50 protein-coding genes, 1 tRNA gene and 1 pseudogene (2 of these 52 cut by a window edge) are annotated in these 57,671 nt (G+C 32.5%); 19 read left to right on the top strand and 33 right to left on the bottom strand.

The window, feature by feature from the left end:
• A protein-coding gene (gene groL, locus ABW636_RS04525; RefSeq protein ID WP_367588757.1) for a chaperonin GroEL crosses the window boundary here: on the top strand, positions 1–992 show its 3' portion. Its footprint begins 643 nt before the window's first position; 992 of the gene's 1,635 nt are visible here — the last part of the coding sequence; its start codon lies beyond the left edge, outside the window; its stop codon occupies positions 990–992.
• A 113-nt stretch (positions 993–1,105) separates the two neighbouring features.
• On the opposite strand, the gene ABW636_RS04520 is transcribed toward groL, so the two are convergent.
• The 4 genes from ABW636_RS04520 to ABW636_RS04505 form a co-directional block, all read right to left on the bottom strand.
• Positions 1,106–2,236: a C10 family peptidase gene (locus tag ABW636_RS04520; RefSeq protein ID WP_367588840.1), complete on the bottom strand. Its 1,131-nt coding sequence runs from the start codon at positions 2,234–2,236 to the stop codon at positions 1,106–1,108.
• 498 nt (positions 2,237–2,734) lie between these two features.
• A complete protein-coding gene (locus ABW636_RS04515; RefSeq protein ID WP_367588756.1) occupies positions 2,735–2,914 on the bottom strand; it encodes a hypothetical protein in 180 nt (59 codons plus the stop codon).
• Between the two features lie 687 nt (positions 2,915–3,601).
• The gene (locus ABW636_RS04510; protein WP_367588755.1) at positions 3,602–4,366 is read right to left on the bottom strand and encodes a M15 family metallopeptidase; all 765 of its coding nucleotides are present in this window, start codon (positions 4,364–4,366) and stop codon (positions 3,602–3,604) included.
• Between the two features lie 69 nt (positions 4,367–4,435).
• A complete protein-coding gene (locus tag ABW636_RS04505; RefSeq protein WP_367588754.1) occupies positions 4,436–5,011 on the bottom strand; it encodes a DUF3347 domain-containing protein in 576 nt (191 codons plus the stop codon).
• Between the two features lie 253 nt (positions 5,012–5,264).
• Between ABW636_RS04505 and ABW636_RS04500 the strand changes: the two genes are divergently transcribed.
• Together ABW636_RS04500 and galE are read left to right on the top strand one after the other, a co-directional pair.
• Entirely contained in the window at positions 5,265–5,720 is a 456-nt protein-coding gene (locus ABW636_RS04500; RefSeq protein ID WP_367588753.1) for an XrtF-associated fRMsr-like GAF protein, read from the top strand.
• Positions 5,721–5,762: 42 nt separating this feature from the next.
• On the top strand, positions 5,763–6,779 hold the full coding sequence (galE, locus tag ABW636_RS04495) for a UDP-glucose 4-epimerase GalE (RefSeq protein ID WP_367588752.1): 1,017 nt from the start codon (positions 5,763–5,765) through the stop codon (positions 6,777–6,779).
• A 93-nt stretch (positions 6,780–6,872) separates the two neighbouring features.
• Here galE and ABW636_RS04490 read toward each other — a convergent pair whose 3' ends face one another.
• The 8 genes from ABW636_RS04490 to ABW636_RS04455 all read right to left on the bottom strand — a co-directional run bounded on the left by ABW636_RS04490 (position 6,873) and on the right by ABW636_RS04455 (position 15,309).
• Positions 6,873–8,993 carry a peptidylprolyl isomerase gene (locus ABW636_RS04490; RefSeq protein ID WP_367588751.1) on the bottom strand — a complete coding sequence of 707 codons (2,121 nt, stop codon included), beginning with the start codon at positions 8,991–8,993 and terminating at the stop codon, positions 6,873–6,875.
• A 172-nt stretch (positions 8,994–9,165) separates the two neighbouring features.
• Positions 9,166–9,867, bottom strand: coding sequence for a lysoplasmalogenase (locus ABW636_RS04485; protein ID WP_367588750.1), 702 nt, complete (start codon positions 9,865–9,867; stop codon positions 9,166–9,168).
• 17 nt (positions 9,868–9,884) lie between these two features.
• Positions 9,885–11,174, bottom strand: a complete 1,290-nt coding sequence (locus ABW636_RS04480; protein ID WP_367588749.1) for a hemolysin family protein — start codon at positions 11,172–11,174, stop codon at positions 9,885–9,887.
• A gap of 3 nt (positions 11,175–11,177) precedes the next feature.
• A complete protein-coding gene (locus ABW636_RS04475) occupies positions 11,178–11,372 on the bottom strand; it encodes a hypothetical protein (protein ID WP_367588748.1) in 195 nt (64 codons plus the stop codon).
• A 9-nt stretch (positions 11,373–11,381) separates the two neighbouring features.
• Entirely contained in the window at positions 11,382–11,939 is a 558-nt protein-coding gene (gene lptC / locus ABW636_RS04470) for an LPS export ABC transporter periplasmic protein LptC (protein WP_367588747.1), read from the bottom strand.
• On the bottom strand, positions 11,939–13,309 hold the full coding sequence (locus ABW636_RS04465; RefSeq protein WP_367588746.1) for a tetratricopeptide repeat protein: 1,371 nt from the start codon (positions 13,307–13,309) through the stop codon (positions 11,939–11,941). The genes lptC and ABW636_RS04465 overlap by 1 nt, the downstream gene beginning before the upstream one ends.
• A gap of 24 nt (positions 13,310–13,333) precedes the next feature.
• The gene (bamG, locus tag ABW636_RS04460; protein WP_367588745.1) at positions 13,334–14,581 is read right to left on the bottom strand and encodes a BamG family beta-barrel-assembly machinery protein; all 1,248 of its coding nucleotides are present in this window, start codon (positions 14,579–14,581) and stop codon (positions 13,334–13,336) included.
• The gene (locus ABW636_RS04455; RefSeq protein WP_367588744.1) at positions 14,578–15,309 is read right to left on the bottom strand and encodes a type III pantothenate kinase; all 732 of its coding nucleotides are present in this window, start codon (positions 15,307–15,309) and stop codon (positions 14,578–14,580) included. Before ABW636_RS04455 ends, bamG begins: the two co-directional genes overlap by 4 nt.
• Before the next feature lie 98 nt (positions 15,310–15,407).
• Here ABW636_RS04455 and ABW636_RS04450 point away from each other — a divergent pair.
• Positions 15,408–15,480: transfer RNA gene (locus ABW636_RS04450), tRNA-Phe, on the top strand.
• 349 nt (positions 15,481–15,829) lie between these two features.
• Here ABW636_RS04450 and ABW636_RS04445 read toward each other — a convergent pair.
• The 12 genes from ABW636_RS04445 to ABW636_RS04390 all read right to left on the bottom strand — a co-directional run bounded on the left by ABW636_RS04445 (position 15,830) and on the right by ABW636_RS04390 (position 25,487).
• Positions 15,830–16,027: a hypothetical protein gene (locus ABW636_RS04445; RefSeq protein WP_367588743.1), complete on the bottom strand. Its 198-nt coding sequence runs from the start codon at positions 16,025–16,027 to the stop codon at positions 15,830–15,832.
• 23 nt (positions 16,028–16,050) lie between these two features.
• Complete coding sequence (locus ABW636_RS04440; RefSeq protein ID WP_367588742.1) at positions 16,051–16,218, bottom strand: hypothetical protein; 168 nt, start codon at positions 16,216–16,218, stop codon at positions 16,051–16,053.
• Between the two features lie 213 nt (positions 16,219–16,431).
• Complete coding sequence (locus tag ABW636_RS04435) at positions 16,432–17,049, bottom strand: beta/gamma crystallin-related protein (RefSeq protein ID WP_367588741.1); 618 nt, start codon at positions 17,047–17,049, stop codon at positions 16,432–16,434.
• Positions 17,050–17,135: 86 nt separating this feature from the next.
• Positions 17,136–17,720 carry a 2OG-Fe(II) oxygenase gene (locus tag ABW636_RS04430; protein ID WP_367588740.1) on the bottom strand — a complete coding sequence of 195 codons (585 nt, stop codon included), beginning with the start codon at positions 17,718–17,720 and terminating at the stop codon, positions 17,136–17,138.
• Positions 17,721–17,740: 20 nt separating this feature from the next.
• Positions 17,741–19,027: an HlyD family secretion protein gene (locus ABW636_RS04425; protein ID WP_367588739.1), complete on the bottom strand. Its 1,287-nt coding sequence runs from the start codon at positions 19,025–19,027 to the stop codon at positions 17,741–17,743.
• Positions 19,028–19,284: 257 nt separating this feature from the next.
• Entirely contained in the window at positions 19,285–19,542 is a 258-nt protein-coding gene (locus ABW636_RS04420) for a hypothetical protein (protein ID WP_367588738.1), read from the bottom strand.
• Between the two features lie 161 nt (positions 19,543–19,703).
• Complete coding sequence (locus ABW636_RS04415; RefSeq protein WP_367588737.1) at positions 19,704–19,955, bottom strand: hypothetical protein; 252 nt, start codon at positions 19,953–19,955, stop codon at positions 19,704–19,706.
• 265 nt (positions 19,956–20,220) lie between these two features.
• Positions 20,221–20,442 (bottom strand): hypothetical protein, encoded by a 222-nt coding sequence (locus tag ABW636_RS04410; RefSeq protein ID WP_367588736.1) that lies wholly within the window; start codon positions 20,440–20,442, stop codon positions 20,221–20,223.
• An 86-nt stretch (positions 20,443–20,528) separates the two neighbouring features.
• Positions 20,529–22,718: a peptidase domain-containing ABC transporter gene (locus ABW636_RS04405; protein ID WP_367588735.1), complete on the bottom strand. Its 2,190-nt coding sequence runs from the start codon at positions 22,716–22,718 to the stop codon at positions 20,529–20,531.
• A gap of 155 nt (positions 22,719–22,873) precedes the next feature.
• Entirely contained in the window at positions 22,874–24,505 is a 1,632-nt protein-coding gene (locus tag ABW636_RS04400; protein WP_367588734.1) for a vitamin K epoxide reductase family protein, read from the bottom strand.
• A 330-nt stretch (positions 24,506–24,835) separates the two neighbouring features.
• Entirely contained in the window at positions 24,836–25,015 is a 180-nt protein-coding gene (locus ABW636_RS04395) for a hypothetical protein (protein ID WP_367588733.1), read from the bottom strand.
• Between the two features lie 328 nt (positions 25,016–25,343).
• The gene (locus tag ABW636_RS04390; RefSeq protein ID WP_367588732.1) at positions 25,344–25,487 is read right to left on the bottom strand and encodes a class I lanthipeptide; all 144 of its coding nucleotides are present in this window, start codon (positions 25,485–25,487) and stop codon (positions 25,344–25,346) included.
• 1,084 nt (positions 25,488–26,571) lie between these two features.
• On the opposite strand from ABW636_RS04390, the gene ABW636_RS04385 reads away from it, so the two are divergent.
• From ABW636_RS04385 to ABW636_RS04370, 4 genes are all read left to right on the top strand, one after another.
• On the top strand, positions 26,572–28,278 hold the full coding sequence (locus ABW636_RS04385) for a helix-turn-helix domain-containing protein (RefSeq protein WP_367588731.1): 1,707 nt from the start codon (positions 26,572–26,574) through the stop codon (positions 28,276–28,278).
• 498 nt (positions 28,279–28,776) lie between these two features.
• Entirely contained in the window at positions 28,777–29,907 is a 1,131-nt protein-coding gene (locus ABW636_RS04380) for a helix-turn-helix domain-containing protein (RefSeq protein WP_367588730.1), read from the top strand.
• Positions 29,908–30,035: 128 nt separating this feature from the next.
• On the top strand, positions 30,036–30,452 hold the full coding sequence (locus ABW636_RS04375) for a hypothetical protein (protein ID WP_367588729.1): 417 nt from the start codon (positions 30,036–30,038) through the stop codon (positions 30,450–30,452).
• A 482-nt stretch (positions 30,453–30,934) separates the two neighbouring features.
• Positions 30,935–31,813, top strand: a complete 879-nt coding sequence (locus ABW636_RS04370) for a sterol desaturase family protein (RefSeq protein ID WP_367588728.1) — start codon at positions 30,935–30,937, stop codon at positions 31,811–31,813.
• 58 nt (positions 31,814–31,871) lie between these two features.
• Here the strand turns inward: ABW636_RS04370 and ABW636_RS04365 are convergent, their stop codons facing one another.
• From ABW636_RS04365 to ABW636_RS04335, 7 genes are all read right to left on the bottom strand, one after another.
• Entirely contained in the window at positions 31,872–32,153 is a 282-nt protein-coding gene (locus ABW636_RS04365) for a hypothetical protein (protein ID WP_367588727.1), read from the bottom strand.
• Between the two features lie 59 nt (positions 32,154–32,212).
• Positions 32,213–32,611, bottom strand: coding sequence for a group III truncated hemoglobin (locus ABW636_RS04360; protein WP_367588726.1), 399 nt, complete (start codon positions 32,609–32,611; stop codon positions 32,213–32,215).
• A gap of 55 nt (positions 32,612–32,666) precedes the next feature.
• A complete protein-coding gene (locus ABW636_RS04355; RefSeq protein ID WP_367588725.1) occupies positions 32,667–34,886 on the bottom strand; it encodes a nitric-oxide reductase large subunit in 2,220 nt (739 codons plus the stop codon).
• A 5-nt stretch (positions 34,887–34,891) separates the two neighbouring features.
• Complete coding sequence (ric, locus tag ABW636_RS04350) at positions 34,892–35,611, bottom strand: iron-sulfur cluster repair di-iron protein (protein ID WP_367588724.1); 720 nt, start codon at positions 35,609–35,611, stop codon at positions 34,892–34,894.
• A gap of 87 nt (positions 35,612–35,698) precedes the next feature.
• Positions 35,699–36,130 (bottom strand): RrF2 family transcriptional regulator, encoded by a 432-nt coding sequence (locus ABW636_RS04345; RefSeq protein ID WP_367588723.1) that lies wholly within the window; start codon positions 36,128–36,130, stop codon positions 35,699–35,701.
• Positions 36,131–36,267: 137 nt separating this feature from the next.
• Positions 36,268–38,298 carry a S9 family peptidase gene (locus ABW636_RS04340; protein WP_367588722.1) on the bottom strand — a complete coding sequence of 677 codons (2,031 nt, stop codon included), beginning with the start codon at positions 38,296–38,298 and terminating at the stop codon, positions 36,268–36,270.
• An 89-nt stretch (positions 38,299–38,387) separates the two neighbouring features.
• Positions 38,388–38,882, bottom strand: a complete 495-nt coding sequence (locus ABW636_RS04335) for a DUF456 domain-containing protein (RefSeq protein ID WP_367588721.1) — start codon at positions 38,880–38,882, stop codon at positions 38,388–38,390.
• Positions 38,883–39,058: 176 nt separating this feature from the next.
• Between ABW636_RS04335 and ABW636_RS04330 the strand changes: the two genes are divergently transcribed.
• The 6 genes from ABW636_RS04330 (at position 39,059) to ABW636_RS04305 (ending at position 45,391) form a co-directional block, all read left to right on the top strand.
• Positions 39,059–39,517 carry a hypothetical protein gene (locus ABW636_RS04330; protein WP_367588720.1) on the top strand — a complete coding sequence of 153 codons (459 nt, stop codon included), beginning with the start codon at positions 39,059–39,061 and terminating at the stop codon, positions 39,515–39,517.
• 306 nt (positions 39,518–39,823) lie between these two features.
• A complete protein-coding gene (locus tag ABW636_RS04325) occupies positions 39,824–40,183 on the top strand; it encodes a BlaI/MecI/CopY family transcriptional regulator (protein ID WP_367588719.1) in 360 nt (119 codons plus the stop codon).
• A 5-nt stretch (positions 40,184–40,188) separates the two neighbouring features.
• A complete protein-coding gene (locus tag ABW636_RS04320; protein WP_367588718.1) occupies positions 40,189–41,559 on the top strand; it encodes a M56 family metallopeptidase in 1,371 nt (456 codons plus the stop codon).
• A gap of 48 nt (positions 41,560–41,607) precedes the next feature.
• Positions 41,608–43,677 (top strand): M56 family metallopeptidase, encoded by a 2,070-nt coding sequence (locus ABW636_RS04315; protein ID WP_367588717.1) that lies wholly within the window; start codon positions 41,608–41,610, stop codon positions 43,675–43,677.
• Between the two features lie 10 nt (positions 43,678–43,687).
• Entirely contained in the window at positions 43,688–44,854 is a 1,167-nt protein-coding gene (locus ABW636_RS04310; protein ID WP_367588716.1) for a tetratricopeptide repeat protein, read from the top strand.
• A gap of 57 nt (positions 44,855–44,911) precedes the next feature.
• A complete protein-coding gene (locus ABW636_RS04305) occupies positions 44,912–45,391 on the top strand; it encodes a hypothetical protein (protein WP_367588715.1) in 480 nt (159 codons plus the stop codon).
• A gap of 1 nt (position 45,392) precedes the next feature.
• Here the strand turns inward: ABW636_RS04305 and ABW636_RS04300 are convergent, their stop codons facing one another.
• A complete protein-coding gene (locus ABW636_RS04300; RefSeq protein ID WP_367588714.1) occupies positions 45,393–46,205 on the bottom strand; it encodes a hypothetical protein in 813 nt (270 codons plus the stop codon).
• Positions 46,206–46,310: 105 nt separating this feature from the next.
• Here ABW636_RS04300 and ABW636_RS04295 point away from each other — a divergent pair.
• The 5 genes and pseudogenes from ABW636_RS04295 (at position 46,311) to ABW636_RS04275 (ending at position 55,401) form a co-directional block, all read left to right on the top strand.
• A pseudogene (locus tag ABW636_RS04295) lies at positions 46,311–47,189 on the top strand (IS982 family transposase).
• A 1,163-nt stretch (positions 47,190–48,352) separates the two neighbouring features.
• Positions 48,353–51,706 (top strand): M43 family zinc metalloprotease, encoded by a 3,354-nt coding sequence (locus ABW636_RS04290; RefSeq protein ID WP_367588713.1) that lies wholly within the window; start codon positions 48,353–48,355, stop codon positions 51,704–51,706.
• Between the two features lie 144 nt (positions 51,707–51,850).
• Positions 51,851–52,222: a BlaI/MecI/CopY family transcriptional regulator gene (locus tag ABW636_RS04285; protein WP_367588712.1), complete on the top strand. Its 372-nt coding sequence runs from the start codon at positions 51,851–51,853 to the stop codon at positions 52,220–52,222.
• Entirely contained in the window at positions 52,219–54,186 is a 1,968-nt protein-coding gene (locus tag ABW636_RS04280) for a M56 family metallopeptidase (protein WP_367588711.1), read from the top strand. The genes ABW636_RS04285 and ABW636_RS04280 overlap by 4 nt, the downstream gene beginning before the upstream one ends.
• 111 nt (positions 54,187–54,297) lie before the next feature.
• The gene (locus ABW636_RS04275) at positions 54,298–55,401 is read left to right on the top strand and encodes a DUF4407 domain-containing protein (protein ID WP_367588710.1); all 1,104 of its coding nucleotides are present in this window, start codon (positions 54,298–54,300) and stop codon (positions 55,399–55,401) included.
• An 18-nt stretch (positions 55,402–55,419) separates the two neighbouring features.
• Here the strand turns inward: ABW636_RS04275 and ABW636_RS04270 are convergent, their stop codons facing one another.
• Positions 55,420–57,671, bottom strand: the 3' portion of a protein-coding gene (locus ABW636_RS04270; protein ID WP_367588709.1) for an HYR domain-containing protein. 922 nt of this gene lie beyond the right edge of the window; only the last 2,252 of its 3,174 coding nucleotides appear in the window; its start codon lies off the right edge, out of view; the stop codon is at positions 55,420–55,422.

Genomic DNA, 57,671 nt, shown 5'->3' with positions numbered 1-57,671 from the left:
TTGAGAGTCCATATATCTTATTATATGACAAGAAGATCTCTGCTATGAAAGATTTACTTCCTGTATTAGAACCTGTAGCTCAAACCGGAAAGCCACTTTTAATTATCGCTGAAGATGTTGACGGAGAAGCATTAGCAACTCTTGTTGTAAACAAACTACGTGGTGCTTTAAAAATAGCTGCTGTAAAAGCTCCTGGGTTTGGTGACAGACGTAAGGCTATGCTAGAAGATATTGCTATTTTGACAGGAGGTACTGTAATTTCTGAAGAAAGAGGTTTCACTCTTGAAAACGCAACCATAGAGCAGTTAGGTAGTGCAGAAAAAGTAGCTATTGATAAGGATAATACTACTGTAGTTAATGGAGCTGGAGGAGAAGAGCTAATCAAGAATAGAGTTAATCAAATCAAAGCTCAGATCGAAACTACAACTTCTGACTATGATAAAGAAAAGTTACAAGAGCGCTTAGCTAAACTAGCTGGAGGTGTTGCTGTATTATATGTAGGTGCTGCTTCTGAAGTAGAGATGAAAGAGAAAAAAGATCGTGTTGATGATGCACTTCACGCTACTCGTGCTGCAGTAGAAGAAGGTATTGTTGCTGGTGGTGGTGTTGCTTTGGTTAGAGCTAAATCTGTTCTAGACAAAGTAAAAACAGAAAATGCAGATGAAGCAACTGGAATCCAAATTGTAAATCGTGCTATCGAAGCCCCACTTAGAACCATTGTAGAAAATGCAGGAGGAGAAGGTTCTGTTGTAATTTCTAAAGTTCTTGAAGGCAAGAATGACTTTGGTTATGACGCTAAGTCTGAAGCATACGTAGACATGCTAAAAGCTGGGATTATCGATCCTAAGAAAGTAACACGTGTTGCTTTAGAAAATGCTGCTTCTGTATCAGGTATGATTCTTACTACAGAATGTGCACTTATAGACATTAAAGAAGATGCTCCTGCAGCTGCTATGCCACCAATGGGTGGAGGTATGCCAGGAATGATGTAGTCGCCCAGCGATAGTTCAATTCTTTAGCAAGTTTATGAATAAACTAACCTGCTATAAAACAAAAAACCATCTCGTTGATTCGAGATGGTTTTGTTTTCCTTGCAATTTACTTCTTACTTTCTAAAATTGTAAAACACCCTTACATATTGATTAAAATTATAGCTCCCTAATTTAAAGTCATTATACAAATACCAACCATTACTTCTTCCGTCCCACCCTAAATTAAAGTGAAAATATGTAGTGTTTTGTTGAGTTCCAAAATATCTCACAAAACCATCCAACACCCATAAATGCCCTGCTCTTCTACCATTATTATAATCTTTACCAGAAATCACCAAAGGGTTTCCTCCTTTCATTTCTGATATAATATTTTCTATATCCATGCTATAAAACCACTCTGCTTTTATAGGCGAAGTAAACCCTAATGCTTGGCTAACATGAGATCGAAGTACATCACTTGAATATGCCAATGACACAGAGCATGTGTATTCCATATCCATTATTTCTCCCACTTCTTTCATAAGCCTAGCAACTTCATCTCCTTGCAAAGTGCCCAAATCTGTATCAAAATAAGAGCGTCTTAGTTTTGTATAATCATATCCACGCATAGAGTTATAATAATTTACAACCTGAGATAAACATGTTGCTACGCATCCTGTATATGCTCTTTCACAAGGTAAGTTTGTAGTACATCCAGTTCCTATATCTTCTTTTTTAGATAAAAAACTATTAAAAACACAACCTTGTCCCCAACGGGTTGTTAATAAAGGAGACACATGCTCTGATCGTACTTTTTTTGATTGTTGATCAGATCCTATACGATCAACCTTTTGATCAAACTCTTTAAGAATCTCGGGTTGTACTGGTTCTTTTTGGTCTCTAAAATAACTTACCTGACTTTTATATCCCTGCACCCAATATTCTAATTGTTCTGGCATATGATCAAGATCAAACTCATTATCACCATACGCTAAAATGGGTTCTAATCTTTTATCTCCAGAGACAATAACAAAAGAATTTTCATTTTCTCCTTTATTGAGCTGCACGATATACATATAAGGTCTTTTAAGAGGATCCAGAAGTGTCTTTATATCCAAAACCGCATCTATGTTCTTTTCTCTTTTATTTTTGAGAAAACTTAGCGCAATTTTTTTTGCGGCTTCTTCTTTAACTACGTACTCTGATTCGGTACTTACTTCTGATGTAAATTGGAGTTCTTCTGATTCGTTCTGTTTACTCGAAATAAGGAAGCAAACAAATCATATCAAAAAATTAAAATAGGTTTTAAGGCAATAGATCTCATTTGATAGGTTTTTTAAGTTTCAGCAAAACTAAAAATTCCCCATACTCAAATACACTTACCACAAAAAGAAAATCTATTCTTAACCTTTACCTAAAACTGCACTTGTTACTTATTTTACCTGTTTTTTGCTAACATATTATGATACAACTTACCGCATCATTTTTACGCAATTGATTTGGATTTATTTTACCTTTAAAAATAAATAACACTAATTTGATCTTTTTAAATAGAGGAAATCAATCTTCAAACTGACTTATCAAAAGAATAAGAAACTTCACTTAAAAATAAAGATGTTGTTTTTAAGTTTTTTTGACATACAAATCATTAAACAAAATATTATATTCTTATTTAATGATTTGTATATCAATTCATCTAAAAATGCAATTCTCTATTGCTCAACAAGTAAAAGAGCAAATAAAAAGTAATCTTTTTTAAAAGCCTATACTACTACCTTAAGAGCAGGGGCTTGATTAATAATATTGTATATAGTTCTTTCTGAAAGAAATAATTGTTCAGAAAGTTCTGCTACCACCTGTTTCATTTGCCTATGTTGATTACTGGAAACATAATTTTGAACGAACTTTCTTCTCTTCTCTAATAATTGATAGTTTCTTTTCATTTTAACGGTGTTTGTTTTACGTAATACGTTGATTAACAGTATTTTTAAATAATCTTAATTATAGCTTACTTTATATAATTTCAGATCAAAATGCTTTTACAATTTATTGGGTATGTTTTCAATCAGCTAATTAGCTTATAACATGGCATAAAAGAATATACTTACCTATACAGAACTAATATTCGGGGCATTAATATTTTTCCTAGCAATTGAGGATCATTGTTTCGTTGTAAACAAGTATCTATACTATCTTTTGAAGATTGCCCGATATACTTATTTTTATCAATTTTATCCTTTTTACGAAGGTAATATTGTTGTAAAATCATCTTAACTCTTTTACGGTTTATGTTTCTTACTAAAAAAATGTACGTACTCCTTTTGATATTTTTTATATCAAAAAGAAAAGAAGCTCGATATTGCTATCTAACTTTTAAAAGGGAGGGTAATCGATATAAATATATCAATATTTCGTAAAAAAAGCCAAGGTATTTACACAAATTTTGAGCACTTCACAATATCTTAATATAAGTTTTACACTTATAAAAATGTTAACAAACTAACATTTAAGACACTAAACTATTTAGAAAATTTCAAAAACGAATTAATCAACAAGAGAAACCTTTCTTTCCAGAAACATACTAAGTAAAAAAAGAAAAAAGCAATATTCTTAAATATTGCTAAGAAAATCTAGGTACATTTCCATTTAAAATCAGATATCGAATACCTGATAGTACTTTTAAAATTATAATGCCACCATTCTGTTTTTATGGTCGAAAATCCATGATATTGCATTGTCTCTCGCAAAAGTTTACGATGCTCCAATACTTCTTTAGGTAATTTTTGATAAGAATGATGTGCCTCTTTACCAAAATGATCATATGTAGTTCCCATATCTACAGAACTACCATCCAATTTTACCAAGCTAATATCTACAGCTGCTCCTTTGTTATGAATAGATCCTCCTTTAGGATCTGCTACATATCCAGGGTTAGGAAAAATTTTCCACATTTTTTTTTGCACACTATAAGGTCGATAACAATCAAATAATTTTATTTTATAACCTTTCTTAATCAAATCATCATTTGCCGCAACAAGAGCTTTTGCCACTTCTTTTCTCACATAACACTGCGCACAAGAATACACTTTTTCTTTTAGAAAATTATTAGTAGTGGCATATCGCATATCGAGAACAAAGTTTTCTGAAATCTCGAGAAGGTTAACAAAGTCTTTTTGATTTATAGCTTGATTTTGTTGCTTATGCTTCATCAATTGCACCTCTATAGAATCTTTTTTTTGAAGTAAACTTTGTTCAATTTTATCTCCTCGTACTTGTAATGCTCTAGATTTTTCTATTAACGCCGATATTTGTACAGTAGGCTCTATAGGCTCTTGTATATCTGTACAGGAAAAAAACAACGCAGAAAAAATCAATGATAGTATTTTTATTGTCATAGTATCCCATTTATGTTTATATCTAACATCTTTCCTCTTACATATCATGATAGTTAACTATCATAAAGTTTATTTAAACACTTCTTCTACACTACCACAAAGAAGCATTTCTTTACCAAAATAAGGGTTTCTAATCTCCCTTGCATTAGAAAACCAACACCCTCCTTCTCCTTCAAACGCCATCGGGCAGAACTGTTTATATATTTCTCCAGAATCAATGGTAGTAGTTTTTATTAATTTTTCAAATTCTGTAGTTAAGGTAGCAAAAAAATCTCGCTGTTTCTTAGTATCTTTTGTTAAAGAAATAAGTTTTACAACTGCTTTAAGTTCTTTAAAACCTTTTAAATCCTTATTTATAACACTCAATTTCTTTGCTTCTTCCCTTACTTGTTTACTATCAGAATTTACCAAAGCACCTTTGATAGACAAATAAGATGTGTAGACTTTTGTTATTGTTACATCAGAAAAACTAACATTTACTTTATTGTTAACGTGATCAAGGTTATTATTTTTCTGAACCACATCTACCTCCTGGTTTTCTTTTAATTTTTTATCTTTTGCACATCTCATTACCAAAGCTAAAAGAACAAATACCATTCCCTTATACAGGTACTCTTTTTTTGATCTAAAATTATAATTACCCATGTTCTACAAGTTAGTTAATTCTAATCAAATACAGGATTCCTACATCTTGTATTCTTACAATACAAACTCACAATAAAACTATCCATCTTCATTTTTAACGAAACAATAAGCTCCTCTTTTCTATAAGTTTTTATATTTTAAATATTTTTGTGAGCACTATGTATCGCTTATTGTATTTTGATTCTAAAAACGACTAAAATATAAATTCTCGATTATATATAAAATATTAATACGCTCTCTAAAAACAAAATTCATGTCATTTGAAGATTTAAAACCAAAAGTAACTCTCATTCTTACCGATAAAAACGATAGCATAACAGATCGAATGCAAAAGGTATGTCAATTACTAAAGGACTCAATCGATTATTATGATTGGGTTGGTTTTTATTTTAGGAATGGGGATAAAGAAGAATTGGTCCTAAGAACCTATGTTGGTAAAAAAACTGATCACACTGTTATACCATTTGGAAAAGGCATCTGTGGTCAAGTAGCTGTTTCTAATAAAAACTTTGTGGTTCCTGATGTACAAGCACAAGACAATTATATAGCGTGCAGTCTTACTGTTAAATCTGAAATTGTAATCCCTTTATTTAAAAACGGAGAAAACATTGGTCAAATCGACATTGATTCTGAAACACCAGACCCATTTACAGAACAAGATGAACGATTTCTAGAATTTGTAAATCAAGAAGTTGCTAAAATACTATAATTATTGCAACTTCGTCTGCGCAAAAACTAAACAATTTACTATATGAAAATCTTAGTTACTGGGGGCTTGGGATTTATAGGCTCTCACACAGTCGTAGAGCTTCAAAACACAGGATTTGATGTTGTTATCATAGATAACTGCTCAAACTCATCTCCCGATGTTATTAAAGGCATTGTTGCTATTACTGGTAAACAACCTCTTTTTGAACAATTTGATCTAAGAGAAAAGAATAAAGTTCAGGATTTTTTTGAACGTCATTCTGATATCGAAGGTATTATTCATTTTGCCGCTTCTAAAGCGGTAGGTGAGAGTGTAGAAAACCCATTACTTTATTACGAAAACAATATTTCTACACTTATTTACCTACTTCAGCAATTATCAAAAAAACAGGCTGCTAATTTTATTTTTAGCTCTTCATGCACCGTATATGGCCAAGCAGATGAACTACCTATAACAGAAGATGCCCCGGTAAAAGTAGCCGAATCTCCTTACGGAAACACAAAACAAATAGGAGAAGAGATCATCAAGGATACCTGTAGAGTTACTAAAAACCTAAAAGCTATTGCTCTACGCTATTTTAATCCTATTGGCGCTCATCCTTCTGCAGAAATTGGAGAACTACCCATTGGTGTTCCTCAAAACCTAGTACCTTTTATTACTCAAACAGCCATTGGGTTGAGAAATCAATTATCTGTTTTTGGAGATGATTATCCAACCACCGATGGCACCTGTATAAGAGATTACATTCATGTTGTAGATCTTGCCAAAGCTCATGTGGTTGCTTTACAACGATTGTTGAACAACAACTCATCTTCTAATTACGAAGTTTTTAATGTAGGCACAGGCACAGGAAGCTCAGTTCTTGAAGTTATACAATCATTTGAGAAAGTATCTGAACAAAAATTAAATTATAAAATAGTAGATAGAAGAGACGGGGATATTACAGCGGCATATGCCGATACTTCAAAAGCAAATAATGAATTAGGGTGGAATGCAAAAAGTAGCTTAGACGACGCCCTAAGTTCTGCCTGGAAGTGGGAGAAAAAAGTTAGAGCATAAAAGCACTGCTTAAAACAACATCAAAGTTAATAATCATAAAAAAACCTGAAGAAACAATCTTCAGGTTTTTTTATTCTATTTTAAGTTTTACTACTAGTAGAACTTAGCTCTTTTATCTTCTATCTCTGCAGCTTCTTTAAGCGCTTCAAATACTTTTGAATCTACAGCTCCTATTTGTGTCTTAGACGTTTGAGCAACATAACTCATATATGTATCCAATCCATTTGCTGGAGTATTTTTTGTAACCTCGATTACATACACTCCATTATTTCCTATAATAGGGTTAGATACTTTTCCTGCTTCAAGAGCAAAAGCCGTTCCTACTACTGCTGGTTCTGTTCCTGCACCACTTATGGTAGGAGTCTTCATATTTAGGGCAGAAGCAACTTTTACTGTTTGCCCCTGACCTTGAGCAATTGCATCTAATGTACTTCCTGATATCTTTGCGATTAATTGAGCTGCTTTTTTCTCATTTATCAAAATAGGTTTTACCGATGCACTTGCTTCTTCAACACTCATAGCTCCTTCAGCTGCTTTTGCAGTTAGTTGCACTACTGCATATCCATCTGGCACATCAAAACGTTTGATATCTCCTACTTTAGACTCTTCATTAAAAGCCCATTGCACGATAGCTCTCTTAGACCCTAATCCTGGGATGTTCTCATCTAATTCTTTTATTTTATTTACAGGCTTTGCTGTTAAATTCTTTTCTTTAGAAGCTGCTTCAAAATCTTTGTCTTTAGCTGCCATCTGAAACTTAGTCGTTTCTGTAAAAATAGCGTTGATTGTTTTTTCACTTGGCTCTATTTTACGAGCTACCGTAGCTACTTTAACAACTTTTTGCTCATTCTTTTGTTCTACTATATTAATAACATGGTATCCAAATTGCGTTTCTACAATTCCTTGATCTCCCGCTTTATTTTCGAAGCAGTAATCATTAAATGCAGGCACCATTCTACCCGTTGTAAAATATCCTAAATCTCCGCCTTTATCTTTGTTAGAATTATCTGAAGAGAACTTGGCTGCCAATTCAGAAAATTTAGACTTATCTGCTTTTGTTACGTTATTAATGCTATCTGCAAGTGCTTTTGCTTCTTCTTTTGTTCTTTTTGTATCTCCAGCAGTACTAAGGCCTTCCCACGACACCAAAATATGATTTGCTTTTACAGAGTCTGGCATGCTTTTATGAGCTACTATTTTTGAAACTTTAATAAAATCGCCATCTTTATATGGTCCAAATACCCCTCCAACCTCAAGGTTGTATAACGTATCAGAAACAACCGTAGGTAAATCTTTTTTATATTTGAAACTATCATCATACTTGATAGCAGAGTTTTGATTTACATATTCTTCTATATTCTCTGCATTAACAAACCCTTTGATAGAATCATTAGCTTTTGTAATTGCATTAAACTCTACTCTATCTGCCAGTAAACTTTCAACTTCCTTTTTTAACTCGTTCTCATCTTCTTCGCTTGCTTCTTCTTTAAACAACACATAGTTAATATTTCTTGAAGCATCACTTTTATACTGATCAGCATGTTCTTTTATATAAGCTTTTACATCTGCATCACTTATAGTAATCTCTGCATCTTGTATACTGGTGAATGGTAACTGAACATATTTGATATCTACTTTATCATTTTCCATTCTGTATACCAATTCTCCTTCTTTTAATGTAGAACCAACACCTGCTTTAATCATAGTAAGGTATGTTTTCTCTTTTGCTCCCTTACTTACAGAAGTTTCAAAATCTAACCATTGTTGATAAGCTTGCGGCGAAGTAGCTTTTACGTTTGCCACATATTCTTGCATTTTAACCTTATCAAAAGATCCTGCTTCGTTTTGAAAAGTAGGGTTATTTGCCAAAGACTCTTCTAGTAATTGATTTACTTGATCTTCTCCTACCATTATTCCCAAAGCTTCGAATTGCTCTTCAAAAACAGTCTCTCTTAATTGCTGGTTCCAAACATAATTAACCGCCTGAAGACTCGATGAACCACCACCAAAACTTCTGGAAGCTAGTTCCACTTTTTTCGCAAAATCGGTTCTGTCTATATCTTTCCCGTTTATAGTTGCTATAATGTTTTCTGCTTTTTGTGATATTGCTCCTCCATTACGGATTAAATCTGCTAGCACAAAAGAGAAAAGTGCTAGTGCGATAATTACGATTAGAAAAACCGAACGCTGTCTGATTTTATTTAAAACTGCCATGGTATTGTATAATTTATTCAAATATAGTGGGCGAAAATACCATTTTATTGTAATAATACCAATTAAAAAATCTGAAAGTCTTGTGAAGCACTAATTTAATGAGGGTTATTTCCCCAGCACCTGCTTGGTAAAGACAAAAAGGTTGTTAAAAATTTAAGAAATGGTTAACTGTTTATCCAATGATTCTTGTCTGGTTTTCTTGTTTCAAAATCCCTAAAACAATCAACAATTGCGCAAACGCATAGGTACTCATTATCCATACATTTTCTAGAAATAAAGTGCTATAAAACAACGAATAAGCCAACAAACTATCAGAAATCATGAAAAGTAAGGCGCCTATAAAAACTAACTTAAAACTGATTTTGGGCACACAACCATCTCTGAGATATGCTGTATTAGCCATTATCAAAATCACAATCATATAGATGATAACAGGAATCATCATATCTCCTAATCCTAAATATAAAACACCAAACAAAATACCCCCATATAATGAAGAAAGCAAAAAGAAAAGCACTCCTTTCTTCTGTTTATTTTGCTTTTTCAAAAAAACTAAAATATACATTAGATGCGCCAATAAGAACATAACTAATCCTCTTATAAAAAACACCTGAGATTTTTCTACAAATAGTAGCAGAATATCACCAAATAAAGAAAATAATAATGCTAATGTGGTTATCCAGAATACAGAAGACCTCACTTTGTTTTTGCGTACTAGAAAAAAGATAATCAAGGCACTAAGTATAGCAGGTTTTGTAAAATACCTGTATTCTATAAGTCGAGGGTTGCTACCAATTATTAAGTCACATATGACCAAAGCAGCATATATCAGAATAAATGGCACAAACGAATGATACTTTTCATTATTACTCATATACACCTCTGGTTAAACTAATCTCCTTTAATAACGTGTAATTCTACAATTTCAATTTTGGTATTCGAGGTTTCCAGAATTTTGATTTTAAAATCATCTATTTTCACCTCTTCTCCTTCTTCAGGAATTTCTTCGGTATGATTTACAATCATCCCTCCTAATGTCTCATAATTCTCATCTTCTGGCAAGTCCAGTTTATAAGATTCATTAATATGATCTACTTCTAGTCGTGCAGAGAATCTATACCGGTTTTCTGCCAACTGCTCTTCTATAAGCTCTATAGAATCGTGTTCATCTTCTATTTCTCCAAAAAGTTCTTCTACAATATCTTCTACTGTAATGATTCCGCTTGTCCCTCCGTATTCATCTATTACAACAGCAATGCTTTTATGCTTTTTGGTCAACAGATTAAGTACATCTTTAACAAACATTGTTTCTGGCACAAATACAACCGGAAGCAGTATTGCTCTTAACGATTTTGGCTTTTTAAACAATTCAAAAGAATGCACATACCCTATAATATCATCTACCGTATTATCATACACGATAATTTTTGACAATCCTGTATTTATAAAAAGTGCACTTACCTCTTCTATCGATTGTGATTTTTCGACTCCAACGATTTCGGTTCTTGGGATCATGACTTCTCGCGATTTAACATCAGAAAAATCCAAAGCATTCTGAAAAATCTGAATCTCACTATCTACCTCATCATCTTCTTCTATTGTTCCCATTTGCTCTGTTATGTAATCACCTAATTCTGTTTTACTAAAAGCAAGTTGCACCTCATCACCATCTGTTTTTAAAAATTTTTTTAAAACAAAATCCGAAATCCAGATAACGAATGAAGAAATAGGTGAAAAAATCACATAAAATATATATGCTGGAAAAGAAAACGCTTTCAATAAACTATTTGAATAGATCTGGAAAAAGACTTTTGGTAAAAACTCTGCCGTAATCAAGATAACCATTGTAGAAACTATGGTTTGAGCCAAAAGTTTGAGATCTGTAAATAAATAATCCAACATCCAAAAACCTGTAGGGATTGATGCCTGAAATACTTTCATTAATAGCTCTCCCATATAAAACCCATACACAACTAATGCAATATTATTACCTACCAGCATGGTAGCAATAAACTTTGAAGGTTTTCTGGTAAGTCGTGCAAGTATTTTAGGAATAAAACCACCTTGCTTTTTTTCTATTTCAATATGTATTTTGTTGGATGAAACATAGGCAATTTCCATCCCAGAAAAGAATGCCGAAAGCAAGAGAGAAAATAGAATAACAACGATATGCAATTCCATGGATTAGTCTTTGTTATTAGCCTCAAATCGTTTTCTAAAGTTTCTTTTAAAGAAAAACATAAAGACCGCTACAGCAGCAAAAAAAAGATACAATATACTTCTTCCTCCTTCTTGCCCCCATTCTACATATGCCTGATATACAAAAAAACACATTATTGCTAAATAAGCATATTCAAAAAATCTAAATACTTTCATCATAGTACTGGATTACTCCTCTATAAACATTACACCATCATTAATTCGTGAATTCAAGATAGTAAAATCCTGATTAGCATCAAAGCCATCTGCTTCATTAACGGTTCCGTCTGGCAAATAACTTTTATACTGTTGGTCTGTAAATACCCAATTAATATTTTGGTCCCAATATAATTGCTTTGCTTTTAAATGGGTACTATCTGCCGTTTTAATATCTACATTACCTCTCATATCGATAATCCCGGTTTGTTTATACGAAATTGCATAATCAGAAGTAACTACGCTAACTTTTCCTTCTTCATCAATAATATCTAACACAATACCTTTTGGAAACTCGAAGTATGCAAAAGATTTATTAGAAAAATCCAACACTTTTGGTGTTTTAAGAATAGCCTTCAACTTACCAGAATCTGTGTATTTTAAATTCACCTCATATGCTTCAGCAATAGGCACTTCTTCAAAATCTATATAAGCTGTATCTTCTTTTTGAGTAGATTGACATGAAAAAAGCATTGTTACAGCGCATACTGCAACAATGCTTTTTATGATATAATATTTTTTATGTTGCATTACAATTTTGGCACTCTAACTGTTTCACCAATCCAACATCCAATACTAACAGATTTTACACCAGGGTTATTAAAAATATCTGTTTTAGATGGTGCTTTTGCTTTATAATTTGCTGCATACTTATCTCCTGTAGATTTTAAGCTAGGATCAACTTTTCCTGCTCTTCTAGCATAATTTTCTGCCAACCAATATACCGCTCTTTTACTAAAAACATCTGTTCCGCAGCTATTGGCACTACTTGCCACCATATTAGCAATTCTTATGTAACAAACTCCCATAGAAGGCTTTTGTTTAAGTGCCTTTCTGTAATAAGACCTTGCTTTACCTTTACTACCCTGCTTTTTCATCACTTCACCTATCTTGAAATAAACTTTTGCTTTATCACTTGCTTTAGTTTCAAGTTCTGCAGATTGGTTAAAATATTTTAATCCTGTTGTAGTTTTCTTATCTTTTAATGCTAATAGACCAAGGTAGTATGCAGATTTAGCCGATGGCTCTGCCTTATGTAAAGACTCTACCAATTTAAAGAATAACGGATCATCTGTACAATCTTTTGCAGAAATTCTACTCGCTGCACTTTTCAACCAATTAACATCAGACTTCTTTGATTCGAATTGTCCATTATACAATGGGATAAGGTTTTTACAATCTGCTAACTCTCCTAACTTTTGGTTTACACCAGCTTTTACTTTACTGTAGTTCGATAAAATTATTCCAGATCTTTTAAGCTTTTTTTTCTCCTTACTACTTAGTGCTGTACCTGATTCTTCTTTTTCTGTAAAAGTAGCAATCGTTTTTGCTTTTGCACTTTCTTCATCCTCTATTTTCTCGATTACTTCATCGTATAGATCAAAAACTTCCTGAAGTTCTTTTTTCTTTGCTCCATGAAGATCAACTAGCAAAGAAAAATATGTATACACATTTTTAGGGTTCTTAAAATTGGCCTTGTCTTCTGTCCAAGCTTTATGAAACTCTGCAAATTGATTTTCTTTTGTTCCTATTTTGTTATCATACATTAACTGTCCGATATCAGAGTGCATTGCCCCTAACTTTGTTTTTGCAGGAAAGTACTGTTTTCTTTCCTTCCAAAGCGCAATTCTTTCTTTAGCCAAAGCCAATTTCTCTCCTGCAGCAGCTTTCTTATATTTTGCCGCTAATAGCTTTTGACCGAATTGATAGGTTGCTACACTATAAGTAGGACATTCTTTTCTTACTTTCCAAAGCGGTGCCTCTGCCGATTCATAATTCTTCACCTTGGCATGCTCATAAGCAATTGAAGCTGTCGTTGCACAGTCTGAAGCCTGAGCACTTACTTTTGCAGTGCTTAAAACTAGTCCTGTTGCTATCGTAAGTAAAACTTTAGTATTCATAGCTGTAGTAATTATTTGTATTGTTTAATTAAATTTTATTTTTCTAAACCACTTATCATTAAATGAAAAGCCTATAGAAAAGTTAAAGAACTCTTCTTTAATAAGCCCAAAATCTGTGGTTCCTCGCTGACCGTATTCAAAGTTTATGTTTGCATTAGAGAATAACCTACCAACTGGTAATCCTACTCCAAAAGATATGCCAAACTCATCTATTGACTGATTACTAAGGTTTAACCCTGTTTCTTCATAACGAAATCCTGCGCGATACACCATTCTGCTAAAATAACTCGTTAAAGAATTATATTTAGGAATATAATAACCTCCTAATTTATATTTTGATCCACTTTCATAAGTAGCATTGCTTTGGCCAGATTCAAACCCCTGAAAATCCTTCGAATCAACATATACATATTCTGCCCCTGCAAACCATTTTCTAGGCTGTCCAATACCTGCACCAAATTTAAACTCTGCAGGAATATCTATTTCTTTATCTTCAATATTTATTTGTTGCGCCTCTACAATACCTTCTTGTCCTGCATTATTAATTATTACTGAAGCAAGTTCTCTCGATCTTTCTGATGCCAATTCAAACGATGGAGTGGATACAGCACTTGCAAATATCTCTAATTTTTCTTTAATCACCCTAGTATAAGTGACTCCAAATGAAGCACTAAAGGATGAAATATCCGTACTTGTTAGTTCTCGCGTGCTATATTGAACGCCTGGAACACTTACCACCGTTTTGTTTTCTATGTTACCAAAATTATAATTTACATCCAGACCGATACTCAGGTTCTCATTAATTTTGACTCCTGCTGCCAAAAAAACCTTGTTCACTCCTCCATTACCGGTAAATTGATTCTCTGCTCCATCCTCATCAATACTTCTAATTTCATAACCTACAGCAGTAAGTGGGACAACTCCAAAACCAAAACCAAATTTTCCTGCAGGAACTCCAATTGCTAAATAATCCAGAGATGCACTATCTCCAGAAGAAGTTTCATTATTAGCATTACTAATTTCATAATTACTAAAAGTGCCTCCTACTGTATAAGCTGTAAGACCTAATTTACTGTAAGAAGCTGGGTTTTGAAGATTTAGATGAATACTATCTGCAAACACACTCAATCCTCCCATCGACCTGTTTTCTATTGTTCCTTTAAACTTCGCAACTCCTATTCCATAAAAAGAATAAGGCGACGATGTCCCTTCCTGAGCGTAAGATATTACGGCAACATGTGCCAATATTATTACTAAAATCTTCTTTATCATTTACTATTATTAAAAGCTAAAATGTAGTTTAATCCCTCCAACAAAAAATTGGAAGTGGCAAATATGCTATTTTTTAATCTTTTAGACAAAAAATGTGAGTCTCCACCGGTTAAAATAACTGTTAAATCACTATAAATGTTGCAATATTCTTCAATTACTCCATTAATTTCGTGAACCACGCCCATAACTACACCCGCATGTATCGCCGCTTCGGTACTATCTCCCAGACTACTCTCTGGCTCTTTAAACTCTAATAAAGGTAGCTTCGAGGTATAAGCATTTAAGCTAGTATATCTAAGTCGTATCCCAGGAGAAATAGCTCCTCCCAGGTATTCTTGTTTACTATTTTTAAAATCATAAGTAATACATGTTCCTGCATCGATGATCAGAACATTTTTATTGGGGAATTGATCTACCGCAGCTGCCACTAATACCAATCGATCTATCCCCAGTGTTTTGGGGGTGGTATACAAATTTTTAAAAGGCATTTTTGTACTATGATCTAAAACCAATGTCTTAAAAAGATGAGTAACCAAAGTCAAATCATCTTTTGCGATGTTGGCTACCGAAGATACTATTGCCGATGTAATAGATGGAAACTCTTTTTTGATGTTTTTAATCACCGTTTTAAAGTCATTTTGTTGGATTGTACTTTTACGTACTATTTTCGATTCAGAAAAAACTCCAATTTTCGTAAACGTATTACCCACGTCTATAGTCAGTTCCATATTTTAAATTATAATTTGCAAAAATACATAACAAATTTTTTAAATTTTTATTTTGAGTATTAAAAAAAGCGTTCTATATTTGCATCCGCTTACAACAAGGTGCCTTAGCTCAGTTGGTAGAGCAAAGGACTGAAAATCCTTGTGTCCCTGGTTCGATTCCTGGAGGCACCACATCTTGAAAGTGAAAACCCGAACAAATTGTTCGGGTTTTTTGTTTTGTACTATTTTGTCTAAAATCAGGTTAGAATTTATAAAGACGGATCATGATCATAGGTCAAGACCAAAAGTTGTGTTTATGTAAATATTCTGGATCAAGACTATGATAGTGCGGATTTGCAATAGGCATAACTACTAAATCTATCATAACGGTAACCTTATTAAACTAAAGCTATCTAAAAAACAAAAAAAACGCTATATAATTAAATATAGCGTTGTTTAAAATTTATATTGCCTAAGCATAGACTGTACAAGTGAGACACTCGCACTAACCATTACTTATTTTTGCTTGTGCCAACTGGGATTAGTACCGAGTATCACCGGTATCATCATCTCTTAAATCATAGTATATTCCATTCCTATATAATTGTCTAAACCCCGCCTTTATTCCAATAGGATTTGACAGTTTGGTAACGGTTAATTTATCTAATTCGAATTTTCTTAAGTTTACTTTTTTTTCATAATTATTGGGTTTGATTTTTTGTTTGAATAAAACACTCAAATGATTAAAATATATTTAAAAACCTATGAACCTCCAGATGAATATACTGGCCTTGTCGCACCTTCTGTTGCTTTTGAATCTGACCTACGGTAATTACCATGCTGATCGCAACCAGGACATCCACCTCCCTTTATTTTTTTCTGTTCTACTTTTTGTAAAACTTTTCCAAAATTTAAAATTGATTTTTTCATTCTATTCTATTTAAGTATTTAATTTAGTTTCTTAGTTTGTACAGCAAGAAGTTTCAGACATTCGCACGCCATACTTTCTATTTTATTTGTTCATTCGTCGAAGAGTAAGAAATGCTAGAGTATTATATATAATAACACTGCTACCATTTATCGCTCAGATTGCAAATCTGAGCTATCGGACATTTGCACAACCTTTCTTAACTTATCAATAATTTAGTTTCTAAAAATTCTTACCGATGACATTGCATCATTCCAATCATTACAAAAAATAAAGCACTCAAAATTAATCTCTCTAAGCCTGGGCACTTCGATATCGCCATTAGTAGCGGTATTGTATATACTTAGAAACTGAGGATTTGATCCAACATCATATGTTGGGCCAACAATAGTTTCAAGAGTTATGCCTGTATGATTTCTTCCTACATAAAAATGAGCATCTGCTACATTAAAAAATTCTTTTTTTATTTTTATTGAACTTACTTTATCATTGAATTTTACTGAGTTAAAGTCATGTAAATGATTACTATGTGTAATAAATAGTCGTTTCCCTTTGAAGTTGTCGTGTTCATACAATTCTATATAACTATTAAATAGGTTTACAATAAAAGGATCATTCTTAGAATTATCAGAACTTCCTCCAGAATTTCCAGAACCTCCTCCACCATAACCATGTTCATATTCACTATCAGGATCACTACGATAGTTTTTTGCTTGTACTTCTATAGTAGTTTCATCTTCAGTTAAAATTTCGTCATTTTTTTCACAACTGCTAACCACAGTTAAGATGCTTAATAATAAAAATGCATTAAGTTTTAAAACTGATTTTTTCATTTGTTAATGATTTAAAACATTTGATTAGATCCTTGAACATTTAAAGACACTCAAGGTTTGTGTCTGAGAGAGAACTTTATTACTATTTATTTTAAAGCTGGTCCGGATACCCAAAGTACTATAGATCTTCGTTCTCCTTTGGTAACTGGCGTTACTCTATGCATACAATAGGAAGGAAACAAAATTACCGCACCTTTCTTTTTGGGTATTTTCTGGACATCTTTACTCACAAACATTTCTAACTCTCCTCCTTCATAATCTTTGGGATCAGAAAGTTGTAGTACAATGCTGATTTTCCTTTTTTGAGTGGTGCCTCCTCCTACATCCATGTGCCAGTCATAATGTCCTCCATCACTACGGTAAACACCATATTGTATATTTTCCAACAGACCTGTTAAATCAAATTGCCAAAGTTGATCATTTGCATTCATAGAAAGTTCTGCGAATTTTTGGTATAACCAATAAGCACCTTCCATTTGTGACGTTAACCATTTTACTTCACTTTTTCGATACCCGTCATTGTTTTGTCCAGAAGCCAAAACTGCCTTTTGAAAATCTAACGTATTAGCCAATTGGTGTATTTTTTCAATTTCTTCTTCAGAAAACGCTTCGGGTTCAAAATGCCAACTTCCTATGGCTTTGTTTGTTCTTTCTTGTATTAAAAAACTCATCGAATTTAGTTTTGAATTAATTAGTTAAGTATATTTTTTAGTTGATAGAAAAAACGTTCTATCAAGCGTAAATCTTCGGTAATAATGTTAGCAGTTCCTTTCATTTCTTGTTTAAAATTGATTTTCTTATCATACGTTGTTTTTAAATCTCGCGGTAACTTAACATCGATTATATAGTTCTCTTGTTCATCAGGTATCACAGAGATGGATGCTACCGTTCCGTTAATTTCTCCAAATTCATCGGCAGGATAATTAAGGAGCTGAATTTGTACTTCTTGTCCTTTTTTGATTTTTCCTGAGTTCGTTGCCGGGGCTTTTATTTTTCCGATAAAGGCATCACTGTCCTTAGGAATCACTGTAAAAATTAAGTTGCCTGTTTTTACAGATTGGTTTTTGTTCCAATAGGATAAAAAAGATACTTTACCATCTATAGCGCTTATCAGTGCATATTGTTTTTCCCAATCTTTGATAGACTTCTTTAGGTATAAAAACGATTGAATTGCTTTTGTTTTTAAGCGACTATCACTTTGTGTTTTTTTGAAGGAAGTGTTTGCTATATTCTTAGTAGCATTAGCGATCAATTCTTTTATTTGTGATACCGATGAAACCAAGTTTTGATATGCTCGTTTCGCCTGTAAATATTCTAGTTCTTTTTGTTCTTTTTCTTTAGCTGCAATTACCCCTTGTGCAAATAACTTCTGTGTTCGTTCCAGATCTTTTTTCTTCAAGGATACTTCTTCTTGATTTAATTTTTTTTGCCCTAATAGTATATCCAAACGCCTTTTGGCTTCTATTAGTGACATTTCATTGACCAATACTTCAGATTTAAAAGGCTGTAACTCCTGATTTAAGATATATTCTGAGTAATCATTTTCGAATTGAGAAAAGCTATTGGTAATATCACCTAATGCCATAGGAAGCATTTTATGTATAGGGAAACTGAAATTTTCCTGGTAAATATTGATGGTATCCACACTTTTTTTTAACGATAAAACATCTTTGTATGAGGCACTATTTTCTATGACGGCCAATACGTCTCCTTTTTTTACAGCACCTCCATCTATTACAAGAAAAGCATCAAAATTACCGTTGGTATTTGTATATATTTTTTGTGGAGGAATGGTAGTCGTTATCATCACCTCTGCAGTAATAATATCAGGGTATCTGACAAACCAGGAAATAAACAATAGCATTATAATTAATACAAGAAACAAGGTATTTCCCCAACGAATCATCCAATTAGGGACATGACTTAGTATTTCTTGTACTTCTTCGCTACGTATGGTGATATCTTGATCTTGCGGCATTGTATTTTATAGTTTTATTGTATTAGCACAGGAGCTTAAAAACGTGAGTTTGACATAACTTAGAACCTAACCCCAAATTAAATAGCTAATAATACTTCTTTTGAGTTTCCCTCTGGGGATTAAGGTGAGGGGTAACAGTTATTAAAAACCTTCGTCCTAACCTTCTCCCAGAGGGAAAAGGAACTAGTTAAGTTTTAAATTAACTCAGGTTAAAAATTCCTGTGCTTTTTAATATTTTGGTTATACAGGACTTCCTACTAACCTGGCATTGGCGAATTTCCAGGTACACCTACACTACCCTCTTCTTTTGTAACGCCACAAGCGTCTTCAATAGATGTTCCACCAGGAGCTCCTGTAAGATCAAGACTCATCCATCTATAACCTACTCCTGGACAACAAAAAGTATTTGAGCGAAATTCGCTATAGTCACACCATGTGTTAGACGATCCCCCGTTAATTGACTTTTGAGAAGCCTTGTTTAATTCTTTTCCTAATTTTAAAATTGATTTTTTCATTTTTTAATGATTTATAATTTTGATTAAACCCTCGAACATGTAAAGACACTCAAGATTTTTTGTCTCTTTTTCGAGAAAAAATATTTTTTGCTTTATAAAGCTTATAAAGAGAGCGTATATGAACGCTCTCCTATTTTAACATTTCTTCTTCTTAATATGATTTATCTAGGTCCCCAATAATACCCAGAACCATGACCATCACTTGAGCAAGGGTCCGATCCACCTGGTTGACCACTACTACCAGGATTAAACCCATCGTTACTACATTGCCCATTGCAGCAGACAGAATTTTGTCCATATGCTATTTGGCATTGTCCAGTAGTATAACATTCGCGTCCAGAATCTCCTCCATTAATACTTTTTTGCGCTTGTTTTTCTAAAACCTTTCCTAATCTTAAAATTTGTTTTTTCATTTTTTAATGATTTATAATTTTAATTAAATTCCTTGAACATTTAAAGACACTCAAGGTTTGTGTCTATTCTTTGCGAGAGAATGTTATAGCTTGATTATATTTTTGAGCTAACGTTATAACCTGAACTCGATTAATCTGAAATGCTATTCTCGATACAATTTTTCTCCATTTTACTACGAAAAATCACTCGAATCGACGCTTTTTACAGAATACTTGATATTAATCGAGTTTGGGTTTATACTATCTTTAAAAACTTTTACTCGTTTTAGTAGCAAACTTCTTCAGGAAATCCATAAACTACTGCACAACGACATTGACCTGGATGTTGTCCAGCATGTCCAGGTGCATTAGGTGCGCCTTGATATGAACCTCGATTTAGATACCGAGTATATCTCTCTAAACACCATTGATACGAATCTCCCCCATTCACATTTCTTTGCTCTACTTTATTTAAAGTCTTTCCTAATTTTAAAATTGATTTTTTCATTTTTTAATGATTTAAAATATTTGATCTAATCCTTGATCCTTTATAGACACTCAAGGGTTGTGTCTATTCCTTGCAAGAGAATATTGTTATTGACCTAGATTTAATTGATTTTTAACTAGGTGATAATAGTTTCCTTTTAGCTTTATGAGTTCCTCATGATTTCCTGTTTCTACAATTTGTCCTTTATCGACTACTACAATTTGATGTGCATTTTTTACGGTACTTAATCGGTGGGCAATAACTACTGCAGTTTTATTGGTAAAAAAAGTATTGAGTTTCTGCATAATCACTTTTTCATTATTGGTATCTAATGCGCTGGTTGCTTCGTCAAAAAACAAATACTTAGGGTTTTTATATACGGATCTGGCAATGAGTAGTCGCTGTTTTTGCCCCGTACTAAGTCCACTTCCTTCGCTACCTATTTTAGTGTTATATCCTAAGGGGAGCCCATCTATGTAATCTGAGATATTGGCTACATCGATTGCATGAGCTAGTTTTTCTTTATCTACATACTCTTCTCCTACGGCAATGTTTTTGGCAATGGTATCATTAAAAATATAGCCCTCCTGCATAACCACTCCACAGTTGTTTCGCCAGGCTTTAGTAGAAATGGAATCTAGCGTAAATTTGCCAATAGTAATATCGCCTTTATCAACTTTATAAAAGCCTATTAATAGTTTCATAAGGGTGGTTTTTCCGCTTCCGCTCACCCCAACTATAGCTGTAGTTTTATTAGCGGGGATTTCTAAGGATAAGTCTTTTAGTACCGGTTCTAATCCACCTGTATAGCGAAAAGAAATATTGTTTAGTTTGATGTTAGCGTTTTCAGGAATCTGAATTACTTTTTCTTCCTGTGGATTTTCCTCTTCTTCCATGCTATGAATTTCTCCTAATCGATCTAAGGAAATTTGCGCATCTTGTATATCTCGCATAAAATTAATCAACTGGGCTACGGGGCCGTTTAGCTGCCCTACGATATAGCTTATCGCCATCATCATCCCTAAGGTGATATCTCCATCAATAACCAACTTGGCAGAAAGTATGGTAATCAGCATATTCTTAAGTTCATTAATAAAGTTGGATCCCACACTTTGGGTCTGTTCTAAAGCCAAACTTTTGGTAGCCACTTTAAACAAACGGGCTTGCACAAATTCCCAGTTCCAACGCATACGTCTTTCGGCATTATGCAACTTGATTTCCTGCATTCCGTTTATCAATTCTATGACTTTACTTTGTTCCTGACTTACTTGAGAGAAGCGTTTATAATCTAGTTCCTTTCGTTTTTTAAAGAAGAACAATACCCAAGCAAAATAAAGTACACTCCCAACCACAAATACACTGAATATTTGCAGACTGTAATACATTAATACAATGCTGAAAATAATAAGATTAAAAAAAGAGAATAGTATGGTTAATGAGGATGTGGTTACTATTTTTTCGATACGTTTATGATCGTTAATACGCTGTAATAAATCACCCGTCATTCTTACATCAAAATACGAAATAGGTAGTTTCATAAGTTTGATAAAGAAATCAGAAATTAATGAGATATTAATTCGTGTACTAAGGTGTAATAAAATCCAACTGCGAATAATTTCTAAAGAAGCTTTGCCTATAAAAAGTAATAGTTGCGCACATAAAATCAGATATACAAAGTTTAAATCCTGATTTTTTATTCCTACATCTACTATACTTTGTGTAAGAAAAGGGAGTAGCAATTGCAATAAACTTCCCGCTAGAAGTCCTATGGCTAATTGTATAATAAATTTTTTGTATTTAAAAAGATATTTGAATACAAATCCGAAACCAAATTTTTCATCCTCTTCAAACTCTTCTTGATAGAATTTTGGAGTAGGTCCTATCAATAAAACAATGCCCTCCTGGGTGTTTTCATTGGCGTTATTGCCTATCCAATGCTGAATAAATTCTTTTTGGGTAAAGGTTAATAACCCGTGTGCGGGATCGGATATATATAAGGTTTCATTTTTTATTTTATATAAGACTACATAGTGATTTTTATTCCAATGTATGATACAGGGTAAGGGAACCTCATTCAACTTTTCAAAAGAAAGTTGCATCCCTAAGGATTTGAACCCTATAGACTCTACTGCTTCACTTAACCCCAGTAAGCTACTACCTTCGCGTGTGGTTTCACTAAGATTGCGTAATTGTTGTGTATTAATAGTTCTGCCATAATACTTGGCAATAATTTTAATACAGGTAGGTCCGCAATCTTTCCCCTCGGTTTGCGTGTAATGTGGAAACTTTTTTTTCAAGCTATCTCCGTTTTTATATCTTTTATGAGATTAATTTTTACAGTTATCTTTGTAAAGAATGGTTTATAGATATTGTATCTATTCTTTGCGAGAGAATACTGTTCGAATACCAAGCCCTTTTTGGGCTTGGTTGTTTTTATTGAAATTTGTGCTATTTAGTTAAATAGGATAGTATCGTTGTAATACTTTATACTGGTATTCGGTTGTTTTTGCTGTATGTTTTCTTCTAGTTCTTCTATAAAAAATTCTAGTTCTTGTCTTTGATATTCCTTAGGAAATGCTTTGCCATTGATCAAAATTTGAGGTGTAAAATTGATTAAATTATTTATACACCATAGTTGTTGCTTTTTCAATTCATCAATGTAAACTTCTTTGTCAATCGAAATTTCCCATCTTTCCAACCATTCTTCTACAGCCATGCCTTCATAGATTTCATCCATAGCCGCTAGGCATACTTTTTCTCCTTCAGTTCTATATAGCTGTAGCAAGCTTGTTGTAATTTTGACAATAGGATTCTCGTCATCTTCTGTGGCAACATTAAAACGTACCTTTATTTTAATTTGATCGCCATATCGATTTAACAAATCATGCATTTGTTGATGTACGGGTTTACAATGTCCACAAAAAGGATTGGTAACTAGGACTATTTCTATTAGCGCTTCTGGGTTACCGAATAGTATCCCCTGATCCTCTACTATATAAGTGCCTAATTGGGGTGATTTTTGTAACAAACTATCAAAAACATCAAAATTTCTTTTAAATCGGTTACTCTCTATCTTGTCCTTTTTTAATTTCTTGTTTTCTGTTACCATGGGTTTAGCATAGTACCAAACCAACCATACAGATATTATTATTATAGTAGTAGGAATCAAATCACTGATTGCAAAATTGTAGAAAACAGTATTGGCTAGCAGTACTACCACCGCTTGTAACCAAAGTACACTTACAATACTTAGACAGAGTATACACCATTTTTTGACTACCTTGTATTGATAGTAAATAGAATACATTGTTATGGGTAAAGCAAGTATGCTAATAGCATAGGGTAATCTGGGATCTGTTATAAATGCTAGAGTAAGTAATAGTGTGATTGAGAAATATAACATACTAAGGTCACTTAATTTATAACCTTTTATGATCTCGGCCCCTTTAGAACTTAGTACCGAATCACAATCTGTTTTTTCATTAGTGTTAGCACAAAAGGCATTTCCAATGGTGGTTTGTATCCCTAATTCTTGTCGAATGATAGCAAGGCTAACAATACCACCGATCACAGAGAGAGCAAAATGTAATACCGCAAACATTGAGGGTTCACTTTTATATATAATATATCCTATAAGTACTATCAAGATCCCAATGACCGAGTGTTTTATAATATCTGCATTTTTAGGATTTGTAATGGTGTTGTCATCTTCTGGAGCTTCTGCTGCAATTAGGATACCTGTAAACTGGTCGAGGAATTTACTTTCTGTATATTTTGTTTCTTGATTATTACCGTTAGAAATAAGATACTCTTGTCGTTTTCGTTCTACGTGTACCAGTTCTTCTCCTTGATCTGAATTGATTTGTGCAATAAAACAATCCGGGAGCTGTACCAATGTTTCTTGATCTGCAGGCACTTCTGCAGCTACATTTTCTATCGTAAAATGATCTAGAACACCCGTTATTGCATGTATACTAGGATAGGACGGGTGACTTTGTATCTGAAAACTGAGTTCTTCTTTATCAAAAGAAACCCCATTTTTCTTCAGTAATTTTTGTACTATGTTAGCTAATGTATTCTTCATTATTATCCTTTAAAAGATTTACACTTTTTTGAAATTATAAAAAGGGGATACTAGTCTGTTTCTCTAAAAAAATACTCCCAATTAATAAGACCACTTTTTGATCCTAATATCGAACTCATTCCAAATTATTTTTTTAAAAATTTTACTCTATCAGTTATCACTTGTGTTCTTAATTCTAGATCAACAAACCAAGAACCTATATTCAATAATTATATCCTATCATCTATCTGTCCTATAATAATGAAGCATATTAATCGTAATAGACATCTAAACATCCTTCTGGACAGGTAGTTTCCCCAATGCCTAACCAGAAGGGTTTTGCATCAGATTTTACCTGGTTCCATATCTACTAATCAATCTACGTACTGCTCCATCAGCTAGTACACTTTCACAATATTCTGCGTCTTCTGGTTCATGACGTTCATAAATTGAAAAGGAACACCCCCCGGTAATTTGTTTAAGTTGTGATGGATTTAGAGTTTTTCCAAAATTTAAAATTGATTTTTTCATAATTCCTAATTATATAGTTATACATTGATCTGATCATTTATAGACACTCAGAGTTTATGTCTGTATGAATATTGTCTTCTGAAATACATCAGTTTGAATGTATTTTTTGTTCTAAATTTGGACAATCATATTCCTGGCCAGGGTAAAATTACCTTAGCTATATGTTTTGTCAATTTGTATAATGAAATCGTGGTGCTCACCAAATACAAGGCTAGATATTATTGGTAAAGTGTAATCTAAAAGAATATCAAATTTACTTCAAGAACTTTAAAGCTTCATTTATTTAGATTAAGGCCTTGTATCATTTACCCACCTATATGATCATAATTTAATTGTTTCTTGTAGGGCCTTGATTAAAAGTTTGTCGAGTGCCAATTTGAGAATTCCCTCCTTTTATTTCTAATGGGTTTGATAGTTTGGTAACTGTTAATTTATCTAATGTTAATTTCCTTGAGTTTACTTTTTTTTTCATAGTTATTTCGTTTGACTTTTTTATTTAAGGTTCTACTTCAATATCGTTATTTTATATTACGAAGTAAAAAACGCTTACCTTATATTTCTATATAAAAGAACGTTCCTTGTATCATAAATTCTATTACAAAATAAAGACTCTAAAAGCTAAATGCAGTACCAATGCTTCTATTGGTACATGATTTAACAAAAAAAATGTTTGCTATGTAAGGAGAAGCTCCTATCATTATTTTTAAATTTGATAAAGAGCACCCTGACCAGGATAAAATTACCTTAACTAAAGAAATCCTATTCTTTTTAAGAAGCTTTTGCACTATAATGACTAATGAATCTTTCATTGTAAAATAACTGTTTTATCTCGACGCAAGAAATAGGGACTTCAATTAATTTACAAGTTTGTGCAGTCTAGATTCATGAATTTAGACTGCGTAAAACATTGATTTTAATGCTTATTTTAAAGATGTATAGCTTTAATAATTTTATACATAAAAACTAAAACGCTATCATATTTTTATCCTTTCAAATTGATTGAAAATCATTGTATAACAAAACTTTAATTCGTAAAAACTCTATAAAAGTTTCACAAAAATGGTAGAAGAAGAACTATGTTTTCTTCTACCTTTAAAGATATTTTAACATTTAAATATCAGATAACAAATGGAGGTGTTAGAAAAAGAAGTGTAAAACAGTTTTATCCCTAAAAAAAACGACAACTCAATTGCTTATAACTTTCTTAATTTCAAAATTATTTTCTTCATAATTATTAACTTTTCTAACTTTCTGAGAGTACTAAAAAAAATCAGTAGTCCCTCTTCATCTTTCTTTTCTTTATTAAAAAATACATTCCATATTATAAAATTCTTAATAAGTTAAAGTTTCCGAATAACATTTTTTATAGTTTTACATTGTTTTATGTGATTATCCGTTTTGTGTAATACTGATGTTTTTAATGTCATTCCGAATTTATTTCGGAATCTCACTATGTTCATAAATAGGCCTTTATAAAGAGAACCTGAAACAGGTCAGATTAACAATGATTAATTATTATACATTCCGGATATTCAATTTGTTTTAAAATCATTTTCATGAATACCTTAAAAGCAACTTTTTTTTTTATCCTAATAGGAATATTTTGCTCCAATAGCCAAAATACAGTACCACCCGATTCTATACTCCAAAAAAATTATACTGAACTTGGAGATTCTTTTTTTGCTGTAGAATCAGATACTACAAAAGCTATTATGTATGCTAATGCTTATTTTTTAAAAGCTTTACGAGAAAATGATACTTTAAGAATGTTTGATGGTAAATATCTATTAGCTAGAATAAATGACAACCTTAACATTTACTTAAGCTTTTGCGATTCATTAATTGAGGCAACCCAAAAAACACCAACAAAAAAATACCCTACTGCTATATTTTTAGAAAAAGGGATATATTTATATCGTAACAACAAAACTAATGAAGCATCAAAAGAATTTTTTAAAGCTAATACTGTTTTAAAAAAATTCAAAAATGATAGCTTACAACATATAACCTACATATATCTTGGGTACTTTAACCATTATATTGGAAAGTATAAAAAAGCGCTACATTTTGAAAAGAAAGCCTATAAATTTGCTGTAGACAATAATTATTACTTTTACAAAGGTGATACACTAAAAGCAGGTCCTTTTTTAGGAATATTATTAGATATAACTAATACATATAGGAAATCGCATCAAATAGACTCTGCTTATTTTTATAATAAAAAAGCCATTAATTTATACCAAGCCTTAAATGATAACGTTCTTTTGGGATATACGTTTTACACCAAAGGATTAATAGAATATGAAGAAAAGCTATATAAAAAGTCTATCAAATCTCTCAAAAAAGCAGTTAAAACTGCAAAAGAAGATGATAATTTTAGATTATTAAACAAAATTTATTCTATTTTATCAAGTTCCTATCAAGTTCTTAATGATGATAAGAACGCTTTTTTATTTAGTAAAAAAGCAGATTCTTTATATGAAGCAAGGAATATATATTCTAATAACATAGAAAATTGCTTTATTTATTTAGTTGATTATTATAAAAAAGCCAACGATTTAAACAACCAGCTCAAGTATATTAATAAATTACTAAACATAAAAGAGTTAAAACTAACAGAAAAAAATAAAGTTAGTGAAACACTTATTGAGAAATATGACATCCCTAATTTATTAGCTGAAAAGAAAGAAGTTATTGCTAAACTAGAAGAAAAAGTACAAATAAGTCGTAGAAGTAAAACAATTTATATTTTACTAATCACACTGTTTATAGGCCTATTAGGTTATCAAATACACAAAAAGCGTAACTATAAAAAACGGTTTTTAAACATTATAAATCAAGAAAAAATTGTTGCTCCCAAATCAGTAGTCACTATACCTAAAGAAAGTAAAAACATCTCAAATGATGTGGTAAACGATATTTTAAACAAATTAGATAATTTTGAAAAAAAGCATGGGTATACTAATACTAATATTAATTTACAATCCTTAGCGCAAAAGTTGGGAACTAACTCTAATTACCTTTCTAAAGTAATTAATCAGCACAAGAACAATTCTTTTTCTAAGTATATTAACCAGTTACGTATTGAATATATAGTTAATCAATTAAAAAAAGATTCAGTATTAAGAAAATATTCGATTAAAGCCATTGCAGGCGAAGCTGGTTTTAAAAATGCAGAATCATTTTCGAAAGCTTTTTATAAACACACTGAATTAAAACCCTCATACTTTATTAAAGAATTAGAGAAATTTGAAGTTAATTAATCCTGAAAGTCACACTATAAATTATGGTAGTATATAGTACTTAATTAGTGTTCTCAACACTTCTATAACATCATAAACCTCAATTCTCCATACAACCCAAACATTTTTCACCCATAATTTTGTCTCGATTTATAGGGAAAGCCTTCTGTAACATACAAGACATCTAATTTTGCTTCAAATAGTAATACCTCTATACTAAATAAACAAAAGAAAACAATACGATATAATTTCTCTAAAAACACAGATGCTATACATCAAAGATTACAACTATGTACCCTTATCCAAGAAGTTGGTTAGATAATAAAAGATAAATAAATGAACCATCATGACAGGATCGTTTATCATTAAATTCTCAAGATAAGGGCTCTTTTGATGAAAGCAGGGTATTTTACCCTTCTTTTATGGTTGTTTAAACAATAAAGCTAACCGGTTTGTGAAAAACCTAACATTACATACAAGAAAACAGAAAAAAGTTGTGCAATATATTAACTTTGCCAAATGAATGTATTGGATATAACTCCATTATTAAGTAGTATAATAGGAGTATCTTTATTGTTGTTTATCTTATTTAGAAAAACGGGCTTGGGCAAAGACAAAAAAATACGTTTTGTTTTAGCAGGAATCGTTTTTATATATACATTCATTGCTTTTGATTACTATATCACCATAAATCATAAGGGTAACACCCCTTATTTTGGAATCTCCTACCTTTTAACACATCTTATAGGTTTTTTATTTTTTTACTTTATTATATTATTTACCAAAGGAAGTATTCATATCAACAAATGGTTGTTTGTTGTTATTGGTTATACTATTATAAGGTGGCTGTTTTTCTTACCTCTATTTAAATATGATTCTCTAGATCAATTTATGGGTTTTGTACAAGACTCTGGGTATGACCAATTGTTGGAGATAGAATATCTTACAGTAAGTTTACTGAACATTTTATTATTCATCTTTGCCTTTTTTCGTCTTAAAGAATCTCCTTTAGCATTAAACCTTAATCAAAAACAAGCACTTACCTATAAATGGGTAAAGTTGGTATTAATATCCTTTGTCATCTTACAGCTAGGTCTTTTGATAAGTGATATTATTGGTAGTCTTCGGATTGAAAGGTATGAGGCTTTCGAAAATTATGAAGGGTATATGAAATTTGAAACATTATTAATATCCATCTTCTTTTTTACTTTTGCTTTTTCTATCATGCATTTTCCTGTTTTCATCTTTACTGGTGATTTTGAAGATTTACCAAAAGCCTCAAAAAAGAAATATGCAAAATCATCTTTAACAGATTCTACCGAACTTTTCAATCAAATTTATAAGTTGGTGGAGGAAGAAAAGCTATACCTTGATTTTGATATAAAACTGAATACATTATCAGAAAGACTAGACAAATCTATTCATCATATCTCTCAAGCTATTAATCAAAATGCCAAATCAAACTTTCCTGATTTTATTAATAGTTTTAGAATTGAAGAAGCAAAGAAGAAATTATTAGCATCCAAACCAGATACTATTTTTGCAATATCATTGGATGTAGGTTTTAACAGTAAAGCTGCTTTTTACTCAGCTTTCAAAAAAATCACTTCTCAAACCCCTACCGAATTTAAGAAAAGTAACAAAGGTTAATTCTAATTGCCCTACTACTTTATTCTGACAAATCAAGACATCTTTTTTGTGTTCGGTATTATAGGGAGCGTCTTTATTCATAGACACATCCCATACTTTTGTCTTGTAATTTTTAAAGGAAATTTTGGATGATCATAAAAATAAGCTGGTGCTGCAGGTTAATGTTTCTTATCTCTTTATTGTTAATCACTACATCTATTAAGGGCCAAAGCACTACCAATTTAATCGGAAAATGGCAAACTACCTATGATGATGAAGGAGAGAAATCCTATGTGACCTATGAGTTTAAAAACGTAAGCGGGAAATTGAAATGTTATACTCGCTATCTTAAAAATGATAAAGGAGAAGGAGTAAAATATACTTCTCTTGCCATGGATAAAATCACCCTAAGCAATGGTAAAGGAAATGGAAAATATAAATACAATGAAGGAAACAAGAAGTATGTTTTTGATGCCAAGCTTCATCTAAAAAACCTAACGACATTATATGTTAGTTATTCATTTTGGGGATATTCTAATACAGAAATCTGGAAACGAATAAAATAGTTTGATATGAATTGGTAAGCAAATATGAAATTTTCTCGTAATAACATCTACTTTGTTTCTATAAACTGTTTGTTTACTTTATCACACGTCATTATGATTAGGTCTCATATTGAGGCATGGCATTTATGGACCGTATTTTTTGGGTTCTGGCTCTACATCAATTCCCTGTTTACCAATTATATCAAGCTTAACTCTGCAAAATGGATAGTTCTATGGGTTTTAGGACTAGTAATTCTTAGCATATTAATGCTCACATTTATGTAACGCCAATTATAAAAAAGATGAACAAATTAAAACTTGACAATTATTGGTATCTCGGTTTTTTGGGTTTGATAGGCTTTTACAAATTGCCACTAATACAAAGTTACTTTCTGGGAAATAGATCGATTTGGGAACTAACAAATCTACTTTGGTTTTTATGGTTCTTATATTTTATCCCAAAAAACAAAAAATAATAATTCTAACATAAATTTATAACTATTATGAGTTTTGCTAAGTTAATTTCGCTATTTGAAGGAGCACCGATCATGCAGTACATTGCTTACTTCTTTATTTTCAATCTTGGTCTTATTGCTATAGAATTAATACTAGATATATTTACTTCTAAAGAGAGAAGATGGAAAGATACCGGGGCTAATATTATGATTTTTATTATTAATCAACTTCTAGAGAAAACCGCATTTGGAGCCATTGGAATTGTTTTTTTAGTCCCTATTAGCTGGATATCTCCATTTGAGATCCCTATAGACATATGGACCTGGATTATTGCTTTTTTTGCTGCCGATTTTACCTATTACTGGATGCATCGTTTAGAGCACGAGCATCGTATTTTGTGGGCAAGTCATAGTGTACATCATTCTTCTGAAGATTATAATCTTACCATTTCATTAAGATTAAGCATTGTAGAAAGTACATTCGAATGGATTTTTCTGATTCCTATGGTTTTAATTGGTTTTAGCCCATTTCAGGCTATTGTCGGGTTAATACTTGTGGCACAATTTCAAACATGGATTCACACAGAACGTATTAAGAAACTAGGTTGGCTGGATGAAGTTTTTAATACCCCATCTGTACATAGGGTACATCACGGGTCTAACCATAAATATCTCGACAAAAACTATGGCGGCGTCCTTATTATCTGGGATAAACTATTTGGCACGTTTCAGCGAGAAGAAGAAAAGGTAATTTATGGGCTGACCAAAAACATTGATACCAACAACCCGCTCACCATTAATTTTATAGAGTATAAAAACATTTGGAAGGACGTAAAAAAATGTAGAAATTGGAAAGATCGATTTAAAATAGTTTTCGGTAATTTAGAATGGAAACCTGACTATTTTGATACTAAAAAACTCGAGTAAATGAATAACGTTTCTTTACTCGAGTTATTGACAATATACAATGAAACGTATGACTTTGTTATATCGTATTTATAATTGAAATAACTATACTTGCAAACACACTTGCTATAAGTAAGTTGAAGCTTATTTTAGGTTTTTGTTGAGACAACATAGCACCATTATAAAACATACACATAATGGTTATGATAAATAACTGAAACATTTGTGATGCAGAATTTCCGTTCATTAAAATGAACATTGCAGCAACAGATCCTAAACAACTTTGCCCTATAATGGCAAGTGGGGTATATCCTATAATTCCTTTTGAATACTCTTCTAAATACTCTTTATAAATTTTCATGTTCTTTGTTTTTATGAAAGCTAGTAGCAACCAGCTTTGGTTTACACTCATTTATTTTTTTAATTATTCTGGTGAGGTCGATTCCTCCAAATGGACAGATATTGACTCGTAGCCATTTTTCGTGCAGCATCTTTGGCTCTTTGTGCTATTTCTCCCTGATACAAGGTATCTATGGTACTAAACCACAGCTGTAACCACTTTCCAAAATGTACTTGGTCAACCGTATAGTTTAGATTTTTATCTACATCTCTATGAGCTTGCCCTGGATTACCTTTAAAACACGCAACTCCAAATAAGGCAGTCATCCAAAAATCTGTTAGCTTTTCAAGGTGAATGGGCCATTGTTTTTCTGACAAGTGGCTATTAAATATGGGGCCTAACAATTCATCCTTTTGTATTGATGCATAAAATGTAGAGACCAGTAAAAAGACATCTTCTCTGTTTTGTATTTCTTTCATTTTATATAGTTTGATCCGCACCAATCCAATCATTAGATTGGTGCGGATTTTTTGATTAATTTTTCTTTTTAAGGCAATACATCGTTTCTTCTATTGCAAACCAGCAGAAATAGAATATCCCGGCAGAAAAAATAATATCTCCTATCATACGCAACCATTTTAAGGTCTGTACTGTTGGCGAATAGAGTAATTCGGCATCTCTTGCAAAAGAGTACCCTTTGGTAATAGAAGTATATGCCTGAATAATTCCTACAGGAAGCAGACTCAAAACCACCATCGCAATAAGACCTATGTTAAGCAACCAAAAAGCTCTTTTTAGTTTAATTGTTTTCCATGGTCTATTAGAATAGAATCGTAGACAGATAATAATGAACCCCATTCCTAGCATCCCATATACTCCAAATAAAGCAGTATGCGCATGAACCGCAGTGGTATTTAACCCCTGTATATAATACAATGCTATAGGAGGATTGATTAAGAACCCAAAGACTCCTGCTCCCAGCATATTCCAAAAAGCCACTGCTATAAAAAAGAAGATCGGCCATTTGTACTTTTGCATCCATTGATTTTCTTTTAGTAAATTCCAGTTTTCTCTAATTTCGAATCCCATTAGTGTTAATGGCACTACTTCTAATGCGCTAAATGTAGCTCCCAAAGCTATCGCCTGAACGGGTGTCCCTGAATAATACAAATGGTGCAAGGTTCCTATTATTCCTCCTGCCAAAAATATGGTTGCAGAAGCTATCGAAGCTTTACCTGCTGTATTTGCTGACAAGATTTTCATTTTTAGGAATACAAATGCGATAACAACGGTTGCAAAAACTTCGAAGAAGCCTTCTACCCAAAGGTGCACTAACCACCACCTCCAATAATTAATAACGGGTAGACTACTGTTCTCACCATACATTAATCCTGAAAAGAAAAACATACCGATAGCTATCACAGAAATTAAAAGAATGATCAATAGATGTTTTGCTCCGTCATTTTTTTTGATCCCGTAAAGAATATGGCGGCCCACCATGATCATCCATAAAATCAAACCTATGGCAAGGAAAATTTGCCAAAATCTACCCAGATCCATGTATTCATATCCCTGATGCCCAAAAAAGAAATTTGTTGTTAAATCCAGAAATTGATGTACTCCCAACCACTCTCCAATTAGGGAGCCAAACACAATAACTATCAGGGCAACAAAAAGAAAGTTAATTCCAAAAACCTGGAACCTCATCTCTTTGCCACTAATCATCGGAGCTAGAAAAAGTCCTGTAGCTAACCAGGTAGCTGCAATCCAGAATACAGCTAATTGCGTATGCCATGTCCTGGTAATAGAGTAAGGCAAAATACTAGCCAAATCAAATCCAAAAAATGCTTGTCCTTCTACTGTATAATGTACTGTGAGGATTCCGAGAAGAATTTGCAATCCAATTAAAAGAGAGACTACTATAAAATACTTTAATACAGCTCTTTGAGAATTGGTTAGTATAATTTTGGTCAAAGGGTCTTTATCTGGATATATTACAGCTTCACCTTTTTCATGATTTCTAATATAATAGTAAGTAAGTACCCCTATAAACAATAACAATAAGACTACAGAAAACCCAGACCATATTTGAGAATCTGGTGTAATGGTATTATCTATTAAGGGTTCATGAGGCCAATTAGAAGTATATGTGTATTCCTGATCTGGCCTATTTGTACTTGCCGCCCATGAGGTCCAAAATAAAAATGCATTAAGCTGTGCTAATTTTTCTTTATCTGTTAATGCTCCTTTCTGGATTGCATACTCTTCATGGCCTTCAGAAAATAGAGATGCATAATACTTTGAGTTATGCTTAATTGCTTTATACCTGTTTATTGATATAGTGATACTTTTCTCATTAGAATTATAGGTATTCGTTCTTATATCTTTGATAAGCCTGGCTTTTAAAGCGGCTTTTTTTTCTTCATCCAGCTCTCTATAGCTTTTATCATAATCTTTTTGTGCCCAGGCACCTAACATAAATAGGGCTTCTCTATGTATCCAATCAGCGGTCCAATCAGGAGCAACATAACTACCATGTCCCCATATAGACCCTACTTCCATCCCCCCAATAGACTCCCAAACATTCTGACCTGTTTGAATATCTTCTTTGGTAAATACTATTTCTTTGTTTTCGCCAATGACAACGGTGTCAGGAATCGGTGGTTGCGTTTGATATATTTCTGTTCCAACCCATATTAGAGCAGCAAACGACAGTACTACAACACTGGTAAATCCAATCCAAATTTTTTTCATTTTAACTAGTTTAGGCTATTTTCAATTACGATTGCTTTTTTAAAAAGGATATTGTTTTCTAAGTGAATATGCTTGTGTAAATCTTCTTCAAACTCTTTTAATAGTAAGAATGCTACTTTGTAAGAGTTACATGCATCTACTGGAGGGGTGTATTGATTACTAAGCACTGAGATCTTCCTAAACCTATCCCCTTCTTCATCATGTTCTTTATGCATCATTGCAATCGGACTTTCTACCGATGTAAATGACAATGTTGAATTTATCTCTATCCCTCTAGATGCCTTAGCTAGTTTTTTGAAGTATGGAAAAAGAAGTAATTCTTCTTTTTTCATGTGCATACTAAGTTCGTCTGCACTTTCTTTAAAAAGAGTTTCTATTTCATAGAGTTCTGGATGGTTGTCACCATGAACCTGAGAGATTTTGCTTAAATACTCCTTAATTACAGGTATTTTACTTTCAACGTATTGATGGTGTTTGTTATAGATGTAATCAGATAAAAAATCTATTTCCCATTCCTGATAGTTTTCTTCTTCTTTTACTTCTTCAGAAAGGCTGGTCAGTTCTTCTATAAGATCATTGGTAGATATTCCCAATGTTTTGCAAGCAGAAGATATACTTCTATTTCCCTGACAACAAAAATCTATTTCATGTTTTTTAAAAACCTGGGCGCTCCTGTAGTTCTTTGCTACAATATCACCTATTAAAGTTTCACTATTTAGTTCCATTTTTATATGATTCAAATTTTTCTATATATTAGCTTTATTCATAAATGATAAAAAGATCTTTTTATCCTTTATTGATTTAAATTTTTTTTATCTTTTTAAGATGGTTAACCCAGCGTTCATATCATCGGCTATAGATTTTAACGAAGTATTTTCTAACATATCTCTAAGGTTGTCTCTTATTTCTACAAATTTATAGTGTAAAGGACATGGCGAATTCGCATCACACTGTCTCAGCCCTAAACCACATCCCGTATATATCGAATCTCCATCCAAAACCTGAACCACCTCGCTTAATTTTGTATCCATTTTCTCGTCCTCTATCATAAATCCACCATAAGGTCCTTTAATAGACTTTACAATATTAGTGCGTGTAAGCTGTTGTAAAATTTTTGCAGTAAAAGCTTGAGGAGAGTTTATTTCTTCTGAAATCGTACTTAAACTCACTTTATTATTTTTCGTAGTTTGCTGTGCTATAAAAATAACCGCTCTAAGACCATATTCACAAGATTTTGAAAACATACACTTTTTATTTATAGGACAAAATTAATTCTTTTTTTAATAACGGACAAATATATCCTTTATAAATTATAACCCTTCAAAATAACAAACCCCCCTTTCATACATGAAAAGGGGTTTCAATACTATTTATTGATTGTTTACTTTTTTAACGTATTGGTATCATTTTTTAGAAGATCTGATTTTAGATGTTTAGCAAAAAATCCCATCATACTCTCATATAGCTCGATACGATTTTTTTCATGACCAAATCCATGTCCTTCATCATATTTAACCATATAAGGCACATCAAATCCTCTTTTTCTAAGATTGGTTACAATCTGATCAGATTCATTTATATTAACACGAGGATCATTTGCACCCTGCACCACAAAAAGTGGCTTTGTAATTTTATCTACATTTAATGCGGGAGAAACTTCTCTCATGATTTTTTGGTCTTTAGGGTCATTTTCATCGTACCATTGTTCATATACTTGACGTAAATATGGTTTCCAATATGGAGGAAAGGATTTAAAAAAAGTAAACAAATTAGAAACACCAACATAATCTACTCCACATCGATACAAGCCGGGAGTCTTCACCAAACTTCCTAAAGTGGCCAACCCTCCATAACTACCTCCATAAATTGCGATACGGTTCTCATCTATAAATCCTAATGATTTTGCATAAGCAACACCATCTTCCAAATCATCAAGCATTTTTCTTCCTATCTGTTTGCTACCTGCCAATAAAAATTTCTTTCCGTATCCTCCTGATCCTCGATAATTAATCTGTAAGGTAGCATATCCTCTACTTGCAAACAATTGTGTTTCTGGATTAAAATCCCACTCATCTCTAGGACCGTATGGTCCACCATGTGGGTTTACTATTAAAGGAACTTTTTCATCTTCTTTAACAATATTGGGAACAGTTATATACCCATATAATGTTAATCCATCTCTTGATTTAAACTTAATAGGCCTCATTTCTGCCATCTCCTCCTCTTTAAGTTGTGGCATCAAATTCATAATTTCTTTAAAACTATCTTTGGCTACATCATATAGGTAATACTTTCCATAAAGTCTGTCACTACTTATATAAATCAAATATTTATCCTCGTTATCTGTTTTATTAGTTATATAAAAATCTTTCCCCTTAAATTGTTGTTCGAATTTAGCGTGTATTTTTTTGTAGGTATCACTTACAGGAATTGTAACACTCTTTTCTCCTGTATAATAGTAATAATCTACTTCATATCCTCTTTTTCTAGACCTGTTTAAACCACCCACATCAAATACCGGATTACTATATACTTTTTTTATAGTTTCCTTTTTTGCCAAATCATATAACAGTATTTCATTCGTATCACTATCCAAATTACTCATTACAAATGCATCGTGAGGATAAGCTGTTGTATAATCAAAACCAAGAATATAGAAATTATCTTTCCAGGTGGTGGTCAATACTTTCTCGAAAGGTTTATCTAATGCCGTTCTATAATACATTGAGTAATTAACTCCATTTTCTTGTTTTGTATATCCTTTTAGCACACCATCCTTATCAAAATCATATCCGGATATAGGGTTTTGAACATCTTTATTTTCAAATAGTTTTTCTATTTTTCCTGTATTGATATTTATTTTATAAGGTTCGAATATTTGTGCATTGTCCTTGTTCATAGAAATAACCAAAAATTCTGGTTGCTCTTTCAAAATTTCTAAAATACTAACTGTTACATCTTTATATGGAGTAAGATCTTTTTGGTTGTTCCCATCCAAGTCTACTGCAAAAAGATGATAATTTTCGTTCCCTCCTTGGTCCATAACATAGATAAGTCGTTTATTATTTGCCCAACCATATCCTCGAATAAGCTCTTCTTTCTCTTCGATAATTCTTTTTACAACACCTGTTTCGGTATTTTTTACATAAATATGGAGTTTTCCGTTGCTATCTTTTTCTCTATAAGAGAAAAACATTCCATCTGGAGAGAATTTAAATGTGGTCTGTTTTGGTTTTTGAAAGTAATCTTCAACTTTATAGGTAAAATTACCTTTTTCCTGATCTGATAATGTTTGCAGTTCTTTATCCGAAGTTACCAAAGATGTATCTCCCGGTAAGCTATCTTTTTGGGTTTGTCCAACTGTATATTGTAGGGTAAGTGCAAATAAAATGAATACAAAGTGAGTTTTCATAACTAAGAGTTTTGGTGAAGTTTATATCTATATGACATCTCTTTATACTATATGTTACAAAAAAACCAATAATACAGATAGTTATACAATTAGAAATGCCAATTTTCTATTACTATTTTACAATAAAAAACAATAAATCCAACGGCTACTATAAATTTAATAAAAGTACCTGTCAAAAATCCAATAAAAGACCCAAAAGCTGCTTTTAATGCTTTTGATGATTGATCACTGTCTTTTATTAATTCTCCTATAAATGCGCCTGCAAAAGGCCCGATTATAATTCCTAGTGGACCTAAAAATAATATTCCTACAATGAGTCCAAGCGAGCTTCCTATCATACCATATTTGGTACCTCCAAACTTTTTGGTACCCAACGCTGGCACGATATAATCAAGAATCCATACCAAAATTGATACCCCTAATGTAATTCCTAAAAAAGTCCAATCATCAGGAACCCTATCTGTAAGATGTAGGATTAACAATCCAATCCAGGCTGTAAATGGTCCCGGTAATACAGGAAGAAAACTTCCTATTATGCCTATAAGACAACATAAAAACCCTAGTATAATTAATACAATATCCATTATTATTTTTTAAGTTATATGACGACATTGTTTCTGTTTTGTTACGGAAATGTAAACTTATCTTAGCTGTTTGTTATTAAACTCATTAAAGCTTTTAGAATATAATTTTATTTTCTTTTTTTGTCTAAAATACTATATTATTAACCATTAATCGAACATAAAACTACCCCAAAATTATGCGACATTTCATACTATTATCCTTAGGGTTAATAACTTTCTCTGTCTCCTTTTCTCAAACCAATTTTACAACACTTAAATGTAAAGATGCTACAAATGATCGCATTAGAAAAAATTGTATTATTAACGAAATAAAAGAGTTTGTTACTATAAATTACAATACTGCAGCCATGAAGCCTTATGCCAGAATTGGTACAAATCGAATCTATGCTAGATTTAAAGTAAATCAAATTGGTCAAATTGTCGATATTCAAGCAAAAGCTACTGCATTAGAACTAGAAGAAGAAGCAATACGAACGTTACGTTCATTTCCTACTATGACACCTGTACCACAAAAAAAGAAGGAAATACAAGAAAATGTTTTTGAAGATACCTATACCTTACCTATTACCTTTGAAATGAAAATTACAGAAATCGATTTAACACAAAAACGAATTACAGATAATAACGAAAAGTAAACATAATAGTACTTTTCTTATTATTTATAGTATAGTCTTCATCGATATATCTCACATCTCTATTCTCTAAACGATATATTAATCATTCTAATTTTTGATTCCAAACTTATACTCTGGTAATCAACATACACCTAGTAATGAGTTTACTTTACTAAGCATAAATACTTACTACAATTCTAAAACCATTCATCTGCATAAAAATAATTTTTAGTTTTTTAAACTAAAAAACTAGTTAAAACTAAAATTTTAGTTACATTTGTTTTATTCAACTAAAAAAATAGTTGAATACTCATAATTTTATATCCGATGAAACAACTCACAAAAGCTGAAGAAGAAATAATGCGATGGCTTTGGCAATTAGAAGAAGCTAATGTTGCCACCATTATCGAAAAGATGCCCGAACCTAAACCGGCTTACAATACGATTTCTACCATAGTTAGGATTTTAGAAAACAAAGAATTTGTTGGTCATCGTAAACAAGGTAAAGGTTATATCTACTTTCCTATCATTAAAAAAGAAGAGTATAGTAATCAATCGATCAACAAGTTAATGAATAACTATTTTAATGGCTCTTTTAGAAATATGGTCTCCTTTTTTGTTAAGAAAAATGATATGGATATCAAAGATCTGGAACAAATTTTAAAAGAATTAAATAAAGAAAAATAATCGTTATGATACATTACGCACTTCAAACCTTGATTTTTCAGCTATTATTTTTGATGTTATATGATGTATTCCATAAAAGAGATACTTTTTTTTCCTGGAATAGATTTTACCTTATCATCACACCTGCGTTATCCTTACTATTACCATTTATAGAAGTTGAATCTTTTAAAAATGACATTTCAAAAAACTATATTTTACAAGTAGAGCGAGTGATCACTATTTCTTCAGAAAAACTGATTTCTGTTCATCCAACAACGACTGATCAAAATCCAATAAATTGGTGGTTACTGTTATATTTTATTGGTATCGGTATAAGCATACTGCTACTAATATTAAAGCTTTATAAGCTAAAAGTACTTAAGACATTTTCTATTAAAACTAAGGTGGGCAATAAAAACATCATTACACTTCCCAATAGCAACCTGGCTTTTTCGTTTTGGAATTCTATTTATCTGGGAGATGCTTTGGATGAAGACAGTAAAAAACAAATTCTCATTCATGAGATGGTACATGTAGCGCATAAACACTCTCTAGACCAATTATGGTTTGAGTTACTCAAAATCCTATTGTGGTGGAATCCATTAATATACATTTATCAATCCAGAATTACATTATTACATGAATACATAGCAGATGCAGCGGTAATAGCATCTACTGGTAAACAAAACTATATAGAACAATTGTTAAATGTGGCTTTCCAGACTCAGGAAATCCCATTTGTCAATCAATTTTTCAATCATTCTTTAATCAAAAAACGAATATTTATGTTACAAAAGTCTCAATCCAAAACCATTGCAAAATTTAAGTACTTATTATTGATTCCTGTGATTTTAGGAATATTAATATATACTTCATGCAAAAATGAACCTATTTCACCTATTGAAAATACTACCGAAAGTGAAGAAAAATCAGTTTCTACAGATACCATTTCAAAAGAACTGCAGACAACTATAGATCAAGCTGTACTTCTTACTGATAAAAAAATTGCAGAAACCCCATGCCTCAATCAAAATTCTGAATATAATATGGATCTCGATAACCATTTAAAAATTGTAGTGGGTAATAACACCGAAGTTATTGTAGACATTGTCTCAATTAATAGTAACAAATCGATTCGAACAGTATATTTAAAAAGAAACATTGAATACCATGTGAGAAATATTCCAGAAGACACATACCGTCTTCATATCCAATACGGAGAAGGGTACGCAGAAAAAACTGTTAATGGAGTTTGTGCCGGGTATTTCAAAAATGAAAAACAAAAAGAAATTGGTGATCAAATATTAGTATTTGATACTATTAAAACCGAAACTGGATTGAAATCTGCTTCCTATAATATAACACTTGATTTATTACCCGGTAAACTAACTAATTAGCAATATTATCAAACACAACAACCTATTTAAGGAGAAAAGTTTTTAGTCATGATAAACTACATCTTATATATAATAATCTTTCAATTACTGTTTTTGATCTCTTATGATCTATTTCATAAAAAAGACACTTTTTTCTCTTTAAATAGGTTGTATTTATTAGCCACATCGGCACTATCTTTTGTTTTACCCTTTATTAGAGTTAAAAGTATACAAGAAACCATTCCAGAAGAGTACGTAATTAAGTTACCCGTTATTGTTATTGGGCAACCTCCTATGCAAGAAACTGCACTTATTAGTGACACAACAACTGCGGTCACCCAGGTCATTAATCACTCTTTTAACTACTTTTCTTTAGGTACCATAAACTGGTGGTTACTAATCTATGGCATTGTTGTGGCATTTATGCTCTTTAGATTTATACAAAGAGTTTTTAAACTTAGAGCAATACGTAAAAAAGCTTCTTATCATAAAGTCTATTATAAAACCACTGGTTATAATGTTTATACCATTCATAATAACAAAGACGCATTTTCCTTTTTTAATGCCATGTATCTGGGAGATCAATTAACCCCTAAAGAAAAAGAACAAATCATTATCCATGAGATTGTTCATTTACGCCAAAAGCACACCTTGGATTTATTGTGGTTCGAATTCTTAAAAATCATTTTTTGGTTTAATCCATTAATCTATGTCTACCGGTCGAGAATAGACACGCTGCACGAATATATTGCAGACACAAAAAGTGTAGCTATTTTGGGAAAAAGAAAGTACTATGAGCAACTATTACATACCACTTTTGAAACCGAAGACATCGATTTTATCAATCAATTTTTTAATCAATCCTTACTTAAAAAAAGAATAACTATGTTACAAAAACCTAAATCTAAAACTGTTGCAAAATTTAAATACCTGCTCATCATTCCTGTTTTAGGAACTATGTTAGTTGCTTCTTCTTTTTCAAAAAACACACCAATCGATAAGAACCAGTCAAATACATTCTCTACTAGCATCAACACTATTAATGCGAATAATATGATCAAAGAGAAAGAGAAAAAAGTAAGGGAACAAAAAAGTGTTTACTCTATTTCTTCTATTGATAGTATCAAAACTGAAATTCCTTTTAGAGAAATAGAACAATCGCCAACAACTAAAGCTTGTCAACATATTAAGGATCAGAAAAAACAAAAAGAATGTTTTTCTAAAGAAATCGAGCGTTTTATTTATAAAAACTTTGATATAAAAGCTATTACTCCTGTTGCAAAAGTAGGTACAAATCGTATTTATGCCCGCTTTAAAATAGATAAAAAAGGAAATACAACCGATATCCAAGTTCGTGCATCTGATCCAGAATTAGAAAAAGAAACAAAAAGGGTAATCGAGTTACTACCACAAATGATCCCAGGAGAACACAAAGGAGAAAAAGTAAATGTTATATACACACTTCCTCTTTTTTTAAATATTGATAAAAACAAACAAAACCAAACTAATTTCAAATCAAAAGAAGCTTCAAACGATAAAAAAGAACGTGTAGCTAACAGAATGATTTCTCAAAATCAAAATCTAAAAGCAGGATATTATATAGAAACAGGGGGGTTCTCTTCTCAAAAGGATCTTGACAATGAAATGGAGAGATTAAAAAAACTGGGGTTACAACCCAATTTTTATGAAACGCTATTTGGCTATTTTATTACATATCTTGCAAGTTATCCAACTTTAGAAGAGGCAAAACGAATGAAAGCATCGGGTATGAATGGTATGTATGATGGAGATTTAAGTATTACAAAAGTAACTATAGAAGTGAAAAAGAAAATCAAGTCCAGTAGTAGTATTCAAGATGAAGATTTGTTAAGTGATCAGTTATCAAACTTTAAAGAAAACAATGTTCAACTCGGATATTATTTAATTACACATGTTTTTAAGCATAAAAATTATTTAGAGAAAGGTATGGAGAACCTAGAAAAAACGGGGTTAAATGCTAAGTATTTTAAAAGTCCAAAGGACGGTTATTATTATGTGTATCTAGAACGATACGATCAAATAGAAGATGCTAAAAAGATGCTTTTGTCGAATGTAAATGGTACTTATTATGGAGACTTGTATATTTTAAAAGTAAATTAAACAAATGGTCATGAGTTGTATACAATTCTTATTATATATCGTATTATTTTTTTCTTATCATGTTCAAATCAAAGCTCAAAATACTGCAGTAACCAAAGCAGATAGTCTATATCACACAGGAGATTATGCCAGTGCAATAAGTGCTTATGAAAAAATAGCTTCAAAAACCAAACATATCAGGCTTCAAATAGCACGTGCTCATAAAGCGAAAGGTACTTATACAGACGCTTTAAAATATTATAAGCAAGTACTCACATTAGGTGATGTAGAGCTATCAACAAAAATAGCCTATGCAAAATTACTAACGAATACCGGAAAGTATGAAACCGCAGATAGTCTTTATACCGCTCTTGCTACCAAATATCCTGACAACCCTGATTTTCAATATCGATTGGGTATTGTGAAGAAAAAAAAGAGAGATACTCTTGCTATTTCCTTTTTTAAAGAAGCATTTCGATTAGATAATACACATCAAAAAAGTTGTTTTGAGGTTGCTAAATATCACCTAAAAAAACGAGATTATGATATCGTATGGAATACTGCAAATCTTGGTTTGCATTCGTATCCAGAAAATGTAGAACTGCTTAGCGTTTTGGGCCAAAGTTTTCTGTTGCAAGAAAATTATTATGCTGCACTCCCCTATTTTGAAAAGTTATTGGATCTCAATCAAAAAAATGAATTTGTACATACAAAACTAGCGCTGTGTTATAGTAAAACTCATGCACATAAAAAAGCAATCCTTCACTTTCATGAGGTGTTGAAACACTATAACAAATCTCATAGTTTATATTCTTCATTAGCACATCAATATCAATGGTTAAAAAAATATGATGAAGCGCTCAAATATTATCATATGGCACTCAAATTAAAGGATCTCCCTATAGAAGAAGATTTATATTCGATAGCTATGGTATATCGGTTTCAAGAAAATTGGGAACAAGCCATAAAATATATCAAACGCGCGCTAAAAGAAAACCCTAATTTTTCTAGAGGGCAGTATCAATTAGCCATGTTAGCAGATTCTTATTACAAAGACCCTAACATCAAACTAAAGTATTACAACACTTATCTAAAAAAATTTGAATCCGACCAAGAGTTAGCTTTTTTCACATCTAGAATAAAGAAAAGAGTACTTCAATTAGAAAAAGAAATTAGCTTAAACACCAAAAACAACTAACTTTTCTTACTCTAGAAAAAATTATGTAGCTTGGCAATCCGAAATAGTTTGCGGATAATGAGTATAAGAAATTGGTATATAGGTGTATTACTTTTTACGTTAGTATCTTGTGATCATTTTGTGCTTAAAAAAGAACACAAAAACGAGATTGTAAACGAAACTCTAAAAAAACTCAATAAAACTGTAGTAGAACAACCACCATTGTTCGAAGTTTGTAAAGCAAAATCGGAAGAAGTACTAGAACAATGTTTTCAAAATACAATCACCACACATATTTATGATCATCTTATAACTCATACTATTGTTGTTAAAGAAGCTATTGATGATACGATATGGGTTCCTCTACGTATTACACATAAAGGAGAAATCATATTAGAGAATTTTATACTTCCTACCAAGGTAGAAAAACAAATTCCTGATCTAAAAAAATGGTTAGAAAATAGTATTCACTCTTTACCAAAGGTAAAACCAGCACATACCAGAGGAACGCCTGTGACTAGCGTTTATAAGCTTCCTATAGTACTGCATATTGATTGATTTAACTTCTTCTAAAGTTACTACTGATCTCTTCTAAATCAGATACAATTCTTTCTATTCTATGTACATCTTCTAAATTTGGATATTTAAAATTTTTTATAAAAATATTGTTGTTCATAAATTCTATTTCAAAACCTTTTTCTTCTTCAAAAAGCTTTATAATTCGTTCTACATACTCAACATTTTCTGTTCTTCTAAAGCAAACTGTTTCATGTCTTTTTAGATTGAAATCATTACTCCTTTTTATCTTATCTATAATTTTTCCAGCAACTGTTTTATCACCAAAATAATAATGACCAAGATCTACATCGACCAGTAACCAAAACATTAATTGTTGCCCAGAGGCATAAAAGCTCACCCTGTGCGGTGCTCCTTCATCTGATCCAATTTCAATGTCTGTAAAAAAGAATATCCCATTACTATTTTTTATTTTAAAAGGCTTATAAATCCTAAAATCATTATATCGATTAAAAATATTGGTTTGTGTAAGTATAGCCCATTGCTGACTATCCAGTTCTAATTTCAAACCTTTTTTTTTCAAATAGTTAGCAGTTCTTGCCGTTTCCTTTTCTTCCTCTGTATACAGTGTATCAATATCTGCCTCGGACATGATTCCTAATTCATTTTCTTGTTCACCCCAATGTCCATTTTCGGCTTGCTCCAAAGTAAGTTTTGCATTTGTTTCTGGATCAAGAACATATTCATCATCTAAGCTCTCTTTCAATTTTCTGTTATATTCTTTATGTTTTTTATAGTTATGGTATCCAAGCCAAAGTAAATAGCAACATATAACAAATCCTATAATATAATTCATGAAATATTTTTTAACCTTTTAATAAGTAATACCCGTAGTGCATTTATAAAAATTTGTGCAAACTAATAAAAGTCAGCAAGTTGTAATCACCACAAAACAATTCCAATGCACAACTTTCTAGCAAATTACGAGAAAATTCTAGAAGTATTAAATCGAATAGAGCCTACATCCAATTTTTTGTTTCAAATACGGACTCCTAAATTATCATGTAAACAATTGATAAGAAACAACATAGCATCATAATATATGAGTATCGATAGTGTATATCAATTGTTCAGGATTTCACCTGCATTTTTATCTTCGCTCATAGAACCGAGCTTCTATAATCGGAGAAAGCGTAGATTATTCCTATATATAGAGCAAATACGGTTAAAATCATCAGATGCTTTTAATGAGTTTGAAGAATATTTTATAGTGGATAGTATGCCCTTGGAAGTTTGCAAATTATCAAGAGGCATGCGTTCGGTAATCTGTAAAAAAACAGAGGGCTGTGGTCCTGACAAAGGCTACGGTGCTTCGCAAAAAGTAAACTACTATGGCTACAAACTACACGCAGTATGTTCTGTAAAAAGTGTCTTTAAAAGTTTAGATATCAGCCATGCCTACGTACATGATGTCAACTATTTAAAAGACATACAAAGTCAGCTCAAAGATTGCACCTTAATTGGGAACGCTAGATATTTATCAAGTGAATATCAACTTAACTTATTTGAGAAAAGCAGTATCAAGCTTAATATCCCAATGCGTAAAAACCAATACGGATATGTAAAACAACCCTATATATTTAGAAAATCCAGAAAAAGAATTGAAACCCTTTTTTTACAGCTATGTGATCAATTCGTGATACGAATAAATTATGCCAAATCTTTTGAAGGATTCAAAACAAGGATATTATCAAAAATTACTGCGCTTACAATGATACAGCACCTAAATTATTTCGTCTATAACAGAAACATTAACAGTATTAAAATCAACTTACCCTAAATGCACTAAGGGTTCAAATAATAAAATTACTTTAGTCATAATCATAAAATCGGGAGCAAAAACTCCCGATTTTTTTGTTTTTATTTTAGGAAGGATGAGCTATATATTTTGAAAGAAAACATTACACAGAGAAGAGTAGTTAATTTTTCCTTTGTATAGAACAAACCCTGATAATTTGATAATTTTTTTCTTCTCTTTTCATTATACGTACTCTATTTTATGATCAAACTAATTTATTGGAATCGTAAAGGATAAGTGTAACTATTTCATTTACAGAAGTCCTCAAAGTATATAACAAATGTATTCTTCTTTGGATTAGATTTATCGTCAATTTGATAAAAAAGAAATTAGTGAAATACGGTTTTTAACTTTTTATTATAATGCAGTAGCAATATAGTATGTTGTTTTGGTAGAATAATACCATAAACATCTTTTTTTAAATTATAATTTTATTACAATTTAACACAAAAAACTTAATTATGATATTTACAAACTACTCCCAGTACTTTCCAACACAATAGAAAACATACATTTTTTCTTTGAAAATCTTAAGGTTGTTTTAGAATCTTAAAGAAGGATAACAAGGATTTTTTAGGTGATTTATTCCTTAATCGATTGCATTCGAATTAAGATTGAGTTTTCCACTTTTTAAACCTCTGAATAATATTTTATCTCTTAAAAAAAAATATTTAACACAAACTGCAAAAAAGATTATTCAATCAGATTAACTACCTGATTGTTATATTGAAACATCTGATATGTCGATGTTTGCAGATACATGATCTTTTTTGCCAACTTATTATTTAACACAAAAAAATGAATTATGGTATTTACTAACTACTCTACGAACTTTCCGACACAATAGAGAACATACGTTTTTTTCTTTTAAAATTTTAAGGTTGTAGAACCTTAAAGAAGGATAACCAGGGTTTTATTGGAGAATATTGCTTTAATGATTTTACTTGAATCAAGATTAAGTTTTTCTTCATTTAAGCCTCTGCGTACTACTTTACAACTTAAAAAATTAATATTTAACACAAAAACAAAAAGGTTATTGCACCAAAAAAACTAACTGGTTTTTTAAACAGAGGATTTATTTGCCCTATATGTTTAATGAATAATCTTTTTGTAGACTTATTATTTAACACAAAACAACTCTAGTTATGAAATTAAAAGTTTTTATAATAGGGATTCTGCTATGCGGATATATCCCATTTATTTATAGTCAAGAGCGACCTTCATCGTGTTTTCAACAAAAAACAATGGAAGAATATTATCAAAAAAACCCTCAAGCAAAATTTGAACAGGATGCTTTTAATAAGTATGCCGCGGCCTACGCAAAAAGAGAGGTTGCTAATAAACTTGCGGCAACCACTATTCCTGTAGTAGTTCATGTTTTTGGAAAAGTGCAAAGCGGTAGAACCTTGACATACGAAAAGATTAGAAGAGCGATTGAAGTAGTGAATGAGGATTTTAATGGAAGAAATCCCGATTTTAATACAGTAGATCCGTTTTTTAGAAATCGTAGATCAACATTAGATATTGAATTTAAGTTGGCAAAAATAGATCCTAATGGTGGTGCTACAAGTGGAGTTCAATTTTATGACGATGAGCAATCCGGATTTGGAGAAGGAGGAACTCATGATGGTACCATAGCACATTATGCCTGGGATAACAATAAATATATGAATGTTTATATTTTGGCAATTCTTAAAGATAATGGTGCTACAAATAGTTCTGGAGTGGCATGGCTTCCTAATACGGCAATGAACAATGCTGGTACAGCCAGGGTAGTATATAATGGACAGTATTTGCATGGAAACACAGATAATGAATTTGCTTCTATCTTTACACATGAATTTGGTCACTGGCTAAACTTATATCACACCTTTAATGGAAATGGCTGTAATGACCTTAATGGAGACTTTGTAAATGATACTCCGACAGAAGATACTAGTCCGACAAATCAAGGATGTAGAGTCGGTGCTTCAGAATGTGGTAATTTGATTAACTACGAAAATTATATGGGATATGAATCTTCCCTGGGATGCGCCAAAATGTTTACACGAGGACAGGTAACCAGAATGAGTGCAGCACTTAATCAGCCATCAAGAAGAACAATATGGCAATCAGGAAACTTAACGGCTACGGGAGTCAATCTAAATAGAGCTTCTTTGGTAATTGAAGGTAGAAGGCATGCTAGAGAATCAAATATTAATAATGGAAGTATCAAAGATGCAAATTATATAGTTAATATTATTGATGGTACTTTTGCGTTAAGTAACGGAAAAATGAATCAAGGGACGCACTTTAACGCCAGCTTACCTCAAGGAATTACTGCCGATATTACAGTAGAAAATAATAGAAGACTTAGGGTAAGATTTAACGGTAGAGCTGTCAATCATAGCTCTGCTAATAATAGATCTGGATCCATTACGTTTACAAATGCTGCAATCTCGGGGGGTAGCTCTAGGTTAAATGTGAATAAAATAGCTTTCGATTTCTTGTTTTACGATTCATTTACTGTAGTTTATGAAAATATTACAGATTTAACAGCCACTACTGGTGATGTGTTTAAGTTTTTCAGGGTAAGGGATAACAAAGAAAGTGAGTTTGGGTTATTCTACAATGCAAGTAATGCTCAGTATCAACTTGAAACTTATCGAAAGAGTTTAGTATGTCAGTCGGGAACAAGAAATATCGTTCCTATACAAGCTAATCAATTAATATCAGATAACAGTAACTGGGTAAAAGGATTAGTTTATCCCAATGCTCATGCATTCAGTTCTTCTAATTATACCGCATGGAATGGTAGAACGGCTTATGTTGGTTTTCAGTTCGAGTTACATCCAGGAGAGGTAAATTATGGATGGTTTAGAGTTCGTTTTACAGGTTCTGCATTGACGATATTGGATTATGCTTATTCTACAAGACCAAATGGACCAATAAGAGCAGGAAGCAGAACTTTGGATCCAGTAGATCCAACCTGTAATGATGGTATCCAAAATGGAAATGAAACCGGTATAGATTGTGGCGGTGATTGTCCACCATGCGAGGTAGATCCAACCTGTAATGATGGTATCCAGAACGGAAATGAAACTGGTATAGATTGTGGTGGTGATTGCCCACCATGCGAGGTAGATCCAACCTGTAATGATGGGATCCAGAATGGAGACGAAACCGGTATAGATTGTGGAGGTTCTTCATGCCCACCATGTACTAATATAACTTATTGTACGGCTGGAAACCAAGGGGTGAATTATATAGCATCAGTTACCTTTGGTTCAATATCCAATACTAGTCAAAATAGCTCTTATTCAGATTTTACTTCTCAAAGTACGACCGTAGAGAAAGGTGCTTCGATAACCTTGACCGTAACTCCCGGAATAGCCACTTCTAATTGGAGCTCTAATGTAGTTGGAGGATGGATAGACTGGAATCAGGATGGTAATTTTGATGGGGTAAACGAACAAGTCCTTATGAAACCAAGAGGTGTAGGAGGAGGAATAGCAACAGTTGTAGTTCCTAATACGGCAAGAGATGGTAGAACCAGATTGAGGGTTCGTTATAGATGGTTTAGTAATCCTGCTCCTTGTGGTGCTACAGAAGGAGATGAGGTAGAAGACTATACGGTTGTTGTTGGTGGAGGAACTACCCCAACCTGTAATGATGGTATCCAGAACGGAAATGAAACTGGTATAGATTGTGGTGGTGATTGTCCACCATGCGAGGTAGATCCAACTTGTAATGATGGGATCCAAAATGGAGACGAAACCGGTATAGATTGTGGAGGTTCTTCATGTCCTCCATGTGATATTGATGTAACATATTGTACAGCGGGAATTAGAGGGGTGAATTATATAGCTTCAGTCAATTTTGGTTCGATATCCAATACTAGTCAAAATAGCTCGTATACCGATTATACATCATTAAGTACGAATGTGACAAGAGGAGAAGCTATTGCGTTAACAGTAACTCCAGGGATTGTGAGTTCTAATTGGAACGGAAATGCGATTGGTAGTTGGATTGACTGGAATCGTAATGGAAGTTTTGATGATGCCGGAGAACAAGTCTTATTGAAACCAAGAGGAACCGGAGGCGGGTCGGCAACGGTTGTCGTGCCTAGTAATGCACAATTTGGAGCAACTAGATTGCGTGTACGTTATGATTGGTGGACCAATCCTGATCCCTGTGGAAATCAAGGTGATGAAGTAGAGGATTATACAGTAAACGTAGTTGCCAATAAATCGGGTAATATAGACAGAAATAATTTCGTTTCTGTAGCCAATAACCCATTAATAGAGAATGTACTTAACTTAAATTTTAATAACGCAAATTCTGGGAAAGTGGTTATTACAGTTTACAGTATAAATGGAACAAGAATAGCTAACTTTACTAAAGAAATGAATGCCGCATATACATTGTCTCTGCAACTTAACAATAATAGGACAGGACTATATTTTGCAAGAATAACAACACAAGATAGAAGTAATACAGTGAGGTTTATGATAAAATAACAAGATTTCTTTAGTCATCATTATAAAAATCGGGAGCAAAAACTCCCGGTTTTTTGTTAATATTATTTAAAACTTAAGTACATTCTTTGGTGAAAAAGAAAAAATACTCTACATTTGTAGAACAAACTCTAATAATGTAGAACAATGCAGTTGTCAAAAACCGAAGAACAAGTAATGCAATATCTCTGGAAACTAGAGAAAGCATTTATGAAAGATATACTGGATGCTTATCCAGAACCAAAACCTGCAACAACAACAATAGCTACATTATTAAAAAGAATGACGGACAAGGGTTTTGTGGATTATAAGATTTATGGTAAATCAAGAGAGTATTATCCATTAGTAAAAAAGACAGATTATTTTTCTAAACATGTAAATGGATTGATCAAGAATTTTTTTAATAACTCAGCATCGCAATTTGCTTCATTTTTTACTTCAGAAACCAATTTGTCTACCGTAGAATTAGAAGAACTAAAAAAAATAGTTGACCAACAAATTAAAAAACAAAAGCAATGATACTATATCTAACAAAGTCAACGCTCTGTTTGGTGTTGTTATGGGCTTTTTACAAGCTTTTTTTAGAAAAAGAGAAAATACATCATCTTAAAAGGTTCTATTTGCTTTTTAGTTTGATTTTTGCGTACACCATTCCTCTGGTTAGTGTTACTTATGAACCAGATGTGCTTATTGCTGCTGAAGAATTGCAACAACCAGTCACTTATGTTTTAGATGCTGATAGCTCCATAGTACCTATAACCGAGCCGGAAAATGAAATACACTTTTTATGGTATCTGTATGCAGTTGGTGTTTTAATATTCACCATTAGGTTTATAAAAAATATATACAATTTACTTAAACGTGTAAAAACCAATCAAAATGTTAAGGAAGAATCACATGTAAATGTTCTTTTAGGTAATTCGATTGTTCCTCATACGTTTTTAAAGTACATTTTTGTTCCAAAAAAAGAATTTCAGAAAAGTGCTATTCCACAAGAAATATGGTTACATGAAAAGACACATGTAAAACAAAAACATACACTGGATATTCTGTTAGTAGAGATTTTTCAAGTTATCTTTTGGTTTAATCCAATATGGCATTGGATTAAGAAATCTATACGATTAAACCATGAATTTCTAGCAGATCAAACCGTATTGAAACAGGAATGTTCAATACATAACTATATGGATTTACTTGTTACGTATCCTAGTGGCCCTAATCAAGCCTGCCTGGCAAGTCCCATTAATTATTCATTAACCAAAAAACGAATCGTTATGATGTCACAACAATTTTCTAAAACAAGAGCAGCAGCAAGACTTCTGCTGCTCTTACCTATCCTAGTAGGATGTATATTATTATTTACCAATAAAGTAGCTGCACAAGAGAGTGTGCAGGATAATTACGACAGTGAAGCTCCTGTATACTCTGACAAAAAAATAAAAATTGAAGTGGTAGGAGAGCAAATAACTGTGAATGGTAAATCTACAGATTTGTCAAATTTTGTAAATACGATGGATCAAGTTACTAAGGAGTTTAATGAAGAAGATTTGACATCCCTTAATTTTAATGTTAGTTTGCAAAATGCAGATGATAAGTTTTTAGAAAAACTTAATGCAGAATATAAAAAAACAAGGCTGTATGCAATTAATCCTGATAAACAGAATCTTCTTGTACCGCCACCACCACCAAAATTACCATCATTTCCAAAGGTAGAAAAGGAAGAAAAAGTTGAAAAAGAAGAAGAGGTAGAGTTGTTTTCTTCATCGGTTGCTCCTGTAAAAGAAGCAAAAGCAGTAAAAGCTGCCAAGAAAGCTAAGAAATCAAAAAAATGTAAAAAAACCTGTAAGAAGTCTGCAAAAACAGCACATTCTTCACAGACAAGAATGGAAGCTCACGAAGCCGAAATAGAACATATGGTTGCAGAAGCAATACATGAAGCAGAAAAGGTAAAGCACGAGGTATTATCTGAAACTGTAAAGGAAGAAATAGAAAAAGCGATGCAGTTGGCAGAAGAAGCTCGAGAAAATTCAGAACATATTAGAGCTGTTGCTATGGTAGAAGCAGAAAAGGCACGTGCTATTGCGATGAAAGAATCCTATAGAGCTCGAGAAAAATCCATGATACAACGTGAAGAAGTTATGAAACTGGCAGAGCAATCAAGACGTGAGGCAGAAAGGCAAATGGAGAAACATTCTAAAGAAGTTCGAAAAGCCATGAAAAAAGCTGAGAAGCATAGGGATAAAGCAAGAGAAGAAGTTAGAAAAATGCAAAGAGAAGTAATTCTTCAAGCTAGAAAATCTCGTCAAGAAGCAATGAAGGAAGCTCATAAAGCCAGAGAAGAGGCTAGAAAATCAAAACTAGAAGCTATGATTGAAGCCCGGAAAGCAAGAGAAGAAGCTATGGAAGCCCGGGAAGAGTCATTAAAAGCTGCACAAGAAGCACAAAGAAAAGCATTAGAAGAAGCCAGGAAAGAGAAAAATTAATTGCCTAAAATATACTATTTTAACTAAAAACTTCCCTTCGGAAGTTTTTTTATGCAACAATAAGTTGTGAGTCAGCGTTCTATAAGTATTCAATCAAAAAACCCTTAGATAATGTTAAAACGTTTTTTTATCCTGTGTTCGGGAGCAGATACAGCTATTCTGGCTGATTGTTCTGCTGGTGAACAAAATAAATATGCGGGCATTGGTGCTACCGTATTTTTTACTGCTGTAATGGCTGTCATAGCTGCTAGTTATGCATTGTATACCGTCTTTGATAATTATATCATAGCCGCTTTTTTTGGATGCATATGGGGATTACTTATTTTTAATCTTGATAGATTTATTGTTTCTACCATAAAGAAGAAAAATAGTTTTATGGATGAGCTTTTACAGGCTTCTCCCAGAATAGTTTTGGCAATAATTATTGCTATTGTTATCTCTAAACCCCTCGAATTAAAGATTTTTGAGAAAGAAATCGATAGAGTGTTATTAGAACAAAAAAATGATTTTACACTTGCTAACAAAGAACAAATAGCAACTCAATATACTCCGACATTAACAGCTATCGATACAGAAATAGCCGACTTAAAGAATGAAATTGAAGCCAAGGAAGTTGAAGTAAATACGCTTTATGAAACCTATATAGCAGAGGCAGAAGGTAGAAAAGGAACAGAAATTGTCGGGAAAGGACCTGTTTATAAAGAGAAGAGAGAAAAACATGATACTGCATTGGCAGTTTTGGTAGCGTTAAAGCAAAAAAACGTAGAAAAAATAACAAACCTAGAGGCAAAAAAGAGTGCGTTGGCTGCTCAATATGATAATCAGGTCGAAACGTCCCAACCCATAATTGATAATTTTGATGGATTAATGGCGCGTATAAATGCATTAGGAGCATTACCTTGGCTGCCTTCTTTTTTTATTTTTTTATTGTTTTTGGCAATAGAAACCTCTCCTATTTTTGCAAAACTATTTTCGCCAAAAGGAGAATATGATTATAAGTTAGACGATTTGGAAAGTGAAGTGAAAACGTGGAGTATGCAAAAACAAAACCAGCGTAATGTACTTTTACAAACAGATCATGCCATAAATGATAAGGTATACAATGACCTTACCGAGGAGGAAGAGTTATATGCTTATAAGAAAAAAATTGCCAGAGAAATGATGAAAAAACAACAGGATGCTTTTTATAAAAGACAGACGGGTATTCTGAAATAAGTCGGCTAAGTAGTTATATTATTTTTTAATTAATTGCATAAGGATATCATTCTTTTCGGGTTCTATACGCACAAAATAAATTCCGGATTGTAAAGTGGCAATATTAAAACTAGCAGTTGATGATTCAAAAACCATTCTACCTTTCATATTAAATAATTGTACCTTGTTTACAAAGGCTTCGACGGTGACTGTTTCAGAAGCTGGATTGGGATAAATTATAAAGCGCTCTGGTGTTTGATTAATGGTTATCGTAAGTGTTTTTGTAGCAGTATTTCCGCTAGCGTCTATTGCAGTAAATACAATTTGCTGATGCCCCTTATTCAAACTACTCCCTGCATGAGGACTTTGTGTTATTGTAATATCGGTACTACAATTATCTTTTGTTATTAGATGTGATGTAAAGTCTTCTAATATATAATTGTTAGAAAGGTTTATAGTAACTTCTTTATCGGTTGGAAAAGTGGAAGCATCGAATGTTGGTGAAATTTTATCTTCTACAAAAACATTGACAATGCAATTAGAAGATTTTCCATCACCATCTGTCATTGTCATTGTAACTTTATTGTTACCTATATGGGTGCAATCAAATTCGGTAATATCTAGTGAAAATGAAGCAGCGGTATTGTTTTCTGAGCTTATGTCTTGAGCAGTTATTACTGCCAAACCAGTTTCATCCAGTTGTACTATGATATCACGACAAATAGTAGTAGAAGTATTATGGTCCTTGATAGTTACCACAGCAGCGCAGGTAGATTGATTTCCACTGGTATCTGTAACGAGAAGTGTCACATTATTTGGCCCAATATGGGCACTGGTAAAACTATTTGGAGTAACCTCGAGTATTTGTAAGCCACATAGATCTTCACTGTTATTATTGATCTCATCGGGTGTTATTGTAGCCGTCCCAGCTTCATCTAATTGTAATGTAATATTATGACATCGGGCAATTGGGAGTTCTGTATCTTCTATAATTACAGTCGCAAGACAAGTAGACTTATTATTATTGCTGTCTGTTATGGTTAGCGTTACGGTATTGTTACCTATGTTGGCACAAGAAAAACTATCGGGAGATGCGGTTATTGAAACTATTTCGCAAGCATCTTCACTACCATAATCTATTTCTTCTGGATAAAGAAAAGCATACCCTGTATCGTCTAGTTGCAAGGTGATGTCCTGGCATAAGGCGTTGGGAACGGTAATGTCTTCTACAGTCACAATAGCATTGCAGTAAGATGGGTTTCCGTTACTATCATATACGGTTAATTCAACTGTATTTTCACCTATATTATTACAGTCAAAATCATAGATATCTAACTCCAAATTTTCGATGCCACTACAATCATCACTACTACCATTATCTATATGATGACTAGCGATCGAAGCATATCCCATTTCGTCTAATTGTATGGTGATATTTTGACAAATTGCGATAGGTGCTGTTGCATCCTCTATGGTTACGCTGGCTTCACAAGTAGCAGATTCTCCGTTATAGTTTGTCACAGTTAGTACTACGGTGTTTGTACCTATATCATTACAGGTAAAATCGGTAGGAACAACAGAAACCGATGCAATACCACAAGGATCGGTACTTCCCTGATCAACTTCATTAGCATTAATACTGGCATTACCAGAAGCATCTAATTGAACTGTTATATCTTGACACAATGCCATAGGAACCGAGTTGTTAACTACTAATACATTTGCCGAACAGGAAGCAATATTTCCGTAGGTGTCTTCAGCCATTAGCATAACACTGTTATTACCAATATCTACACAACTAAAACTATCTGGCGATACACTTATAGCGACGATTCCGCAGGTATCATTACTACCATTGTCAATGTCCTCTGCATCGATAGAAACGTTTCCTGTTTCATCCAACTGTACAGTAATATCTCGACATATCATTGAGGGAGCAGTCGTGTCTTCTACGGTAACATTTGCATAGCACGAAGAAGAGCTTCCGTTGGTATAGTTTACAGTAAGTTCGACTAGGTTTGTGCCAATATGACTACAGTCAAACTCTTCTATATTAACTTCTAAAGAATCGACTTCACCACAGCCACCTTCACTTCCTCCATCCAAATCTTCGGGAGTTATAGTAGCCACTCCTGTTTCGTCTAGTTGGATGATAAGATCATTACAGAATACTGTTGAAGAGCTATTATCTTTGATGGTTACATTTGAGGTACAAGTAGAAGAGTTGCCATAAAAATCGGTAACTGTTAGCGTTACCGTATTGTCCCCGATAAAACCGCAGTCAAATTCTG

It is taken from the genome of Aquimarina discodermiae, assembly GCF_040786235.1.
In the GTDB taxonomy this organism is placed as follows: domain Bacteria; phylum Bacteroidota; class Bacteroidia; order Flavobacteriales; family Flavobacteriaceae; genus Aquimarina.
Note: the sequence above shows the minus strand (reverse complement) of the source record. Positions and strands in the feature narration are given on the sequence as shown.

What these genes read in the sequence shown, in the direction of transcription:
- ABW636_RS04515 (WP_367588756.1), bottom strand. Translation starts at nt 2,914, where the DNA reads ATGAAAAGAAACTATCAATTATTAGAGAAGAGAAGAAAGTTCGTTCAA.
- ABW636_RS04385 (WP_367588731.1), top strand. Translation starts at nt 26,572, where the DNA reads ATGAATACCTTAAAAGCAACTTTTTTTTTTATCCTAATAGGAATATTT.
- ABW636_RS04485 (WP_367588750.1), bottom strand. Translation starts at nt 9,867, where the DNA reads ATGAGTAATAATGAAAAGTATCATTCGTTTGTGCCATTTATTCTGATA.
- ABW636_RS04285 (WP_367588712.1), top strand. Translation starts at nt 51,851, where the DNA reads ATGCAGTTGTCAAAAACCGAAGAACAAGTAATGCAATATCTCTGGAAA.
- ABW636_RS04365 (WP_367588727.1), bottom strand. Translation starts at nt 32,153, where the DNA reads ATGAAAATTTATAAAGAGTATTTAGAAGAGTATTCAAAAGGAATTATA.
- ABW636_RS04415 (WP_367588737.1), bottom strand. Translation starts at nt 19,955, where the DNA reads ATGAAAAAACAAATTTTAAGATTAGGAAAGGTTTTAGAAAAACAAGCG.
- ABW636_RS04320 (WP_367588718.1), top strand. Translation starts at nt 40,189, where the DNA reads ATGATACATTACGCACTTCAAACCTTGATTTTTCAGCTATTATTTTTG.
- ABW636_RS04435 (WP_367588741.1), bottom strand. Translation starts at nt 17,049, where the DNA reads ATGAAAAAATCAGTTTTAAAACTTAATGCATTTTTATTATTAAGCATC.
- ric (WP_367588724.1), bottom strand. Translation starts at nt 35,611, where the DNA reads ATGGAACTAAATAGTGAAACTTTAATAGGTGATATTGTAGCAAAGAAC.
- ABW636_RS04310 (WP_367588716.1), top strand. Translation starts at nt 43,688, where the DNA reads ATGAGTTGTATACAATTCTTATTATATATCGTATTATTTTTTTCTTAT.
- ABW636_RS04370 (WP_367588728.1), top strand. Translation starts at nt 30,935, where the DNA reads ATGAGTTTTGCTAAGTTAATTTCGCTATTTGAAGGAGCACCGATCATG.
- ABW636_RS04345 (WP_367588723.1), bottom strand. Translation starts at nt 36,130, where the DNA reads ATGTTTTCAAAATCTTGTGAATATGGTCTTAGAGCGGTTATTTTTATA.
- ABW636_RS04390 (WP_367588732.1), bottom strand. Translation starts at nt 25,487, where the DNA reads ATGAAAAAAAAAGTAAACTCAAGGAAATTAACATTAGATAAATTAACA.
- ABW636_RS04440 (WP_367588742.1), bottom strand. Translation starts at nt 16,218, where the DNA reads ATGAAAAAATCAATTTTAAATTTTGGAAAAGTTTTACAAAAAGTAGAA.
- ABW636_RS04500 (WP_367588753.1), top strand. Translation starts at nt 5,265, where the DNA reads ATGTCATTTGAAGATTTAAAACCAAAAGTAACTCTCATTCTTACCGAT.
- ABW636_RS04455 (WP_367588744.1), bottom strand. Translation starts at nt 15,309, where the DNA reads ATGGAACTGACTATAGACGTGGGTAATACGTTTACGAAAATTGGAGTT.
- ABW636_RS04480 (WP_367588749.1), bottom strand. Translation starts at nt 11,174, where the DNA reads ATGGAATTGCATATCGTTGTTATTCTATTTTCTCTCTTGCTTTCGGCA.
- lptC (WP_367588747.1), bottom strand. Translation starts at nt 11,939, where the DNA reads ATGCAACATAAAAAATATTATATCATAAAAAGCATTGTTGCAGTATGC.
- ABW636_RS04315 (WP_367588717.1), top strand. Translation starts at nt 41,608, where the DNA reads ATGATAAACTACATCTTATATATAATAATCTTTCAATTACTGTTTTTG.
- ABW636_RS04330 (WP_367588720.1), top strand. Translation starts at nt 39,059, where the DNA reads ATGCGACATTTCATACTATTATCCTTAGGGTTAATAACTTTCTCTGTC.
- ABW636_RS04425 (WP_367588739.1), bottom strand. Translation starts at nt 19,027, where the DNA reads ATGCCGCAAGATCAAGATATCACCATACGTAGCGAAGAAGTACAAGAA.
- ABW636_RS04510 (WP_367588755.1), bottom strand. Translation starts at nt 4,366, where the DNA reads ATGACAATAAAAATACTATCATTGATTTTTTCTGCGTTGTTTTTTTCC.
- ABW636_RS04335 (WP_367588721.1), bottom strand. Translation starts at nt 38,882, where the DNA reads ATGGATATTGTATTAATTATACTAGGGTTTTTATGTTGTCTTATAGGC.
- ABW636_RS04280 (WP_367588711.1), top strand. Translation starts at nt 52,219, where the DNA reads ATGATACTATATCTAACAAAGTCAACGCTCTGTTTGGTGTTGTTATGG.
- ABW636_RS04305 (WP_367588715.1), top strand. Translation starts at nt 44,912, where the DNA reads ATGAGTATAAGAAATTGGTATATAGGTGTATTACTTTTTACGTTAGTA.
- ABW636_RS04355 (WP_367588725.1), bottom strand. Translation starts at nt 34,886, where the DNA reads ATGAAAAAAATTTGGATTGGATTTACCAGTGTTGTAGTACTGTCGTTT.
- ABW636_RS04465 (WP_367588746.1), bottom strand. Translation starts at nt 13,309, where the DNA reads ATGAATACTAAAGTTTTACTTACGATAGCAACAGGACTAGTTTTAAGC.
- ABW636_RS04325 (WP_367588719.1), top strand. Translation starts at nt 39,824, where the DNA reads ATGAAACAACTCACAAAAGCTGAAGAAGAAATAATGCGATGGCTTTGG.
- ABW636_RS04340 (WP_367588722.1), bottom strand. Translation starts at nt 38,298, where the DNA reads ATGAAAACTCACTTTGTATTCATTTTATTTGCACTTACCCTACAATAT.
- ABW636_RS04290 (WP_367588713.1), top strand. Translation starts at nt 48,353, where the DNA reads ATGAAATTAAAAGTTTTTATAATAGGGATTCTGCTATGCGGATATATC.
- ABW636_RS04300 (WP_367588714.1), bottom strand. Translation starts at nt 46,205, where the DNA reads ATGAATTATATTATAGGATTTGTTATATGTTGCTATTTACTTTGGCTT.
- ABW636_RS04275 (WP_367588710.1), top strand. Translation starts at nt 54,298, where the DNA reads ATGTTAAAACGTTTTTTTATCCTGTGTTCGGGAGCAGATACAGCTATT.
- ABW636_RS04505 (WP_367588754.1), bottom strand. Translation starts at nt 5,011, where the DNA reads ATGGGTAATTATAATTTTAGATCAAAAAAAGAGTACCTGTATAAGGGA.
- ABW636_RS04395 (WP_367588733.1), bottom strand. Translation starts at nt 25,015, where the DNA reads ATGAAAAAATCAATTTTAAATTTTGGAAAAACTCTAAATCCATCACAA.
- ABW636_RS04410 (WP_367588736.1), bottom strand. Translation starts at nt 20,442, where the DNA reads ATGAAAAAATCAATTTTAAAATTAGGAAAGACTTTAAATAAAGTAGAG.
- ABW636_RS04380 (WP_367588730.1), top strand. Translation starts at nt 28,777, where the DNA reads ATGAATGTATTGGATATAACTCCATTATTAAGTAGTATAATAGGAGTA.
- ABW636_RS04475 (WP_367588748.1), bottom strand. Translation starts at nt 11,372, where the DNA reads ATGATGAAAGTATTTAGATTTTTTGAATATGCTTATTTAGCAATAATG.
- galE (WP_367588752.1), top strand. Translation starts at nt 5,763, where the DNA reads ATGAAAATCTTAGTTACTGGGGGCTTGGGATTTATAGGCTCTCACACA.
- ABW636_RS04420 (WP_367588738.1), bottom strand. Translation starts at nt 19,542, where the DNA reads ATGAAAAAATCAATTTTAAAATTAGGAAAAGAATTAAACAAGGCTTCT.
- ABW636_RS04400 (WP_367588734.1), bottom strand. Translation starts at nt 24,505, where the DNA reads ATGAAGAATACATTAGCTAACATAGTACAAAAATTACTGAAGAAAAAT.
- ABW636_RS04375 (WP_367588729.1), top strand. Translation starts at nt 30,036, where the DNA reads ATGATCATAAAAATAAGCTGGTGCTGCAGGTTAATGTTTCTTATCTCT.
- bamG (WP_367588745.1), bottom strand. Translation starts at nt 14,581, where the DNA reads ATGATAAAGAAGATTTTAGTAATAATATTGGCACATGTTGCCGTAATA.
- ABW636_RS04360 (WP_367588726.1), bottom strand. Translation starts at nt 32,611, where the DNA reads ATGAAAGAAATACAAAACAGAGAAGATGTCTTTTTACTGGTCTCTACA.
- ABW636_RS04490 (WP_367588751.1), bottom strand. Translation starts at nt 8,993, where the DNA reads ATGGCAGTTTTAAATAAAATCAGACAGCGTTCGGTTTTTCTAATCGTA.
- ABW636_RS04430 (WP_367588740.1), bottom strand. Translation starts at nt 17,720, where the DNA reads ATGAGTTTTTTAATACAAGAAAGAACAAACAAAGCCATAGGAAGTTGG.